Here is a 56,155-nt window from a genome sequence, read left to right as displayed (position 1 = left end):
CGATGACGCTCCATTCCTTCATTTCCTGGCGCACCCAGGATCTCGGCGGCTCGGCCGCTATCGGCTACATGCTGCTCTTCATCTCGACCATCGTATGCGTCTCGTTCTTCAACTTCGTGGTCCGGCCGGCGCGCCGGTTCGAAGCATGAGCACCGAGCCGCGCTCGCTGGCGCGCCGGCTGTTCGAGCCGGCCTCGATCGACAGCCAGGCGCCGGTCGCCAGGGTGGTGACCTATGTGCTGCTGTTCCTGTGGACGCTGGTTGTGGTGCTTCCTCTCTACTGGGTGTTCATCACGTCCTTCAAGGGGCCTGGGGAGGTCGACAACGGGCCGTTCTATCTTCCGTTCGTCGACTTTGCTCCCTCGCTTCAGGCATGGGACTTCATGCTCGTGCAGAATTATACGCTGCGCCCTTACATGAATTCGGTCGTTGTCGCCGTCGCCAGCACGCTGCTCGCAGTCCTGATCGGCTCGCTGGCAGCCTACGCGCTCGTGCGTATCCGCTTCCAGGTGAAACTCGCCGCCGTTGCAATCTTCCTGATCCTGCTCACCGCAATCATCGTGGCGGTGGCCACTTTCGGCGTGCGCTGGGAGATCGCTATTGTCGTGGCGGCAGCCCTCTTCGTCATTGCGCTGTTCACGCTCGCTGGACGCACGAAGCTTGCGGTCGGCAACAGCGACATTGAGTTCTGGATCATCTCGAACCGCATCATGCCGCCGATCGTCGCCGTATTGCCGATCTACGTGATGTTCCAGCAGATGCGCCTGCTTGACACGCAGGTGGCGCTGATCGCCACCTACACCGCCATCAACCTGCCGATCGTGGTGTGGCTGACGCGCGATTTCTTCGCCGGCATCCCGCTCGACCTCGAGGAGAGCGCACAAATAGACGGCGCCTCCAAGTTCCGCGTTTTCTTCACCATCGCGCTGCCGCTGGTGCGGTCCGGCCTGGTCGCGACCTTCCTGCTGGTGCTGATCCTTGCCTGGAACGAGTATCTGCTGGCCCTCTTCCTCTCCAATGCCGATGCGCAGACCATGCCGGTGCTGGTATCGGCACAGAACACGACCCGCGGGCCGCAATGGTGGAACATGTCGGTGTTGATCACCGTGATGATCGCCCCCGTGATCATCATCTCCAGCATCCTGCAGAAGCACATCGCGCGCGGGCTGCTGGTCGGCGCAGTGAAGGGCTAGTCAATATGCGGGTCACCCTGTCCGATATCTACAAGTCCTTCGGCGCGGTCGAGGTGGTCAAAGGGCTCGACCTGGAGATCGAGGACGGCGAGTTCCTGGTGCTGCTCGGCCCTTCAGGCTGCGGCAAGACGACAGCGCTGCGCATGGTGGCCGGGCTTGAATCGGTGAGTTCCGGCCGCGTCCTCATCGGCGACCGCGACGTCACCCACGTGCTGCCCAAATATCGCGATGTGGCGATGGTGTTCCAGTCCTACGCGCTCTATCCGCACATGACGGTTGCCGAGAACATCGCATATCCGCTGAAGCTTCGTGGCGTGCCGCGTACTGAGCGCGACGCCGCCGTGCGCACTGCCGCCGTCAAGGTGCATCTCGAGGAGTTCCTCGACCGCTATCCGCGGCAGCTTTCCGGCGGTCAGCGGCAACGCATCGCGCTCGCCCGCGCCATGGTGCGGCGGCCGAGCGTGTTCCTGATGGACGAGCCGCTCTCCAACCTCGACGCCAAGCTGCGCGGCCACATGCGCTCGGAACTGAAGCGCCTGCAGGCCGATCTGGGCGTGACGACGATCTACGTCACCCACGATCAGATCGAGGCCATGACCCTGGCGCACCGTGTTGCCATCATGAACCGCGGCGTCGTGCAGCAGATCGCGACGCCCCGTCAGATCTACGACGATCCGGCGAACCTATTCGTCGCCGGCTTCATCGGCTCGCCGCCGATGAATTTTCTCCACGGTGAGCTGGTCGAGGGTAGCTTCGCCTGCGCGGAAGGGCGATTTGCGACCAGCGTTGCCGAAAGCCGTAAGAAGGTCACTGCCGGCCTTCGGCCCGAGGATTGCCGGGTCACGGCGCCATCGGAGGGCAAGATTGCGGCGCGAGTCTATGCCGTGGAACTGATCGGCGATCATACATTGATCACCTGCCAGTTCGGTGGGGCCACCGTAACCGTCAAGGCCGATAAATCGGCGCACTACGATATGGATGAGCCGATCGGCATCACCTTCCAGGATGCTGCCGTCTTTCTGTTCGATGCGGAAACCGGGGCCCGCATTCGCGGCCGCGCCGGTAGACAGGCGGCCGCGTGACTTAAGTTCTTGTTATGCATGTCGTTGTCGCAAAACCGCTGCGCACCCTCGGGTCAGGCCCGGGGTCAGGCCCAAGGGCATGTTTTTGCGTGACATACATTAATTCTCCTCTACGAACACCTCTTCGCGCTTCTTCTTGACCGCCGGCAGGAAGACGATGACGAGCACGGCGAAGGCGATGAACAGCAGGCCGGCGCTGATCGGCCTCGTCACGAAGGTGGTCGGGTCGCCGCGCGCGAGAATCATGGCGCGGCGCAGGTTTTCCTCGAGCAACGGGCCGAGCACGAAGCCGAGCAGCAGCGGCGCCGGTTCGCAGCGCAGCTTGGTCAGGAGATAGCCGAGCAAGCCGAAGAAGGCGACGGCGTAGAGGTCGTAGATGTTGGTGTTGACGCTGTAAACGCCGATCGAGCAGAACGCCATGATGATCGGGAAGAGCACGTAGTAGGGGATCGTCAGGAGTTTCACCCAAAGCCCGATCAGCGGCAGGTTCAAGATGATCAGCATCAGATTGCCGATCCACATCGAGGCGATGATGCCCCAAAACAGCGCCGGCTGTTCGATCGCGACATTGGGGCCGGGCACGATGCCCTGGATGATCATCGCGCCGATCATCAGCGCCATGACCGGGTTGGCCGGAATGCCGAGCGTCAGCATCGGGATGAAGGAGGTCTGCGCACCGGCATTGTTGGCCGATTCCGGTCCGGCGACGCCTTCGACGGCGCCCTTGCCGAATTCCCCGGGGTTTTTCGAGATGCGTTTTTCGACCGTGTAGGAGGCAAAGGCTGCAAGGATCGCGCCGCCTCCCGGCAGGATGCCGAGCGCCGAACCGATGATGGTTCCGCGCACGATCGGCGCCGCCATGCGGCGAAAGTCGTCGCGGGTCGGCATCAGGCCGGAGACGCTTCGGATCATCACCGAGCGCTCGTGCTCGTTTTCGAGGTTGCGCAGGATCTCGGCGACGCCGAAGACGCCGACCGCCACCGCGACGAAATTCAGCCCGTCGGCATATTCGCGGATGCCGAGCGTGAAGCGCGGCGTGCCGGTGTAGATGTCGGTGCCGACGATGCCGAGCAGCAGGCCAAGCACGACCATCGCCAGCGCCTTGACGATCGAGCCGTGGGCGAGCGCGACGGACGAGACGAGGCCGACGATCATCAGCGAGAAATACTCGGCCGCGCCGAATTCCAGCGCGATCGCCGTCAGCGGCGGGGCAAAGACGGCGACGAGGAAGGTCGATACCGTGCCGGCGAAGAACGAGCCTATCGCCGCGATGGCGAGTGCCGCCCCGGCGCGGCCGTTCTTGGCCATCTGGTAGCCGTCGATGGCGGTGACGGCCGACGAGGATTCGCCAGGCATGTTGATGAGGATGGCGGTGGTCGAGCCGCCATATTGCGCGCCGTAATAGATGCCGGCGAGCATGATAAGGGAGGAAACCGGGTCGCCGATCTGGAAGGTGATCGGCAACAGCATGGCGATGGTGGCGGTGGCGCCGATACCGGGCAAAACGCCGATCAGCGTGCCGAGAAGGACGCCAATCAGGCAGAAACCGAGATTTGCCAGCGACGAGGCCGTCGAAAAACCAAGCGCGAGGTTGTCGAGGAGTTCCATGTTCATCTCCTCAAAACTGCAGCCACGGGCCGAAGCGCCGGAACGGCAGGCCGAGCGCATAGCTGAAGACGAGGAACGCAAACAGCGTCAGGCCGGCGGAGAGCACGAGCGCGGTCAGCGGCCTCATGCGACCGCTGGCAAAGGATGCGATCAGCGCCGTCAGGAAGATCGAGGGGAGGAAGCCGAGGCCGCGCACGGTCAGGCCGAAGAAGATCGGGGCAGGCAGGATGAACAGCATGCCGCGCCAGGCTACATGGCCGATCGGCTCGCTCTCGAAGCGCACTGCTTCGACGAGGATGACGGCGCCAAGCAGGATCAAAACGATTGCCAGGACCAGCGGGAAATAGCCCGGTCCCATGCGGAAGGCGGTGCCGATTTCGAGGTCGAGCGACTGCAGCGCGAAAAATCCGCCGAGAAAGATGAACAGCGCGGCGCATATGCCGTTGGTCGTGTCGATTGTGAAGGGTTTCATGACGTCCTCCCAGGCCCGCGCCGCGGGCGCGCCGATGCCGGTGTGAAAATGGGGCCGGTGTGAAAAAAACGGGGCGCTGGTGGGCGCCCCGTTCAAAATCTCAGTCGGCGTACTGGCCGGCGGCTTCGATGATCGGCTTCCAGCGCGCGATCTCGCCCTCCAGCTTGGCCTTCAGCGCGGCCGGAGTCGCATCAGCTTCAGGCGATGGCTTGGTGCCGAGTTCGGCGAAGCGGGCGACGACATTCGGGTCCTTCAGCGCGACCTGAAGCGACTTCGACAGGCGTTCGGTGACCTCTGCCGGCGTGCCCTTGGGCGCGTAGAGGCCGTGCCAGATGCCGACCTGCACCTCCGGGAGACCGCCTTCCGTCGTCGTCGGGACGTCCGGCAGAACATCGAGGCGTTCAGCCGAGGTGACGGCGTAGACCTTGATCGTGCCGCCCTGGATCTGCTTGGTGGTGTTGGTCGACTGATCGCACATGATGTCGACCTGGCCGCCGAGAAGGTCGGTCATGGCCGGGCCGGTGCCCTTGTAGGGCACGGTGACCAGCGGCGTGCCGATCGCGCTCATGAACAGCATGCCGCACAGATGCGAGGCCGCGCCTATGCCGGCATTGGCGACGGTGACGGTATCCTTGTTGGCCTTGGCGTAGTCGACCAGCCCCTTCAGGTCGGTCGGCTCGAGGTCCTTGCGGCCGACGACGGTCATCGGCACCTCGGTGACGAGGCCGACATATTCGAAGCTGTTCAGCGTGTCGTATGCGAGCTTTCTGTATAGCGTGGCGCTGGTCGCCATGCCGATATGATGGAGGAGCAGCGTATAGCCGTCCGGCTCGGCGCTCGCGACGCGACCGGCGCCCAGCGTGCCGCCGGCGCCGCCGACATTCTCGACGATGATCTGCTGGCCGAGATCCTTCGACATGGCTTCCGCGACGAGGCGGGTGACCGTGTCGGTCGGGCCGCCGGCCGAAAACGGCACCACCACGGTGATGGTGCGTTCGGGATAGGTTTGCGCGCCCGCGGCGAACGAATAGAGCGTGACGGCGGCGGCGGCGGCCAGAGCGGCGGCGAATTTTCTCATCTTGTTTTCCTCCCAGGATATGAATTCCCAACCGCCTCCTGGAGTTCTTCTCAACTCCGGCTGCGGATGGACCAATAACGAGCGTAACCCAGCGGATTGCAATCGGACTCAAGCCGCATGTTGCTATTATACACAAGTCCGCGCAAATGGGTGAAAAGCTGGCATCAAGCCGGAGGCGGACTGCCGGACGCCCAGCGGTCGAAGATGGCATTTTTAACGTGCACAGGTCGCGGACCGGCCTGTGGCATTTCCCTCTGGATTATGCGGTGTAAGTGGAGATCGGCTCTCCTGATGTCGACCTGCGAATCGCATGTTCGACGCCGCGGAGCTCGGCCAATCCCTTGAGCCGGCCGATGGCCGGATAGCCGGGCTGCGCCCCGCGCGTCAGGTCATCGAGGATATCCTGGCCGTGGTCGGGGCGCATCGGGATGAAGGCGTCCTGGCGTCCTTCCACTTTGCGCCGCGCTTCCTCGCGAAGCAGCGCCGCCACCACCGCCACCATGTCGGTGTCGCCGGCAAGGTGCTCGTCCTCGTGGAACGAGCAGGGGGTGCCGGCCGCTTCCTTGCGCACATTGCGCAGATGGGCGAAATGGATTTTTGGCCCCATCCGCTCGATCATGCCGGGCAGATCATTATCGGGTCTCGCGCCGAGCGATCCGGTGCACAGCGTCGCGCCGTTGGCCGGGCTGTCGACTGCGTCCAGAACATAGCTGTAGTCGGCCTCGGTCGACATGATGCGCGGCAGTCCGAGCAGCGGAAACGGCGGGTCATCGGGGTGGCAGCAGAGTCGCAGGCCGAGGCGTTCGGCCGTGGGCACGACCTCCGCCAAGAAATCGACGAAATGCCGGCGCAGGGTTGTTGCGTCGATGCGGTCATAGTTTGACAGTTGAGCCGCGAGGCCGTCGAGAGACGTGTCTTCGGTCGAGCCGGGCAGGCCGGAATTGACGCTTCTTGCCAGAATCTTGCGCGCATGGTCATCCATTTGCGCATATCGGCGCGCCGCCTCGGCAGCGATCTCCGGTGTGTAGTCGCCGGGCGCCGCCTGGCGTTTCAGGATATGGATGTCGAATGCGGCGAAGTCGATCAGATCGAAGCTCATGGTGGTGCCGCCATGCGGCAGGCGCCAGGCAAGATCGGTGCGGGTCCAATCGAGCACGGGCATGAAATTGTAGCAGATGACCGAAATGCCGGCTCGCGCCAGGCTTTCCAGCGATGTCCTGTAGTTGGCTAGATGGCTGCGCCATTCGCCGACCTGCGTCTTGATCGCTTCGGAAACCGGCAGGCTTTCGACAATCTCCCAGCTCAGTTCGCTTGCGCTTCCATCCGGCAAGGACGCGACTTCGCGCTGACGCCTTTCGATTTCGGCGGGCAGCCAGACGGCGCCGTGAGGAACGTGGTGAAGGGCCGTGACGATGCCTTGCGCCCCGGCTTGACGCGCGTCCGCAATCGTCACCTTGTCGACCGGGCCGAACCAACGCCACACATGTCTCATTCGAACACTCCGTTAAAAAGAATCGCCGCGCGGCTGCCCGCGCTCCTGCCGCGGTGACCGACCTGCTGCTTTTCTTCATCCGCTGCTATCAGATTTCGATGTCGGCGCGAATGGCGATAGCGGCTGGCGTCAATCAGCGCCAGCGCGAAATTCCCTGGCTAAAGCGCATCGCGTCTGCGACGCGCTTTAGCCTTTTGTTTTTGTGCATGTCGTTGACCCAAAACCGCTGCGCACTTTTGGGCGACATGCATTAGAGCAGCGCTTCGTACAGATCCCCGATTTTTTCAACTTCGAAATCCGCTGCCCTGCTTTTCAGGGTGGTGGCAGAAATGGGGTGGTCCAGCATGTCAGCCATCGCCTTTGCCATAGCCGCGGCATCGCCGACCGGCACCAAGGCGCCGAAACGACCGTCACCGAGAATCTCGCGCGGGCCATGTGGCGCATCCGTGGAGATTACCGGGACGCCCGCAGCCATGGCCTCGACCAGCACATTGCCAAAGCCTTCGCTCGTCGAGGAAAGCACGAACAGATCGGCTGCGGCATAACAGGCGGCTGGGTCGTTGACGTAGCCAGCAAAGAGCACGTCCGCGCCGATACTGGTTTCCTCGGCATAGGCGCGCAACTCGGCAGCCAGCGGACCTTCGCCGAAGATGACAAGTCGAGCGCGGCGGCCGGCGCGCAGGATAGCGAAAGCCCGCAGCAGGGTCCGATGGTCCTTGACCGGCACCAGGCGCCCGGCGGTGGCGATGACCGGGCCATCGCCCATCGTCGCCAGCTGTGCCTGCCATACATGGGAATCTTGTTCGAGCGCCGCAACCGGCGGCAGCGGATTGTTGATGACGACAATCTTGGATTCAGGAAAGCCGCGGGCCGCAATGTCGCGGCGGACACCCGCTGAGACGGCGATGGCTTTGGTTGCGCGCGCTGCAACCAGCGCGGAAAGCCAGACCGCTATTCTCGCGCCGAGGCTGCTGGAAGGCAGTGAGGCGGCTGCGTGGAAGCTTGGAAAGAACCGCGCCCGGCTTCGCGCCAGGAGAAGCGCCAGGGCCACGACCAGATTGGCAAATTCCGGGGCGCTGTAGACCGCATGCGGAGCAAGGCGGCTGAACAAACCTGCGCTTCGCACGATGCCTTTCAGCGTCTCCCACTTGCCGTAACCCTCGCCCCGGATGGGAAGGTCGAAATCGACCAGATGCACGGCGGGAGAGCGCAGCGCGGCGTTGGGTCCTTGCGCATTCCAGGTAAAAAGGGTGACATCGTGCCCACGCGATGCCAATTCGTTTGCCATGAGGACGAAGACACGCTCGGCGCCGCCGCCCCTGAGACTGGCGATGTGAAAGACAATGCGCTTCGCCATGCCTGGATTTCAGGCTCGGCTGACGCCGATGCCTGATCGGTTCGGCGGCTGGCGCATGTCGCGAACGGTACCCATGGCAATGGCCAGCAGCATGCCCAGAGCAAAGCCGGCGAAAGCTCCCAGGCCTGCCGTCACAGGGGTGCGGGGCGGCCACGAGCGCCCCGGTGGCGGCACGGCGGTGGAAATCACCTGCACATTGGTGGTGTCGATCTGCTCGCGCTCGGTGATTTGGCGCGCGCGAGACAGGAAGCTTTCATAAACCGCCCTTCTCGAGGCGGCGTCGCGTTCAAGCTCACGCAGGGCGACCTGGGACTCGCTGTCGGTGAAAACGTTGTTCTTCAGATCGTTCATCCTGGCGGTGAGAGAAGCCAACGAGGCGTTGGCCTTGTCCAGGTTGGCTTTTGCCGTGCCGACCGTGCGGGAGAACTCCGCCCTGAGTTGAGAACTGACGGTTTCGAATTCTGTCCTGAGCCGGACGATCGTCGGGTGGCGCGGACCATAGGTCATGGACTGAGAATCGATCTGCTGCCGCAAGCCATTCGCCTTGTCGCGCAGCACTGAGAGTGCTGCCGAAACCGCGGGGTCAGGATTGGCCCCATTGACACCGGAAGCAACCAAGGCGTCGTAACTTGCCTGCGCCGCGATGACGCGCGATTGCGCCTCGCCAATTTCGCTATTGAGCTGCGTCATCGTCTGCGAACTGACCAGCTGGCCATTGCTGGCCGACAAATTGTGGCTGCGCCTGTAGCTCTCGACCTTCTCTTCGGCTGCCTGCACGTCGCGCTTGAGTTGGCCGAGCCGGCCCTCAAGAGCAGCCGCGGCACGGCCGGCGCCAGCAGCTTCAGACTTGGCCAGTTCTTCCTGGAAAGCCTTCACCATGGCTTGCGAGATCAGGATCGCCTTGCCGGTGGTTTCTGCCGATACCGCAAGGGTTGTGACGAACGAGGTTTCATCTGCAGCGACGCTGACCCGCTGCGCCAGGCTTTTCTGGGCGACAAGCTTCGGATCGGACTTGCCGCCACTCGCTGCAGCACCAGAGGTGGAAGCGGTCTGGTCCGGATCGAAAAACTCCGGATCATTGGCGAGACCGAGTTCGTCCACCACACGTGCAAGCACGTTGCCGGAGGTCAAGATGCGCTGCTTGCTGCGCGCGTTCAGTATTTGGCTGTCGACCTGGCCCGGTTGCGAGTAGACATCGTTTTCCACAACCTGCAAATTGGCAGGATTGATGAGGATTTCCGTCGTAACGGTATAACGCTGTTTGCTCAGCAACCCGTAGGCGGCGCCGATGACGCCGCCGGCTACTGCCAGCATCAATGCCCAGACGAGCCCGGCACGCAGCCAGACAAACAGGCGTCGAAAATCGAGCTCGAGGAAATCGCCGATCTTGTCGAGCGTCACCGTTGGGACAGGCTCGGGCGTGGGCGGAGTGACAGGGGCAGGGGGGCGTGCCATGACCGGAGCATCCTGTTGCAGCCTTGCCCTGCTGGCGCGCCGTGCATTGGCGATCCGCTCGAACGCGCTGACGTCGGAACCCGCTGCAGAGGGAGGGGTTGTGCCGGAAGCGGCGGACATGGTGCTAACTCTGGTTATTCGCTACGCGGACCAGCACTACAGAAAGATCGTTAACATGTCATTTTCCAAGTTGGCATATTTTGCCGAGTCAGGCACCACGTCCGTTCAGCGGTCCCTTGAATGGATCTCGTTGGCCAGAATGGCGTTTGAATACCTTCACTTGGATCGGCCATGAGCTATCCAGCTGCCGTATCGGAACGATCCAGCCAGGCGCGCCGTCAGAACGCGCTGTCGCTTCTGTTTTTCCTGTGCGCTGCGTTGGCGTTCTTGCTCCGCTTCACGGTGTCGCCGCAGATCATGAACATGGTCGTCGACTATACCGCCGACGGCGGTTCGTTCTACGAGAAACTGCATGTCGGCACCTATGCTATCTTCCTGCTGCTTCCTGTCGTCCTTTTCAGCCGACCGTTTCTGCTGCAGGGCGACGAAATTGGAATCTTCAAGGCTTTGCTGCTCTATTCTGCAGTGATTTTCGCGCTGGTGCCGTATCTGTTCATCACCGGCCGCGCCGGCTCCTCCGGGTTTATCATCGATACCTATCTGGTGGCGGGCGCCGCAGGCCTGTTGATGCTGGCCCTGAACGCGCAAGTGCGGCGTGCTTTAGGCGACCTCGTGCTTGGGATGGTGATCCTCAGCGCTATGATGGGCACGATCGAAGCGGTGACTCAGCATCGATTTCTGCCCTACGGTCTCAACGAACTGCAGTTCAGGCCGATCGGCCTATCGGCGCACCCGCTGGCCCTGGGCGCGCTCTGCGCCACAGCCATCGGGTTCGTACCGCTGACGAACTGGCGCATATGGGTGCGGGTGCTGGCGATCTTCGTATTGCTCGTCGGCTGTGCTGCATCAGGCGCCCGCGCCGCCCTGTTGCTCGCTGCCGCAGAAACCCTCATCCTGCTGATGTTCGTGCCCTGGCCGCGCCTGTCGCTCAAGCATCAGCGGCAGGCCAAGTCTGTCGTGCTGCTGTTCGCCGTGGCGGGCGGCGCAGTGCTGGTGGCCATACTGTTTTCGGGCGGGCTGCTGAACCGATTCGGCAACACGATCTTTGACGAAAACTTCATGGCGCGGGTGACGATCTACCAGGTGTTCGGACTTGTCAGCTGGAAAGACATCCTGTTTGGCATGAACGTCGACGACCTCTTGGCAATCGTCAACGAGAAGTTGCATCTGCCCTACATCGAGAGCGCGCCGGTGGTCATCATCATGCTCTTCGGCTTGCCCATAGCCGCGCTCTTTATCGTGCTGGTATTCTGGTTCATTTTCCGGTTGCTGCGCGGGGCGCCGCTGCCGGCATGGATCGGCACTATGACGTTCCTGCTTGCTGCGCTGTCGAACAACGCGCTTTCGTCAAAATCGCCGGAGATCACCATTATCGTGGTGTTGCTGCTTGCCTATAGAAACGCCCCGTTTCGAAGCGGGCCGGCGAGCATACTGTCGGCCGCGGCTGCATCCGAGCCAAAACTGAATCGGCCTGGATAGCGCAGGCTCCAGACGCGTCAGCCGGCGCTATCCACAACCTCGACATTGCCTGCGCGGTTGAGCGTGTGAATGCCCGTGCGGGCCCATGCCGGCCCCGGGCCGATCGGGCGGGGCGGCGCAAAACTGACATCGAAATCGTCAAGCCGGTCCAGACGCATCAACCCGAGACCGCCGCCGTAAGCTCTCGATCCGTTTTGCACCGGCAGCACCAGGGCGTCACCGTGGCGGATAAAGGCGCCGCCGGGGCGAGCGGCCGAGTGATCGACGGCGATGGGATTGAGCGTGTGCGCAACCCACGGCCCGCGCAGCGAGGCTGCGGAATAGACCGCCATCGTGTCCGACGCGCTGCCATAACCGAACCGCTCCGTCCCCAACAGCCAGAAGCGGCCGCCCGATTCGAGCAGCGTGGCGTCATTGAAATCCTTGTCCGTCAACAGCACGGTGTCGCGTACCCAGCGATCTGGAAACTGCGCGGCGCGGTAGAGCACAAGCTCGCGCGCCGCCGCACTTTCAGGAATCATGAAAATCTCGCCGGCGTGAGCGAACACCTGCGGATACGACAGGTGGTGTTTTTCCTCCAGCACCACCCTCGGTACGCCGAAGTTGCCGTCGTCACCCAGTTCGGCGACAGAAATCACGCCGCGACCCGTAGCGTAGGGAAATTCCTCGACAAACAGATAGTGGCGGCCGTCCCGCTTGAGGACGAACGGATCGGCATAGAATCGCTGGCCGTCGTCCGGCAGGACGGTGAACGGCTTACCGTCGAGTTGCCCGGTTTCGGCGACACCTGGCCCGTCGATCAGCCGATAGGCAGCCTGCCAATAGAAGGGACGCCGTCCAAGCCTGAGTTTTTGCACGGCGCGATCGACCAGCCCCTTGCAGAAAAATGGCAGATAGTGCCGGACAAAACCGCCGATCCTCAGGATAGGCGCCGGGCTATCGGCTATCGGCGCAAGTTCGCCCGCGGCAAAACGGGCGACGCTTTGCGCGACCAGCGAGATGGCCCCAGCGAGCAGGTCGTTGCAGCTGCGAGACAGCCAGAGCCGGTCGCCGAGCATCGGTCGGCCCCGGGCGACTGTGACGCCGTCGAGGCGAACGGCAAGTTCGGGCAATCGCCCGCTCGTCAGCATCTCGGCCACACCGGCGGGGAACGTGCTGCGGCCGCAAAATTCGAGCGTCAGAACCGGCGCGTCACGTCGTGCGGCAGTGCCGGTGAGATCGATTATGAGGTCGGCCGGACCAGAACCGCCAGACGGCAACGGCTCGGAGCGGCTTGCCAATGAGGGACCGAAGCGCCGGCTCTCGATCGCCAGCACAACATCCAGGCCGCGTGCAATCGGCGCAGGCGTCGGCGCGCGGCCGCTCGAAACCACGTGACCGGCTGCGCTCAACCGCACCAGAAGCGCATTTTCCCAGCGCCGAGATCCGACCGTGTGGCCGATAATTAAAATATTAGTCAATCGAATATATTCTTTTTCAAGACTACTCTGCCAGGATACCTATCGGTTCAGGCTTTCATAAGAGTTACCGGTGAGGACGTGGGCTTGGCTGTTAATCATATATTAAGATTTAAGGTCACGGAGGCGGCTTCTGCCGCTATTATAGCTCGTGGCGAATAATCGGCAGGTCGCGACGCCTTCTGGCGACCAGGATCAGCAATGAACATCCTTTCACATCCAAAACTGCCGTCCAGGCAAAAACTGCTGATCGTGTTCGGCACCAGGCCTGAGGCGCTCAAATGCTTTCCGGTGGTGCGTGCCGCGCTTGCCCATCCAGGTTTCATCACCAAGACATGCATCACCGGCCAGCATCGCGAGATGGTCGACCAGGTCATCGAACTGACCGGCCTGCCGGTGCATCATGATCTCAACATCATGCAGCCCGGCCAGACATTGTTCGACGTGACCTCGCGCGTGCTGCTGGGCATGGCCGAAGTGCTGGAGCAGGCGAAGCCTGATATCGTCCTCGTGCAAGGCGACACGACCACGGCGATGACTGCGGCTTTGGCTGCCTTCTACAAGCGCATCCCGGTCGCCCATATCGAGGCCGGATTGCGCAGCCACAATATTAACTCTCCGTTTCCAGAGGAACTGAACCGCAAGATTGCCGGCGATATCGCGACCTGGCATTTCGCGCCGACGATCCAGGCGCGCGACAATCTCATCGCCGAAGGAAAGGCTGCGAGCACCATCTTCGTGACCGGCAACACGGTGATCGACACGCTGTTGCATTTTTCCGGCGCGATCGACGCCGACAGTCTGATGAGCGCAAAACTCGCCGCCGGTTTCCCGTTCCTCGATCCGGCCAAGAAAATGGTGCTCGTCACCGGTCATCGTCGTGAGAATTTTGACGGCGGCATCCATCGTATCTGCACGGCGCTGAAGGGGCTGGCAATGCGCGAGGACGTGCAGATCGTCTATCCGGTCCATCCCAACCCCAATGTGCGCTCGGTGGTCAACGCAGAACTGGGCGGCGTGCCCAACATCCACCTGGTCGACCCGCAGGACTATCTGCCGTTCCTGTTCCTGCAGAAGCAGAGCTATCTGGTGCTGACCGATAGCGGCGGCGTGCAGGAAGAAGCGCCTTCGCTCGGCAAGCCGGTGCTGGTGATGCGTGAGAATACCGAGCGGCCCGAGGGGATCGCGGCGGGCACCGCCCGTCTCGTCGGCACCGATATCCAAAAGATCCTGTTGAATGCCAACAGCCTGCTCGACGACCAGGCGGCCTATCGCGGCATGGCGGAACGACACAACCCATATGGCGATGGCCGGGCCAGTAACCGGATCGTTGAGGAACTGCTGCATCATGGCTGAGATCAAGACCGTTTCCGTTATCGGCATGGGCTATATCGGCCTGCCGACCTGTGCCATCTTCGCCAGTTGCGGGCTCGACGTCATCGGCGTCGACGTCAACGAAGCGGTGGTCGAGAAGGTCAATCGCGGCGAGATCCACATCGTCGAGCCGGACCTCGATGGTCTGATCCAGAAGGTTGTCGCCAACGGCAAGCTCAGGGCTTTCAGCACGCCGCAGCCGGCGGACGCCTTTGTCATCGCCGTGCCGACCCCGATGACCGCGGACCACAAGCCTGATGTGAGCTATGTGCTCGCGGCGGCACGCAGCATTGCCTCGGTGCTGAAGCGGGGAGACCTTGTGGTGCTGGAATCGACATCGCCGGTCGGCACAACGCGCATCATGACGGGACTGCTTGCCGAGTTGCGGCCCGATCTCAGATTTCCTCTCGCGCATGGCGAACAGGCCGATGTCCTGGTCGCCTATTCGCCCGAGCGGGTGTTGCCGGGAAAGGTCCTTACCGAGTTGATCAACAACGATCGCTCGATCGGCGGACTGTCGCGCAAGTCGTCGGAACGCACCGCAGCACTCTATTCGACCTTTGTTGCCGGCGACCTGTTCACGACCCAGGCCGAAAGCGCGGAACTGGTGAAGCTGACCGAGAACGCGTTCCGCGACGTCAACATCGCCTTTGCCAACGAGCTTGCGGCGGTGTGCCAGGATTTGTCGCTCAACGTCTGGGAGGTGATCGATCTCGCCAACCGGCACCCCCGCGTCAACATCCTGCAGCCGAGCCCTGGCGTCGGCGGCCACTGTATTGCCGTCGATCCGTATTTTATCATCGATGCCGCGCCCAATAGCACGCGGCTGATGGCTTCGGCGCGCCGGATCAATTCCGAGCGTCCCTTGTCGGTGGTCAGGGATATACAAGCCTTGCTCGACCCGTCCCGCAAGCAGACGATCGCTTGTCTTGGCCTCAGCTTCAAACCCAACATCGACGATATGCGCGAGAGCCCGGCTGTCGAGGTGGTGAAGCTTTTGTCGGATATTCCCAACCTGAGGATCATTGCGGCTGAACCCAACGCACACAGGCTGCCCCATGAGCTCGAGGGCAAGGGCATCGTCTTCACCGATGCGCTTTCCGCCATCGACCAGTGCGATATCGTCGTCCTGCTGGTCGACCATCGGCAGTTCAATCTGGTCGATCCCGAAGCGCTCAAGGACAAGAAGCTCATCGACACCAGGGGTTTGTGGACCTGGCGCAAGGCACGCAAGCCCGACGCCCGCATCGAAGGCAAGAAATCAGCGCTCGAGGCGCTTCCTGCAAGTGCAGAGGAAGCCGCATGAACGCGCACGACCCTGCATGGGCGCAGCATCGCCTGTTGGCATCGCGGCGCCGGGAATTCCTCGGCGCGCCTATCCATGCGCTGACCATGGCTGAGACGCTGGCCATCGCCGATGAGGCGATGAGCCTACGGCGGCCGCTGCATCATGTGGTGGTGAATGTCGCCAAGCTTGTGAACATGCGCAACAATAGCGAGCTGCGGGAGGATGTGGCGACGGCGGATGTGATCAACGTCGACGGCATAGGCGTGCTTTGGGGGGCGCGTCTTTGCGGTCTCGCACTGCCGGAGCGGGTGGCCGGCGTCGACATCATGATCAATCTGCTGAGCCTCTGCGCGAAGCGTGGCTTCAGGCCCTTCCTCCTCGGCGCGGAACAATCCGTTCTCGATGCGGTTAAAATGCGACTTGCCAGGGATCATCCGGGTCTCGTTGTCGCCGGCATGCGCAATGGCTATTTCGAACCGGATGACGAGGCCGGCATCGTCGGGGCGATCAATGCTTCGGGGGCCGACTGCCTGTTGGTGGCGATGCCGACGCCGCGCAAGGAGCGCTTTCTCAAGCGCTATCGTGATAAGCTTACCCCGAGTTTCGTCATGGGCGTGGGCGGCAGTTTCGACGTCTATGGCGGCAAGGTTGCCCGGGCGCCAAAACTGGTTCAAGCGGCCGGTCTGGAGTGGTTGTTTCGCGTGGCACAGGAGCCGCGACGCTTGTGGCGCCGCTACTATGACACCAACACCGCCTACGCGGCGCTGCTGTGCCGGGAGTTGTGGGGCCGTCGGGGACGCCGGAAGGTCGATCTATAAATAGCTTTACCAGGGCGCCAACCCTGGGCTGCTGCATCGGTCCGAACGAGCCGCTTTTTCAGGACTATGGCACGGCAATTCGGCAAATGCCGTTGCGGCCTATGCGAGCCGTAGCCGCGCCCTCAGCTTGGCTACGAATTGCATCGCGGCGGCGGGATAGACTAGCCAGGTCAGCCCGAAGAAAACCACTGTGCCAGCGGCGCCGCCCGCGACGAGCGAGAAGATGGCCGGCATATCGCCGAATAGAGCGCTGGCAAGGCCGGCGGCCAGCCCCGTGCTGAGCGAGATGACGATCGACATGCCGATGTCGCGCCATGGCACCGGCACCGGGGTGAGCCGTTCGCTGATGACGATGCAGGCTAAAAGGCCTGCCAGCGATCCGCCGGCCAGCGCCAAAGCAGCGCCGACCTCCGCCATCGGCGGGATCAACAGCACGGACAGTGCGATTGTCGCCACCGAGCCGAAGGAATTGGCGATGATCAGCAGCCACGGCCGCTTGTGTGCGTGCACCACGGTGCCATAGACGAAGCTGGCGAGATTGGCACACAGCACACTGAAGGCGATGATCGGAAAGAGCAGGCCGAAACGGCCGTGATACTCGGCGGGCAGCAGGAGCTGCGTGATATCACTGCTGAGTGCGACCAGCATCGCTGCAACCGGCAGGCAAAGGCGCATCATCAAGGCCATCAATTGCGACAGCAGCCGGCCCGATGCCGCAGGCCCGTCGTCGTCGAACCGGCTGACCACCTCGGGAAAGGCGCCCATGTTGATGGAATTGGCGACCATATCGATCGGCTGGCGGGCCAGTGCATAGGCTGCGGCGAAGATCGCCACTGCGCCGGCATCGTAATAGATCTTGAGGAACACGCGCTCGGCGCTGTGCAGGCCGAAGCCCACCAGCGCCATGAGGACCAGGGGCACGCCGAGGACGAAGAACTCCTTTTGGGTGAAACGTGGTGGACCGGCAACGACGCGTCGGGATGCCATTAGGCCCGCCACGATACCGGCGATTAAAACGCCGAGGCTCGAGCCGAGCGATACCGTCAGAAAGGAATCTTGAAATACGACGATGGCGCCGATCGGCAGCGCCAGCTGCAGCACGGCGCGCAGAAACTCGAGCATCGAATAGACCGAATGACGCTGCTGCATCTGCAGCACCGTCAACGCGTAGCGGCCGATGGAACCGGCGATCAGGTAGCTGCAGACGGCGATCGCGAACTCGACCCAGCGCTCCGGCACGATCACTGCAGAGGCGACCACGGATATGATCAGCGCCAGCGCCGTGCTGGCAAGCAATACCCGCCCGGCCAGCATCAGGCTGCCGCGGCTGACGTCGCCTTTGCCGCCAAGCCTGAGCAAAGCGATGCGCAGCCAGTTGGTGACCGCAATGTCGGTCATTTCGCCGACGGTCACCACCAGGGTCAGCAGCCCATACTCGGTCTGGTCGATCAGCCGCGTCACGATGACCAGCAGGAGCAGCGCGGAAATCCGCGTCAGCAGGATCGCCGGGGCGTAGATGAGCGTGGAGCGCAGCAGCAAAGGGTTGTCCCCGGAAAATTCCGCCTCGACTAACCGTCGACCGGCGGAAAATCCAGCGCGACAGCGGCGAAGGGTGAACAGATTCAGTTTGAACTAAAAGATTTGCCGTAAACTTACCGGGAACGTTTGCTTTGTGGTTACGCGGTCCGTGCTATCCAGAATACCATGCTGCAAAGTCTCTTACCCGATCGAAAAATACATGTCCTGGTCGCGACCCCGTCGGGTGTGTCGGGGCAGGGCGGCATCGATCGCATCATGGCGGCGCTCGATCGCGAACTCCAACGGCAGGGAGACGGAAAGGTCGAAGCGCGGTTCCTTCCCAGTCGCGGTTCGGGCTCGGTCGCGCTGTCGGTCCTCTACATGATTGGCTTTTGCCTTCGGATGGTGGTCGCGCGTGTTGCCGGCCGTGCCGACGTCGTTCACATCAACGTATCGAGCTTTGGCAGTACCTACCGCAAGATGGTCATCGCGAGGTGCGCGCGATTGCTCGGCATCCCCTATGTGCTGCATTTGCATGGAGCTCAATACCAGACGTTCTGGAAGGAAAACCGCAACTTCATGAGCCGCCGCATCCGGCATATGTTCGAGCATGCCGATCGGATCGTGGTTCTGGGCCGTATCTGGCGCGACTTCGTCACTGCACGGGCGCCAGGCGCGGCCGCGAACATAGTGATTGTGCCCAATGCCACCGAAGTCCCGTCCCTGGCCCATGTCGGTGGTGGAGACAGCGTTCACATCCTGTTCCTGGGCCGTATCGGCGACCGCAAGGGCGTGCCGCAATTGTTGGACGCACTGCATCGCATGAAGCCTGTCAGGCAGTGGCGCGCCACAATCGCCGGCGATGGTGACGTCGAGGCCGTACGGGCAAGATCGGCCGGGCTGGGGCTTGCCGGATGTATCGCCTTTCCAGGGTGGGTGGGTCCGAACGAGGTTGCATCGCTGATCGCTTCGGCCGACATTCTGGCGCTCCCCTCATTCGCCGAAAACCTCCCGGTCTCGGTCATCGAGGGAATGGCCTCCGGCCTCGCGGTGGTCACCACGCCTGTCGGCGCGGTAGAGGACATCATCATCGACAGGAAAACCGGGTTGCTGGTGCCGCCCGGCGATGTGGCGGCGCTGACCGAGGCACTGACAGAACTGGTCGACGACACGGAGTTGCGCGCCCGTCTTGGCTCCGCTGCCATGGCGGTGCACCGGGAACGGCTGGAGCTTTCTTCGTTCGCGGCATCGATATGCCGTGTGTGGCAAGAGGCGGCAAACGGCAGGCCGGTGCAAAATCATGAATTTTCTTGACGTAGCGCGCGGTGCCTATGTGCGAAGCCCGCCGGCGGTCAGGCGGCTGCTGGCGCCCATGCTGGCACTGGCGCCAACGCGGATGAAATTTGGTGCGACCTATCGGGCATGGCGGAGCCGGATCGCCAAGGCCGCCGAGGATCCTGTCTATGCCGGGCAATTTCATCTGGCCGCGCTGCGCGCGCTGTTGCAGAAAGCCCATGCGGGCAGTCCGTTCTATCGCGAGTCGATCGACCAGGCCCTCGGTTCTGGTTTCGATCTGTCGAGGCTGGGACTTGCCGACCTGCGCCGCCTCCCGGTCCTGTCCAAGGACATCCTGCGGGCGGCTGGAACTGCAGCGTTGGCGGTGCCGATTGCCCAACTGGATGAGGCCTCCGGCAACGGCTCCAGCACCGACAAGCCATTTCGCTTCTATCTCGATAAGGATCGGAGCGCCCGCGAGATGGCGTTTGTCTACCACGTCTGGTCGCGGATCGGTTATGATGAAGACACGGCGCGCGTCTGCTTCCGCGGGTTCAGCCTCGATGCCACCGGCAAGCGACTGCATGAATGGGACCCGGCACTTCGCGAGCTAAGGCTCTCTGTCTTTCCAATGACGGTCGACGACGCCGATGCCTATCTCGACCTGATCGACGCGCGGGGCATCACGTATTTTTATGGCTATCCCTCGGCCATAGAGCTGTTTTGCCGGCATATGCGCGTGCTTGACCGAGTACCAAAACGGCCCGTCAAGGGCATGATGATGATCTCGGAGCCAGTCCATCCCCATCAACGGGAGATCATGCGAAGCGTTCTTGGCAACGTACCGCTGTCCTGCTTCTATGGACTCAGCGAAAAGGTGCTGTTCGCCGAAGAAACGCCCGGAGCCCCCGGCAGCTACAAGTTCAATCCTCTCTACGGCCTCGCCGAATTGGTCGATGCGGCAGGCGAGCCGGTAACAGAGACAGGCAAGGAGGGAAGGCTCGTCGGCACTGGCTTCCTGTCGACCGGCATGCCTTTCATCCGCTACGATACCGGCGACTCTGCCCGGTTGGTGGAATTGCCGAATGAGGCAAACGGCCAGCGGCTTAGAGTCGAGGCTGTCATGCCGCGCCGAAACGTCGACTATCTGGTCACCGCCGACGGCAGCCGGGTGGTGACGACGCACCTGGTGCCCGACGGTCCCGGATTCTTCGACGGCATAGAGGAGCTGCAATTCTACCAGGACCAGCCCGGCGAGGTATTGATTCGCTATATCCCGACCGCCGGGGCGGCACCTGCCTGCGCCGCGCGTCTCGCCGAGACGTTGGTCAACCGCACAAACGGTCGTATCCGGTTTTGCCTGAAAGCCGTGAACCGCATTGCCGCCGGGCGGGGCGGCAAGCGGGCGCTCATCAACCAGCAGCTCGACATATCGCGTTACTGAGACGCAAGACCCAGCGCTCGCACCAGTCCGGCATCGGCTATGGGCGGTCCATCGGGGAGGATCAGCGACATCCCATGCGGATTGGCGAATTCCCAGACAGACCAGGGTATCGCGAAGCGTTCCGCCTGCTGGCGCACCGCCTCGAGATAGCGCAGACGGTCAGCGTCGAACGCGCCCATGCGGCCGTCCGCAGACATGAGGATGACGCCGAATTCGCCCATGAACAGTCGCCGGCCTGGAATGCCATGCGCCTCGCCCCAGTCGACCGCCTGACGGAAGCTCGCCTCGAGTTGGCTCGGCCCCCAATTCTGCTCGAAATACCGGGCGATTGCTTGACGCGCCGCGACCATGTTCATCACCTGCTCGACCGGGCTCAAGCCGGCGGCGTCCATCCGGGCCTTAAGGGTTTCGGTCACCTTTTCGGGCGTGCTGCTGTCGGCCGGCCAAGGCAGCCCCGAGGCGAAAGCGCCTGTCCCGTCAGACCGCTGGTGCGTGAAACTGTGCGGCTCGTACATATGGAAGCTGTAGTAGAGGTTCGGATCGTCAAAGCCGGGGGCGAGATTGACCAGTCCGGCAATGCTGCCGCCACAGGCGCCTGTTGCGACGATGGTGAGTTCACTGCTGACTGCGCGAATAGCGCGGACCGTGTCTGCCATGATCCGCTGCCAGTCATCGCTGCCGCTCGAATCACAGGGGTAGTATGCCGGCTCGTTGTAAGGCTCGAGGGCTACCTTGTCGGTGCCAACCCTGGCCAGCATGGCGGCGACCGCCACAACCATTTCGCGATAGCTGGCGACGCCTTCGCTGTCGGCACCGTCATAGATCATCTCCATGCTGTAGGCCGGAACCTGGGTGACGCCGTGCAGGTCGAAAACCACCTTGAGACCGGCCGACGTGACGCGCTCGACCGCGGCGGCAAGTATGTCGAGCGCCTGCTGGCGTTTGGCGCCCCGGCTGGCAAGCAGAGGGCCGGGGTCGACGCTCAGCCGGACGAAGTCGAAGCCCATCGACCGAATGTGCGTAAACGCGTCGCCGGGCCAATCGGTGAGCGGCCTATGTCCAGCGCGCCACTCCTGCTCGCTGCGATAGGGCGGCCAACGGTAGGATCCATCCTCCTCCACCGGCGACCAGTTGAGCCATTCATGCACGCCAACGCCGCGCTGCAGCGGGATCGGCGCAGCGCTGGCGGCTATTGCCATGCCGAGCATCCACGCTGCAACAAACGCCGTCCTTCTCATCGCCACTCTTTCCGTTTCATGGTTGGAGATATTAACCGCAGGATCGGAAAAGAGGATTGCGGTCGCTCGGCTTTTCGACAGCATGGTATACAAGAATCAAACCCTGGCGGGGCGGTATGAGAATCGGCTGGTACATCAACCGGTTGCGCAGCATGGAGCCGGCTGAGGTGTTGCACCGGCTGGGCGAGCAGCGTCGAAGGATCGCTTCGCGCCGCCGCGACGGCGGTTGGCAGCGTTATGCATCGCCCCGGTTGCATCCGGTGCTGCGTGGATTGCGCGATGCTGTGCTGAATGCGACACCGGCACAACGGCAAGCCATAGCGGCGGCGGCGCAAAACACGCTTGGCGGCGAGTTTTCCGCACTTGGGCGGACATGGCCGCGGCGCGATTCCGATCGGCTGTTTCCTCCCGAGCTTTGGCGCCTTGATCCGGTCACCGGCAGGCTTTGGCCGGGTGGCGAGGCCCATACTTTCGATATCGATTTTCGCAATGGCGGCGGCCGCGGCGATGTAAAATACGTGTGGGAGATCAACCGGCTGCAGCAGTTGCCGCCACTGGCCGCCCACCTGCTTCTCGCCGGCGACGACCAGCCCCTGAGGGCCATAGAGGCGGCGATCGACAGCTGGCATTCAGCCAACCCGCCGTTTCGGGGGGTTGGCTGGGCCTCCGGCATCGAAGTCGCGCTGCGCGCCATCAGCCTGATCGTCACCATGGACCTGGTCGGCGACCGACTTGGCGCGGCGACACGGCAGCACGTGGGCGAAATACTGGCGGCAAGCGCCTATTGGCTGCCGCGGTTCCCCTCCCGTTTTTCCTCCGCCAACAATCATCTCGTCGCAGAACTGGCTGGCGAGTATCTGATCGGCCTGGCATTGGGGGCCGCACCCGACGCTGCACGCGAAGCCCTCCTGGCTGAGGCGCGCAAGCAGATTCTCGCCGATGGCGCCGGTGCCGAGCAGACCCCGACTTACGCGGCCTTCACCGCCGAACTGATCTTGCTGTGCGTCGCAGCGGCACGCCAGGCCGGAACGCCGTTTGCCTCGCCCGTTGAAGCGCGCCTGGCCGCTTTTGCCAATTTCGTCGCCTGGCTGCCACCAGCCGCCGGCTTTGGCGACAATGACGAAGGTCGCGTGCTGACGCTCGGGGACGAGCCGGACTATGTCCGATCCGTCGCCGCCGCCATCCATGGCTTTCTACAGATGCCGGGCAACGCTGCTGAGCCCGACGATTTTCGGGCGCTTGTCTTTGGCACGCCCTCGGAGCCGGCACCGGTGTCGCGTGGGCTGCAAACGTTCACGCAGGGCGGGCTCTCGGTCTGGCGCGGCGAGATGAACGGCCGCAGCATCGATCTGACATTCGACCACGGCCCGCTCGGTTATCTCTCGATAGCGGCTCACGGCCATGCCGACGCGCTGTCGCTCACCTTGTGCATCGATGGCGAGCCGGTGCTGGTCGATCCCGGCACCTGGCTCTACGGTTCGGGAGGCGTCTGGCGCGACTGGTTTCGCTCGACACCGGCGCATAACACGCTGAATATCGAGGGCAAAAGCCAAAGCATCATCGCCGGGATGTTCAACTGGTCGCACAAGGCGGTTGCGGAGTTGGTGGAGAGCGAGCCGGGAACGCACTGGAAGCTGCGCGCCCGCCATGACGGGTATAAAAGCCGCTTCGGCGTCATGCATCAGCGCGCCGTGATGCACCGGGCCGACGGCATCGTCCTCACCGACCAACTGCTCGGCGGCAGGCGTGTGGCCGAGATCGTCTTTCAACTCGCAGCCGGCCTCGGCACCGACCGGGACGAAAACACGGTCACGGTATTGCGCGGCGATGAGCCGCTGATAGCCATGCGCTTTCCGGACGCTGCGGTCGACATCCGTGCCGGCGGCGACGCACCGGGGCAGGGCGGCTGGGTTTCACCGCGTTTTGGCGTCAGGCAGCCGGCCGAACGCATCGCCTGGCGTGGCGAAGTGGGCGAAGACGGAATTGAGATACACCTTGCGGCAATCCCCCGGCCGGTATGATAGCGATCGGCGCTGCAGCAGAGCGGCCTCTCCGGTGTTTCGGCCATGTTCGAGATTAATTGCTTTCGAACTTTTAGCGTTTTGTTACGGTTGAACTGCTAGTCTGGCGCAAATCCGGCATGCTTTTGCTTGTTGCAGCCGCAATAGCCATTTGGCTGCCGGCAACATGCAGTGGGTTTGGCAAGTTTCTTGCTTCGCAATTCGCCGGACGGCCATTTTACGGCCCAGGAGCCACCGCACCGATGTTTTCTGAATTCGCCGGATTGATTGTGGAAAAGCTTTCGAACGTCGATCTGGTGACGCTCGGCCTCCTGTTTTTCACGGCACTGGGGAGCGCGGTGGTCGCTTACTGGCGGACTGTCGAGCATAAATCCCTCAGGGACTTTTTCGATTTCGCTTTCCCCGCGGAGGTCATCCTGCACCCGTCGGCGCGAGCGGATGTCCTATTTTGGGTCACCAAACGGGCGATAATGCCATTCCTGCTCATCCCTGCCGGCGTCACCTTCGTTGCCGCCGTCGGCTATGGGACGCACCACGCAATCGGCTGGCTGCTCGGTATCCAGGCGCCGCTCATCGATGGCGCGGCCGGACCGGTGACGATCGTCGTCTTCACCGCAACCATGCTTATCGCCTACGACATTTCATACTATCTCTACCATGTCGCCCAGCACCACTTCCCGTTCCTGTGGGAATTGCACAAAGTGCATCATTCGGCCGAGGTGATGGTGGGAATCACCAAGGATAGGGTTCACCCGCTGGACGACCTGATGAACCGTATCTGGGATGGCGTCATCCCGGGGATCTGCTTCGGCATCTGGAGCCTGATCGCGCTCGATCCGGCAGAGATCGCCATCTTCGGCATCAACGTCTATGTCATCCGTAACATCCTGATGATGGACTTTGTTCGTCATACTCATTTCAAGATTTCCTTCGGCCCGTTGAACAACGTCATCTTGTGTCCGCACTGGCACCAGGTGCACCACAGCATCGACCCTCGCCACTACGACAAGAATTTTGGCCTGCTGTTTTCGTTCTGGGATCGCCTCTTCGGGACGCAGTTTGTCCCGGATCCGGATGAAGACCTCAAATTTGGCCTGATTGATCGCGATGTGCGCGACTATCAATCGCTCTTTGGGCTTTACATCCTGCCGCTCAGGAAGATGGGAGGGCATGTCCGCAGACTGTTCCAGAGGCGTCCGGATGCCATCGCAGAGGATCGTTCCCCTTCATGAACACCATTGTTTCGATTGACGCCTCGAGCGCAGAGCGCCTGGAAGTTGTCCGTGCGGCGGATCGCCTGGCTGCGATCGAAGCCGATTGGGCGCATCTCTGGCATCGCACCGATGGGCTGGTCTTTCAGAGTCATGCCTGGACTTCGGCCTGGTGGAATACCGTAGCGGACCGTGACCAGCGCGCGCTGCGGATCGGCCTGGTCTGGAATGGTGACAGGCTCGTTGCTGTCGTTCCCATGGCGATCCGCAAGCGCAAGGGCCTGCGGTTTCTCGAATGGGCGGCCAGCAGCTATACCGATTACGGCGATATTCTCGTTGCTCCGGAATGCTCGTTATCGGCCCTGCAGGGAGTATGGGCCCGGATCTGTGACGCCGGTGGCTTCGATATTGCCTTTCTCAATCGTCTCTTGCCGGGTGCGGCGGCCCGCAAAATTCTCACTCCGGATACCTCCAGCGGGATCAGACTTCGCCCCAATCACAGGGAGGAAGTCAGTTATCGCGTCGCCGGACAGTGGGCGAGCGGAGGGGCGTGGTTCGCGGAGCAGTCGAAAAAGACACGGCAGAACTATCGGCGCGGCGTCAAGACGTTGGAAGAAGCCGGCGAAATGAAATTTCGCCTGCTTGCGCCAGACGAGCCACTGCAGCCGGTACTCGACCGGCTCTCTGCCCTGAAGCGCAGATGGCTGGTCGAGCGCAAGCGTGAATCGCAACTTTTCGAAGAGGGAGCGCCGGTACTGGCCGCACTTGTTGACGCGCTGGCGCGTGCCGGCGTGCTGCACATTTTCGTACTTGAATGCGATGGCGCAATGGTCGCGGTTTCCATCAACTTCGTCCAGCACCACACCATGATGGCGTTCGTGACCACTTTCGATCCGGATTTCAGCCAGGCGTCGCCGGGCATGATCCTGATGATGGACTACATACAGTGGTCGTTCGATCACGGCTTGAGCACGGTCGATTTCCTGTGCGGCGCAGAGGCGTTCAAGCATAAATTCGCAACGCAGGGCGTTGTCCTGCAATCCGTTCTTGGGACGCGCACGGTGCAAGGCGCGCTCGCTTCCCTTGCCGATCGTATGCGTCAGAGGGTCCGGCATGCACGCGGGCGCGGATTGGCAACGACAGCTTGATTTCGGCTTGATCGGTGCGGGAACGCTGTTTCCGACCGGCAACGGCAGCACGAACCGCTCACAGTGCCGATTGCGTCTGAGCTGGAACGACCCGCCAGACCTTGTTGCCGACATCGTCCGCCACCAGCAGGGCGCCGCGCCGGTCTATCGCCACGCCCACAGGACGGCCATAAGCCTTGTCGTCCTCGCTCAGGAAGCCGGTGAGGATGTCCTGAGGCGGCCCTGAGGGCATACCGCCGGTAAACGGCACGAAAATCACCTTGTAGCCGCTGTGCGGCCTGCGGTTCCACGAGCCATGCTGCCCGACGAAGGCGCCATTGCTGTATTGAGGACCGAACAGGTCGCCTGTGTTGAAGGTCAGTCCCAATGAAGCCGTGTGCGCCCCGAGCGCATAGTCCGGCTTGATCGCCTGGGCGACGAGGTCGGGCCGCTGCGGCTTGACGCGATTATCGACGTGCTGGCCAAAATAGCTGTAAGGCCAGCCATAGAAGCCGCCATCCTTCACCGAAGTCATGTAATCCGGCACCAGGTCGCTGCCGATCTCGTCGCGCTCGTTGACGACGACCCAGAGCTCACCGCTTTCCGGATTCCACGACAAGCCGTTCGGATTGCGCAGGCCGGAGGCGAAGAGACGCGTCTGTTTCGAGGCGAGATCGATCTCCAGCACGGCGGCGCGGTTCTGCTCTGCCTCCAGGCCGTTCTCGCCGACATTGGAATTGGATCCGACCGTCGCATAGAGCTTCGTCCCGTCTTGCGAGGCGGTCACGTCCTTGGTCCAGTGGTGGTTCCTCCCCGCAGGCAGGTCGACGATCTTCTCCGCCGGTGCGGTGATCTCGGTCGCACCCTCCTGGTAGGGAAAGGCCACAATTGCATTGGCGTTGGCGACATAGAGCTTGCCGTTGAGCAGGGTCATGCCGAATGGCGAGAACAGCCCGGCGAGAAAGGCGGTTCTGGTTTCTGCCACCCCGTCGCCGTCCTGATCGCGCAGCAGCGTGATGCGATTGGCGCTATGCGTCCCCGCGCCGGCCTGGCTCTGGAAGAAATCGACGACGAAGCGCCGTATGCTGAAGCCCTCCTCCGGCCTGGGCGGCGCATTGCTCTCGGCCACCAGCACGTCGCCGTTTGGCAACACATACAGCCAGCGCGGATGGTCGAGCCCGCGGGCATATTCGTTGACTGCAAATCCCTGGGCCGCTGTCGGCTTGGTGCCCTGCGGCCATGGCATGGCCTTGGCGACATGGACGGTCGGCAGCCAGGTCGGATTGGGCTCCGGCAGGGTCGGGTTGGGGCCATAGGTCTCGGCGATCGGAACGGTCGCCTCTTCGCGCGACAGGAAGAAGATCGCTCCTGCGGCGATTACGAGAACAATGATCAGCATGAGAAGGGCGGTAGCCAAGTTTTTCACCAGAACCTCGAAAAACGTCGAAAGAACGCAAACGCGCTTATCGCGTTGCGGTTGCCGACGCAGCGGCCGATCGGGAGAAGTAGGCCGCAAGCGCGCGGACGTCGTCGTCCGTCAGACCCTTCGCGGCATTTGCCATGAGATGGCCGAAGCGCGTTCCGCCACGCTTTCCCGCCCTGAACAACCCAAGCTGCGTCTCGATGTAGGGCGCCGGCTGGCCGGCGATCGAGGGATAGGGCGGGCTGCGGTCCTGTCTTCCGTGACAGCCGAGACAGGCGGGCACATTGGCCTGCCTGACGCCGCTCTCGGCGATTTCCTCGCCGCGCCGGACAAGTGCTGGATCGCCCCCGCCGCCGGGGCGCATCGCCGGCAGGGCAGCGAAATGCCTGGCCAGGTCCGGCCAGAGTTGAGGCCCTGCCGCAATGGCGGGCAGGCTCATCAACCCACTTGCCCGGCCTTCCTCGGCATAGGCACGCAGGCTTTCAAGCAGATACGCCTCGCTCTGCCCGGCCAGAACGGGTATCGCGGGACCGCGTCCAAGACCGTCCTCGCCGTGGCAGCGGGCGCAATCCGCCAGCACTTGCGGCAGGGTTTCGGCAGCGCCTGCAGGAGGCGCAAGCCTTTCGCCATAGGCGAGATCGCGATAGGTGGCTTCGTCCAGCGACGGCAGTTCGCGCAGGAAGGCGACCATCGCCCAGACCTCGTCGTCGCGTTCCTGCGTCGGCCAGGCCGGCATGCCGGTGAAACGCACGCCGTGCTTGACGATACGAAAAAGCTCCGCGTCCGACCATTCGCCGACGGCCCCGGCAAGGTCAGGCGGCTGCGGCAGCATTCTCATGACGACAGGAGATCGCGGCTCGCCCGGCGCGCCGTGACAGATGGCGCAGCCGCGTGCGAAATGCCCGGCGGCCGGCTGAATCGCATGGCGCGGCAGAGCCTCTGGAGCGTCGACCGCCAGGGCATAGGTGCGCACAGCCGATCGCATGGCGAAATGGAGGAACCATTCCGTGATCTTCCAGTGGCCGCTCGAGGCACCGACATTGAAAAAGCCGATCCAGGCCGCCAGCACCACGACGAAGGGCAGAATGGCAAGCGCTATGGCGAGCTTCTTCCAGCTGATATGCATCAGACCGTCTTCCGCGGTGGTGTGGCGAGGATGCGCGCGAAAAGCGTCACGCCGCCGGCCAGGTAGACCGCGGCGCCGACCAGAAGCATGATAACGCCGCCAAGTTCCTGATCCTGCTGGGCGGAAAGCGCGATGCCGAAGCAGCTTGTCTCGCCGGTCCCATAAAGCGGCCGCGGGGTCAGCGCCAGCAGCGCGCCGAGCAAGGTCATGTGGATGGACGTCAGAAGCAGGGCGAAGGCGCCGGCGGCATAGCCTGTGGTGTCCGAGCCGCGGCGCGGCAGGCAGGCCAGCCACAGGAACAGCCCGGCGGCAAGGAACGTGACCTGCTCGACAGCGGTGACAAACAGCGAGCTTTGCGCCAGAGCCCGCAAGGCCGGTGCGTGCCAGGACCAGACGACGATGAGTTCGACGAGGGAGGCGGGGAGGGCGAGGGTGAACGCCCGGCTCGCACCTGGTGTCGGGCCGAGCGGGACCCCAATCGCCATCAGCGGCGCGGCGATCGCCACCACTCCCATATGCGCCAGCATGTGCGCCGAAAACGAATCCCGCAAGCCATCGAGCAGCGGCCCGAGCCAGACCAGGGCAAGGACGAGGATGCCGAGGATGAGGCAGGCGCGTCTCACCGGATACACTCCGTCAGGAACAATGCGGGCATCGCGGTGAAGATCACGGCGATGAAGCTGAGACCCGAGAGCAGCAGCGTCGCAAAGCCCTGGAACAGGGTCCGGTCGCGTCTCGTCGGATCGTCGTGCGGCGGATCGTCTGTGCCGAAGCCCCATTGCCGCCAGGCGAGCCATGCTGACAGCGCGATCAGCGAGAGGGCGATCACGCTGGCGGCGGCGATGCCGGCGCGCACAGCGCTGAAACTCAGCCCGACAAGCTCGGGCTTGGCGCAATAGATCGCCGCGCCGATGTAGCAAACAAGGAAATGCGCAGCCCACACCAGCGGCGCAGTGAACAGCGTCCACAGTGTCTCGATCTGTTTTGGGACAAGCCACATCGGCGCCTCACATCGCTGCCGGAAAGAGGCCGATGATGGCGAAGGTGGTGACGGCGGCAATCAGCAGGAAATGCCAGTAGAGCACCACATTGCCTAGATCCAGGTCATGCTTCGGCGTCAGTCGGCCGGCCAGCGAGCGGGCCAGGCAATAGGCCTGCATGACTGTGCCGAGCGCTGCATGGGCGAGCACCCAGATCACCAGGATCCAGACGATTGCGGGATAGACGTGGCGCGTCGGGTCCATGCCTGGAGACAATGGCGCGGCCAGGCCTGTGGCGGACGCGGCAACGGTCGTCAGCAGGGACAGCACCAGCAAGCCGCGCATAGTGGCCGTAGCGCCGCGCCTGTTGACCGTGCGTGCCGCCACCATCAGGCCCCACGCCGCAGCGAACAGGCTGGCAGCCACCAGCGACCAGACCGCATCGGGCCCGGCAATCCCCGCGGTGAAGTTGGCATGGATCGTCCAGTAGAAGAAATAGCCGAAGACGAGGCTGGCGAACGCGGTGCCGTCGCCCACCATGGTGATGAACATCGCCCACCAGCCGACCGAATCGGAGCCGGAGGCATAAAGCGGCAGGCTGAGGCCCAGGCCGACATCCTTTTCCGGCTTCTCGGGGATTTCGCCAGTGCCCGTCCAGAGCCAGTAGATGACTGCGCAAAAGCAGATGATTGCGGCCAGCGCCGTCGCGATCCACCAGTGGAAGGTAAGCGCGATGAAGGCGCCTCCGAGCGAAAGAGCCGAGACGATGGTGACATGGGAGGTGCCGCCGACGCGCAGCACCTGGACGGGTTCGGCGTCGAGCACGGTGGTGACCAGTCCCTCGCGCCATCCCTCTTCCGCGTCGGGCAGATAATAGCGGCCTTCATTGACTTTGCGGGCAAGGTCCTTCTGGTCCCACAAGGGGTAGCGGCTGCGCACGATGGGTATCGAGCGGACGCCCCAGTTCTCCTCCGGCTCGGAAATCCATTCCAGCGTGCCGGCATTCCACGGGTTGAATTCGCCGCGCGGCTGCCGGTGCTTTGGCCTGAGCACGTCGAAGACGACCACCAGCACGCCCGCGGCGAAAATGAAGGCTCCGGCCGTCGAGATCAGGTTCAGCCAGTTCCAGCCGATTTCGGCTGGATAGGTGAAGACGCGGCGGGGCATGCCGCGCAAGCCGCTCAGATGCATGGGGAAAAAGGCGATGTTGAAGCCGCAGAACATCAGCCAGAAGGCGAGCCGCCCCAACCGGTCTGAGAGCTTCTTCGCGTCGATCAGCGGGTAATAGTAATAGAGCCCGGCCACGACCGGGAAAAGCATGCCGCCGATCAGCACATAATGGAGATGCGCAACGACAAAATACGTGTCGTGGGCCTGCCAGTCGAAGGGTGCGAGCGCCACCATGACGCCCGTCAGGCCACCAATGACGAAGATGGCCAGCCCTCCGGTGCCGAACAGCATCGGGGTCGAGAAGATCACCCGGCCGGCCAGCATGGTGGCGATGAAGACGAAGATCTGCACGCCCGTCGGGATCGCCACCGCCTCGGAGGCCGCCGAGAAGAAGGCCAGCGAGATCTGCGGCAGGCCTGTGGCAAACATATGATGCACCCACAGGCCGAAGGAAAGGAACCCTGTCCCCACTGCCGCGAGCACGATCCAGGAGTAACCGACGATCGGACGCTGGGAAAAAGTCGGCACGATCATGGCCATCAGCGCGATCGCCGGCAGGAAGATGATGTAGACTTCCGGATGGCCGAATATCCAGAACAGATGCTGCCACAGCAGCGGGTCGCCGCCGCGCGCTGCGTCGAAGAACGGCCAATCGAACATCCGCTCCATCTCGAACAGGAGGTCGCCGGCGATCAGCGGCGGGAAGGCGAACAGGATCATTCCGGCAACGATCAGCAGGTACCAGGCGAAGAGCGGCATCAGGTTGATGCGCATGCCGGGCGCGCGGCATTTCATGATGCCGACGATAAGCTCGACGGCGGCCGCGATCGAGGCGACTTCGATGAAGGACAGACCGAGCAGCCAGATGTCGGCGCCAATGCCGGAGAACTCCTTGTCGGTGGCGAGCGGCGGATACATGAACCAGCCTGCCGACGGCGCCGCATTGAAGAAGATCGAGCCGCAGACGAAGATACCGCCGAGCAAAAAGCTCCAGAAACTGAAGGCTCCGAGGCGCGGAAACGGCATTTCGCGGGCGCCCAGCATCGGCGGCAGCAGGAAAATCGCGACCGCCTCGAAGATCGGCACCGCGAACAGGAACATCATCACCGTGCCGTGCAGGGTGAAAGCCTGGTTGAATAAGTCGGCCGAGAGGAAGTCGTTGTCGGGCACGGCGAGCTGCAGTCGCATCAGCAGCGCGAGCACGCCGGCAAACAGCATGAAGGCGAAGGCGGCCGAGCCGTACCAGAGGCCGATCTGGTAATTGTTCACCGAGGTCCAGTAGCGCCAGCCGGTCGGATTGGCCCACACAGCGCGCAGCCGCTGTTCCTGCGCCTTGTATTCTTCCGGCGAACGCTCCTTGACCGCAGCGCTCATCGCAGGCCTCTCAGCCAGGCGGCTATGGCGCGAATGTCGTCCGGCGGCAACATGTCGAAGGCCGGCATCCTGGAGCCGGGCTTGATCAGTTCGGGCCGGGCGATGAAGCTGGCGACGGCGTCTTCGGTGTTGGGCAGGATTCCGGCTGCGACGGTGGCGCGGGAACCGATATGCGAAAGATCCGGGCCGATCAGGCCGCGCGCATCGGTGCCCGCGACGACATGGCAGGACCCGCAGCCATGGCGCAGGAACAGCGCGCCGCCGCTTCCGCCGGCCCCTTCCGCGGGAATTGCCTGGGCGGCAAGCCAGGACCGGAAGGCTTCGGGCGCCATGGCGACGGCCGAGAGCGCCATCAGCGCGTGAGACGTGCCGCAATATTCCGCGCACGGGCCGCGGAATAGACCAGCTTTGGTGGCCATGATCGAAAGCCTGTTGGTGCGGCCGGGGATCATGTCCATCTTGCCGCCGAGCGGTGGGATCCAGAAGGAATGGATCACATCGGCGCTTTTCAGGGTCAATTCGACCCGCTCGCCGACCGGCAGCCTGATCTCGTTGGCAGACGCGACCGGCGGTCCCAGAGGAGGGTGATAGACAACTTCCCACCAGAACTGCCTGCCGGTGACTTCGATCCGCAGGGCGGCGGGGCTCGCCTGGGCGAAGGGCCGAAGGCCAGGCATCAGCCACAGCGCATAGGCGAGCAGCGCACAAAGCGTGACCGAGGGGAAGACTACGCCGCCCCAAAGGATGATGCTGCTGGCAGACTTTTCGGCCAGCCTGCGGCGATTGACGAGGGCTGAATGAAGAAGCAGGCCGACCACGCCCAGCCAGATGACGGCGCCGCCGCTTAGCATGACCCAAAACAGCATTTCTATCTGCTGCGCTTCCGCTCCCGCGGGCTCAAGTGCCGACTGAGTGCTCGTCTGGGCGCCGGCAGAGCCGCTCGCGAGCAACAATAACGCAGCTGACAGGCTGAAATATCGACCCATTTGCAACCCCTCCGCGGTAAACCGGCGAGAGGGGCGGAAGGTTCCGGGGAACTGAGCGTTCGAACTGGTGGAATGAACGTGTCGGTCGAGTCAGTGGACGGTTTTGCGTGTCGGCGGTTTTGCGCGCGAGTCGATGGCTTTCTGCAACAAGACGCGGGCCTCGCGTGTCAAACCTTTGGGCCAGAAGTAGCCGGAGCTCATGGCGCCGCAGAGGCTACAAATTCTTCACCGACAGCAGTCCTTTATGATTGGTTTCTGTCACCAGAAATCCTTGTGGTCGGTTACGATCTCTTCTTCGAGTTCAGGGAATGGGCCACGGATTGCTACATGGCGCCGTCCGGCGGCGAACACCTGATGACAGCTCAGATCGAGGGTCAGATTCTCCGAATTGTCTCCGGTCAGCTCGGCCAGCCGCCTTTCGCTGAGTCCGTAGACCACGGTGCCGATGCCGGCCCAGTAACAGGCCCCGGCGCACATGCAGCACGGCTCGACCGAGGTCACCAGCGTGCATCGCTCGAGAAAGGTCGGGTCGTATCGCTGCGCAGCCGCGCGGGCCACGTTTGCCTCTGCGTGGCCAACGCCGCGATCCCGCGCGTAGGTGTTGCCCGACGAAAGCAGCACGTCGCCTTCCGGCCCGACCAGGAGCGCCCCGAAAGGATGATTGCCACTCGCCCGGCTCTCGGTGGCGATCTCCACGGCGAGACGTAGATATTCGGTATCGCTCTTCATGGCCGCCTCCTTGGGGTGCCCGTTCGTAACTGTACGCGTAAAGACCTCTTGGGCAATTTTCAACGCGTGACGAAACAATTGCGCTCGATCGCCGTTTGCGCGTCATGAAGGGCATTTTGGGCGGGTGTTGGATTGCCCAGAGGAGGCGACGATGAGCGCAACCGGCTTGGAAGTTTTTGACAAAACCCTGCAGACGACAAACATCTGGCTGGACGAGATCATGGCCGATCACGGGCCCGACAGGCGCGTGGCCTGGCATATGCTGGGAGCCGTTCTACGCACCTTGCGGGATTGGCTGCAGATTGGACTGGCTGCCAATTTGGGGGCTGAACTGCCGCTTCTCGTGCGCGGAGCCTACCATGATCGGTATCGGCCGCGTGATCTGCCGACGAGCAGCCGTTCGTTGGAGGGTTTTTTGAAGCGGGTGGCCGAGGAGATGAAATCCACTCGACCGGTGAATCCCGAGGATGCGACGAGATCCGTGTTCAAGGTACTCGCCAGGCATGTCGACCTCGGCCAGTCGGCCAAGGTGCGGGACGCGTTGCCGAAGCAGATCCGGGCGCTTTGGCCCGAAAGTGTTGGAGTCTAAAGCGAGTCGCGTTCGACCGACTTCATGCGACGTGTTTTACGTTGTTTCATCGCCTCTGCCCGGGCGGTTTTCCTCGCGATACAGTCGCTCGGTGGCCCGATCGCTTTCTCTGCGCTCTGCGGGCCCACGGCGTCGCCACGTAAGGAGTGCGTAGGCGAGCAGGATTGCCAGCAGTAGCGGGCCGCCAGCAACGACGATCAACCACATGCTGTTCTCGAACATGGAACATCTCCTTTCTCTCGTTACCCATCAGGAGCGAAACCGTTGCTCCCGGTGCAGGGTTGGACACCGCAGTGCAGTTCTCTTCGCCGAATGGCCAGTGATTCGCCATTCAACTGCTGAACGCGGGCAACTGCTGAACGCGGGCAACTGCTGAACGCGGGCAACTGCTGAGCGCGGGCGGTTTATTGCTTCAGAAAGGCAACTTGTACCCAGCGGGCTGTTGCGCTCGGCAAGCGCTGGTGGAAGAATGGACTTCCCTCGGAAACGTTCCATTGTGCGAGCCATTCGCTGGCTGACTTCCAGGCGTTCACGATATCTGTCTGGACCCCTAACATCCGGTCGCAGACGCACTACGTGTTATAGGGAACCACAAAGGCTTTCCGACAGTTGAGTGAAGAGGCGACAGCAACCAGACCGGCCGGGGCGAGGAATACCATGCGCGAGAACCACTCCGACGTCTTCGATCTGTTTTCGGAGATTTACACCAATGCGGCGCAGGAGGAGATAAGCATCCAGCAATATCTCCTTGCCTGCCGCGAGGATAAATCGATGTATGCTTCGGCGCCCGAGCGGATGGTCGAGGCGATCGGCGAGCCCACCCTGATCGACACCAGCATGGATGAGCGGCTCGGCCGCATTTTCTCGAACAGGACAATCAAGGTCTATCCCACCTTCGCCGAGTTCTATGGCATGGAGGACACGATCGAGCGCATAGCCGGCTATTTCCGCTATGCCTCTCAGGGGCTCGAGGAGCGCAAGCAGATTCTCTATCTGCTTGGCCCTGTCGGCGGCGGCAAGTCCTCGCTCGCCGAACGGCTGAAGAAGCTGATGGAGGAGCGTCCGATCTATACGCTGAAGGTCGGCGATCAGATCAGTCCGGTTTTCGAATCGCCGCTCGGGCTTTTCAATCCTGACCGCATGGGCGACCTTTTGGAGGACAAATACGGCATCGCGCGGCGCCGGCTGAACGGTCTTATCTCGCCATGGGCGGCCAAGCGCCTCGACGAACTGTCCGGCGACATCTCCAAGTTCAGCGTCGTCAAGCTCATGCCTTCGCGGCTACGCCAGATAGGCATCTCCAAGACCGAGCCAGGCGATGAGAACAACCAGGACGTTTCGGCCCTGGTCGGCAAGGTCGACATAAGACAGCTCGAGCATTTCAGCCAATCCGATCCGGACGCCTATTCCTACAGCGGCGGCCTGAACCGGACCACGCAGGGGCTGCTCGAGTTCGTCGAGATGTTCAAAGCGCCGATCAAGGTCCTGCATCCGTTGCTGACCGCTACCCAGGAAGGCAGCTACAACGGTACGGAAAACTTCGGATCTTTCCCGTATCAGGGCATCGTCGTAGCCCACTCCAACGAATCGGAATGGCTGCAGTTCAAGAACAACAAGAACAACGAGGCATTCCTCGACCGTATCCTGGTGGTCAAGGTGCCGTATTGCCTGCGGGTCACAGAAGAAAGGCAGATCTACGAAAAGCTGCTGCGCGAAAGCGAATTGGCCTCCAGTTCCTGTGCACCGGAGGTTCTCGACATTCTCAGCCGGTTCACCGTTTCGACCCGTCTGGCCGAGCACGACAATTCGCCGCTCTACACCAAGATGCGCGTTTATGACGGCGAGAACCTCAAGGACATAGATCCCAAGGCGAAGTCGGTTCAGGAATACCGCGATGCCGCCGGGGTCGATGAAGGCATGACCGGCGTCAGCACGCGCTTTGCCTTCAAGATCCTGTCGCAGACCTTCAACTACGACACCAAGGAAGTGGCCGCCGATCCCGTGCATCTGATGTACATTCTGGAGGAGGCGATCAAGCGCGAGCAGTTCCCCAAGGAAACGGAAGCCGCCTATCTCGACTTCATAAAGTCGGAACTGGCCACGCGCTATGCCGAGTTCATCGGCCATGAAATTCAGAAGGCCTATCTGGAATCCTACAGCGAATACGGCCAGAACCTGTTCGACCGCTACATCGCCTATGCCGATGCCTGGATCGAGGACCAGGACTACAAAGACCCCGATACCGGCCAGATCCTCAATCGCGAGGTGCTCGACAACGAACTGTCGCAAGTCGAAAAGCCGGCCGGCATTGCCAACCCCAAGGACTTCCGCAACGAGGTCGTGAAGTTCACGTTGCGCGCCCGGGCGAGGAACCATGGCCGCAACCCTTCGTGGACGAGCTATGAAAAGCTGCGCGAAGTCATCGAGAAGCGGATGTTCGGCCAGGTCGAGGATCTGCTCCCGGTGATCAGCTTCGGCTCCAAGCAGGACAGCGTAACGGAGAAGCGGCATACCGAGTTCGTGCATCGGATGGTCGGACGCGGTTACACCGAACGCCAGGTCCGCCGACTGGTGGACTGGTACATGCGGGTGAACAAGGCGGGCTGAGTCCGGCCGGGATGGTTCCATGCCGATCTTTGTCGATCGCCGACTGAACCCAAAGGACAAGAGCCTCGGCAACCGCCAGCGCTTCCTGAAGCGTGCGCGCGAAGAGCTGAAGCGAAGCATCCGGGATCGGATCCGTACCGGCAAGATCGCCGATGTCGACAGCGAGCACGCCGTCTCGATGCCAGCGAGGGGCACAGCTGAGCCGAGCTTCAGCGACGCGAATGACAGCGGCAGGCGGCAGCACATCCTGCCGGGCAACAAGCATTTCGCCCCGGGCGACCGGGTTCCGAAGCCCGGCCAGGGCGGCGGCGGCTCATCTCCCGGGAAAACGGTCTCGGAGGACGATTTTCGTTTCGTGCTCTCGCGCGAGGAGGTGCTCGACCTCTTTTTCGAGGATCTCGAACTTCCCGACATGGTCAAGCTCAACCTCAAGGAGATACTATCCTTCAAACCGCGCCGCGCAGGGTTCGCGGCGACCGGTTCGCCGACCAACATCAATGTCGGGCGCACGATGCGAAACAGCCATGGTCGCCGGATTGCGCTAAGGCGCCCCAAGCAGGAGGAACTCGATGCGATTGCGGAGCAACTCGCAATCCTGGAGGCCGAGCCGCAGAGCGCGGCGCCGGCACGCCAGCGCATTGCAGCGCTGCGGGAGGAGCTTGAGCGACTTGAGCGCCGCCGCAAGCGGATCGCCTATGTCGATCCCGTCGACATCCGCTTCAACCGTTTCGACGCCCAGCCCGTACCGAACGCCAATGCGGTCATGTTCTGTCTCATGGACGTATCCGGCTCGATGGGCGAACGCGAGAAGGATCTGGCCAAGCGCTTCTTCGTGCTGCTGCACCTGTTCCTGAAACGGCGCTACGACCGCACCGAAATCGTCTTCATCCGCCATACGCACGAGGCGCAGGAGGTGGACGAGGAAACCTTCTTCTACAATACGCAAAGCGGCGGCACGGTTGTTTCCACGGCACTCGAGGAAATGCACCGCATCATCGCGCAACGCTATCCCAGCAACGAGTGGAACATCTATGCCGCCCAGGCGTCGGACGGCGACAATTTCGTCACCGATTCCGAGCGCTGCATCGGCCTGATGGACGGCCAGATCATGCGCCTATGCCAGTATTTCGCCTATGTCGAGATCATCGACGAACGTGAGAGCCATATTTTCGGCACCACCGACAATGGGACCTCGCTCTGGCGCGCCTACAGCGTTGTCAACCAGCGATGGCCGAATTTCCAGATGAGCCGTATCGCCAACGCAGCCGACATCTATCCGGTCTTTCGCCAGCTCTTTGCCAGGCAGCCGGTCCTGCAGAAAAGCGCTTGAGGGGAGCCGATGGCGAACCAGACCAGCACGTCGGGCCAGACCAGCAAGTCGGGCCAAACCAGCAAATCAGGCCCAACCAGCAAACCAGGCCAAACCAGCAAATCAGGTTTGCTCTTTTCGGGGTCCGACTGGGATTTCAAAACACTGTCGCGCGCCTACGACGCGATCGAGGCGATCGCGATCGAAGAGCTTCACCTCGACATCTATCCGGTGCAGATGGAGATTATCTCGTCCCAGCAGATGCTCGACGCCTATTCCTCGGTCGGCATGCCGCTGATGTATCGCCACTGGTCCTTCGGCAAGCATTTCCTCTACCAGGAATTGCTCTATCGCAAAGGCGGGCGGGGGCTCGCCTATGAGCTGGTGATCAATTCCAATCCTTGCATCGTCTACCTGATGGAGGAAAACACCATGGCCCTGCAGGCCCTGGTGACAGCTCATGCAGCGCTTGGCCATAATCATTTTTTCAAGAACAATCATCTGTTCCGGCAATGGACGGACGCCAGCGCGATCCTGAGCTATCTGGACTTTGCCAAGGGTTACATTGTCCGTTGCGAGGAGCGGCACGGCGTTGCCGCGGTGGAGGCGATCCTCGATGCGGCCCACGCGCTGATGGAACAGGGGGTCTTCAGATATCGCCGGCCGCCGAAGCTGTCGTCGGAGCGGCAGCGTGTAGGCGTTCGTGAGCGCCTGGAGTACGAAGAGCGTTCTTACAACGATCTGTGGCGCACGCTGCCGCCTTCGAAGGGCGGAGACAATGTTGGGGAAAAGAATTCCAACATCGCGGAGCGAAAGAAAACGCTCAAGCTGCCCGAGGAGAACCTGCTTTATTTCCTGGAAAAAAACAGCCTGGTCCTGGAGCCCTGGCAGCGCGAAATCGTCAGGATCGTCCGCGTCGTCGCGCAATACTTTTATCCGCAGCGGCAAACGCAGGTGATGAACGAAGGCTGCGCCACCTTCGTGCACTACACGCTAATGAACATGCTGTTCGATCGTGGCCTGATCAGCGAAGGCGCGATGCTGGAAATCCTGCGCAACCATTCGAACGTGATCTTTCAGCCAGGCTTCGACGACCCGCGGTTTTCCGGCATCAATCCTTATGCGTTGGGCCTCGACATGATGCAGGACATCCAGCGCATAGCGACCGAGCCGACCGCCGAGGATCGTGACTGGTTCCCCGATATCGCCGGCAACGGCAATTGGCGCGAAACCCTGCTCGAGGCGTGGGCGAACCATCGCGACGAATCTTTCATCCGCCAGTATTTGAGCCCCGCCCTGATGCGGAAATGGCGGTTCTTTGTCCTCGCCGACGCCGCCAGCGAGCCGCATTACGAAGTCGCGTCGATACACAATGAGCGTGGCTACGAAAAGATACGCGCCGGGCTCGCCCAGAGCTACGACATCGGCGCGAGCCGGCCGGATATCCAGGTTGTGGATGTCGATCTGCTCGGCGACCGGCAGTTGCGACTGGAGCACAAGGTGAAGAACGGCATCTTGCTGGAGGAGGCCGGTCGCGACGCGACGCTGCGCCATATCCGGACCCTGTGGGGCTATGAGGTCAGCTTGGCGGCGATCGATGCGCAAACCGGCGCGACGCTCAACGAACGTTCGACCAGCCAAATCGGCGAATGACCAAAACCGGAATGGCCGGCGACGGCGTCGTTCTACAGCCGGGTTTTTACTCCTGGGTCCAATGCTCCGGGTCCAATGCCCTGGCCGTCGGACCCGGGAAGGTCGGTTACGTGGGGATCTCCGGTGGTATATCGGGAGGAATTTCGACGGGCTGCCTTTCGGGGCTGGGAACGGGATCAGGCGAAGGCGGAGGAACGCCCGGAGGCTCACCAGGCGGAGTCTCCGGCGGAGCAGGCGGCCGGGCCGGCTCAGGATTGGGATTATCCGGTATCGGCACGGGATTGTTCGGGTCTGGATCAGGATCGGTCATAGGAGACTCCCCGAAGGTTGCTTCACATCTCGCCGGCGGCGATGTGTTTCCACTCAGCAGCTCCGGCGCCAATGAATAGCTCGTTCTCGCTGTCGACCCCGGCCTAGACGTGGGTCGTTCGCAGCGGCATGTGTCTCCTTCCGTTTCCTCGGAGGAGGATCATCCAAAGTGACAACCATCGCGCCGAAAGATGGTTCCATGCCTTAGCGGTGGGGCTCAATGCCAGCGGCGTTGAATATTGGAGCGGCGGCTCCACCTTCGTCGCCTTTACCGTGTCGGCGAGCACGCTATGTACGCCGCGTATTGCCAAGACGGTTCAGGGAGGAACAGCATGCGCGCGTTCATGATTGTCACCCTTCTTCTGGTCGCAATCGCAATGGCGCTGTCGCTCGCACACGCGTTGGAGTTGCCCGGCAAGTTGCGCCTTAAGGAGGCCACCTACAAATCTGTACAGGAGATCTACTATCCCGGCTTCACGATCGGCGGGTTTGCCGAGATCGGCGGCATCATTGCACTCGCCATCCTGCTGTACCTCACGCCCTATCCAGGCGGTCGTTTTTTTCAATGCTCCGTCGGAAGCAAAGCGGCGACTGGAAAGACTTGCGCGATGTTTGGGAAGCCTCGCACGTCGCCAGGGCGGGCCTGGCGATGCTGAGCCTGATCTCGATTGCTGTCGCCGCAACATTTTATGCTGGGAGTGAATAGCGCGTGGGATGCGCAGCGACGCTACTTGTTCGTCCGCATCTTTTGCCTTGGATTGATCCCGCCAAGGGCGTTCGTGTCGTTCTCGACATCGCCCTCGATGGTGTTTTCGCCTTCGAGCAAGAGTTCGTCGCCTTCCTTGATCGTGCCCTTGGAGGTGCCGATGCCGGGATTGTTCCTCAGATCGGCATCGCTCGGCTTTTTCCACTTTGGATGTTTGGTTCCGCTCATGGCACAACTCCTTCGAAAAGAGTTCTGTTCTAGAAACAGCAGGGCGCAATGAATGTTCCGCCGAAACTCACCTTGACGCGGCCTTGTCCGCGAGGGGGCTAAAGCGCGTCGCATGTGGCCGGGCCTCACGCGACGCGCTTTATCGCAAAACCGCTGCACGCCCTCGGGTCAGGCCCGAGGGCATGCTTTTGCGCGACATGCATTAGAGCCCGAACGGATAGGTGTCGGGAACGCCGGTTCCGACATGCTCCGGCCCAAGCGGCGTCACCGCGACGGTTTCGTCAAACCAGACGAACGCGTCAAACTGCTGGGCGAGAGAGGCATCCGCGTAATGGCTGCGCAGTTCGGTTTCCGGCCGATAGATCACGCCGATGAAGCGCTCCAGCCGACGCTCCAGAAGCCGCTCGCGCAACGTATCGTCGCGCTTGATATCGAGCAGGAAACGCGAGACGCCGCTATCATGGCAAAGCCGCTCGTAGCTATCGCTATGGGAAGGCCGCACCCGCTTGATTTCCACCTCGCTGTCCCAGTCGGAGGCCGCGGCGACTGTCCCGGAATGCGTGCCGAGCCCGATCAAGGCTGGCTCGTCGCCGAAGCGCTGGCGGCAGAACTGGCCGATGTTCACTTCGTCCCTGACATTCCCCATTTCGGTGTAGCGGGCATCGCCGATATGGGAATTATGCGCCCACACGACCGCCTTGGCGTTCGGCCCGCGAGCTTCCAGCAGATGCTCGAGCGTCTCGAACATATGGGTGTCGCGTAAATTCCAGGACTGCGCGCCGCCATAGTACATGATCCGGTAGTAGCGTTCCGCGGAAGCGATCAGCCGGGCATTCTGGGTGGCATCCATGAAATCGACGCCGTCCTGCTGGGCATAGTCGAGTTGCCTGGCAAGCAGTTCGCGGCATTGTTCGAGCACGGCCTGCTCGCATTTCTCGAAACCCGATGTGAGTGCGACACGGCCGTAGGTGGATGGTTCATGTTGCCAAGGCGTCAGGCAGCCATAGCGTTCACGCGCGATCTTTGCTGCCTGCGGATCGACCCGATCGAGATATTGTAGAACCGCGGCGATCGATCCGCTCATATTGTAGATGTCGAGGCCATAGAACCCCGCCAGTCGGGACGATAGCCTGATGCGTTCATTGTGATGTCGCATCCAGTCGACGAACGCCGCAACGTCGGTGTTGCGCCACATCCAGGTGGGAAACCGCTGGAACGGCGGATCGGCGTTGGCGCGTGGCGACCGATGGCGGACGTAGCGGTCGATCGCCGCTGCATCAGGCCAGTCGGCCTCGACAGCGACGATGGTGAAGCCGTGCTTCTCGATGAGCCTGCGGGTGATCGCGGCGCGGGCCCGGTAGAACTCCGACGTGCCGTGGCTCGCTTCACCGAGCAGGACGACGCGCCGGTCGCCAAACCGGTCGAACAATGCGCCGAACGCCGGATCGTCGAAGTCCGGCAGCGGTTCGGCCGCCGCCGCGATCATCTCGGGCAGGCTGCGCGTGCGTGCGCGTCCGGACGGACGATCATTCGCGATACGGTTGCCGCTCTCGGGCCAGCCCTGCTCGCCGATGAGCGGGACAAACCGCACGCCGCCGAAATCCTCCTCGCTGTAAGTCGCAGCGCCGGTTCGGGTGACCTTGAGAAGGCGCTGATCATGCGGATCGTCGCCGACCGGGATGACGAGCCTGCCGCCGACGTCGAGCTGTTCCTGAAGCGCAAGCGGCGCACCGGGTCCGCCGGCGGCGACCAGAATGGCGTCGAAGGGCGCCGCGTCGGGCCAGCCTTTGGTGCCATCGCCGGTGCGGACTTCGATATTGTCGTAGCCAAGCTCTTGGAACCGCTGTCTCGCCGTTTCGGCCAGCCCGGCGTGGCGCTCGATCGTGTAGACGCGTTCGACGATCCGGCTCATCACGGCAGCCGCGTAGCCCGAACCGGTGCCAACCTCCAGGACATGGTCGCCCGGTCCGATTTTCGCCATCTCGATCATCAAGGCGACGATGTAGGGCTGCGATATCGTCTGCCCCTCGGCGATCGGCAACGGCCCGTCCTCATAGGCGAATTCTTCAAAGCCGGGAGCGACGAATGCCTCGCGCGGAACCTCGCGCATCGCTTCCAGCACCTCGCGGTCATGGATGCCACGGCGGCTGAGATGGACTTCGACCATTCGGTTGCGTGCGTGGGAAAGATCGAGCATCTTTTTGCTCCTCTTGCGAGCTGACAGCCCCCCGATTGTCCCCTGATCGTGCCCGACGGCTCAGCGGGTATGCGCTCGGCCTCGGCAACTCAAGTCGGGCGGCTAGTCTCCTTAACCGCTGGCGAGCTTCCAGGTTCCTGCAAAAGAGCGATTGGCGGGCGCAAATGGCGGCTCCAGCCGAACTTATTTCCGTAAGAATCCTTTCTCCGGGGCGATCTCACTCCAGATATCGACGGGCGAACGCATTCTGGAGATTTTTCGATGAACGACGAGGCTCAGAAAGCTGCGACCACAACGGGCCTTTATCAGGTCGATCTTATGGACCGCTATTGGCGGGCCGCGAACTACATTTCGGTTGGCCAGATCTATCTGATGGACAATCCGCTGCTGCGCGAGCCGCTGAAAGCCGAACACGTCAAGCCGCGGCTGCTTGGCCATTGGGGCACGACGCCTGGCCTCAACTTCATCTACGTCCACCTGAACCGCGTCATCCGTCAACGCGGTCTCGACGTTCTGTTTATCTGCGGCCCGGGTCATGGTGGCCCGGCGATGGTGGCGAACACCTGGCTCGAGGGCAGCTACAGCGAAATCTATCCCGAAATCGGCCAGGGCGAAGACGGCCTGAGGAAACTTTTTCGGCAATTCTCGTTCCCCGGCGGAGTGCCGAGCCACGCTGCTCCGGAAACGCCCGGCTCGGTCCATGAAGGCGGGGAACTGGGATATGCGCTGGTCCATGCTTTCGGCGCGGCCTTCGACAATCCCGATCTGGTGGTCGCCTGCGTCGTCGGCGACGGCGAAGCGGAAACCGGTCCGCTCGCGGCGGCATGGCACTCCAACAAGTTCCTCAACCCGGCATCCGACGGCGCTGTCCTGCCGATCCTGCATCTCAACGGCTACAAGATCGCCAACCCGACGATCCTTGCCCGCATGGATGACGTGGAATTGCGAGCCCTGTTCGCCGGCTATGGCTACGAACCTTTTTTCGTCGAAGGTCACGAGCCGGTTCCCATGCATCGGTTGATGGCCATCAAGCTGGACACCGTGCTCGACAGAATCCGCTCGATCCAGGAGCGCGCCCGTACGCCGTTCTGGCAAGGAGAGCGTCCGCTGTGGCCGATGATCGTGCTGCGCAGCCCGAAGGGGTGGACCGGCCCGAAGGAGGTCGATGGCGAGAAGGTCGAGGATTTCTGGCGCTCGCATCAAGTGCCGGTGTCGAACGCCCGCAGCAATGCGGGACACCGCAAGATCCTCGAAGACTGGATGCGGAGCTACGAGCCGGAAAAGCTGTTCGACGACAGCGGGCATCTTCTTCCAGAGCTGGCGGCGCTTGCGCCAACCGGATCCAAGCGCATGGGCGCAACCCCCTATGCCAACGGCGGACTGCTGAAGCGCGACCTCGTGCTTCCCGATTGGAAAAACCTGGCGCTCGATGTGCCGCGTCCGGGTGGCGCCAAGGCCGAGGCGACGCGGGTTCTCGGGGGCTATCTTCGCGACGTCATGAGCCTGAATGAGCAGGCCCGGAATTTCCGGCTGATGGGGCCGGACGAGACATCCTCCAACCGGCTTGACGAGGTATTCGAGGTTACCGACCGGGTCTGGATGCAGCGGATAGAGCCCTATGACGTAAAACTCTCCCGGGACGGCCGCGTCATGGAAGTGCTCAGCGAGCATCTCTGCCAGGGATGGCTGGAGGGCTATTTGCTGACCGGCCGCCATGGCCTGTTCTCCTGTTACGAGGCGTTCATCCACATCGTCGATTCCATGGTCAACCAGCATGCGAAATGGCTGAAGACATCCCGCGAGCTTGCCTGGCGCGAGCCGATCGCTTCCCTCAACTACCTGCTGACCTCGCATGTCTGGCGGCAGGATCACAATGGCTTCAGCCACCAGGATCCGGGCTTTGCCGATTTCGTCGCCAACAAGAAGGCCGACACGGTCAGGCTCTATTTCCCGCCGGATGCCAACACGCTGCTGTGGATCACCGACCATTGCCTGAGAACCTATAACCGCATCAACGTCATCACCGCCGGCAAGCAGCCGGCGCCGCAATGGCTGTCCGTCGACGCCGCGGAGGCCCACTGCAGGGCGGGGGCGGGAATCTGGGAGTGGGCCGGGACGGTTGCCAAGGGCGAGGATCCGGATGTGGTCATGGCCTGCGCCGGCGACGTGCCGACACTGGAGACGCTCGCGGCCGCCGACATTCTGCGTTCGGCGCTTCCCGACCTGAAGGTACGCGTCGTCAACGTGGTCGACCTGATGACGCTGCAGTCGAATTCAGAGCATCCGCATGGCCTGGCGGACGAGGATTTCGACGCGCTGTTCACGAAGGCCAGGCCGGTCATCTTCGCCTATCACGGCTATCCCTATCTCATCCACCGCCTGACCTACCGACGCGCCAACCATGACAACATGCACGTGCACGGCTTTCGCGAGGAAGGCACCACGACGACGCCGTTCGACATGGTCGTGCTCAATGAGCTTGACCGCTACCACCTGGCGCTCGCGGTGGTCGAACGCGTGCCTGGGCTCGCCGAACGGGCGAAAGACCTTGCCGCCGAACTTCACGGGAAGCTTGCCGAACACAAGGCTTACGTCCGCGAGCATGGCGAAGACATGCCCGAGATCCAGGAGTGGAACTGGCCCGAGAACAGCGCGACGAAGGCTGGCGATTGATGCGACAGGCAATTCTTGCACTGAACGCCGGCTCCTCCAGCATCAAGTTCGGACTATACGATCTGGAACCCTCCGCCGAACTGCAGCTTGTCTCGCGTGGCAAGCTGGATCTCGGCGATGCGCCGAGGCTCAGCGCGAAAGCGGCCGACGGAACAGTGCAGTGTGATCGGCGGCTTGCCGCAGACGCACGCGATGCGGGCATCGGCGATTTGCTGCGCTGGATCGAGAGCGAACTTGGCGGCAGGAAACTGATATGCGCCGGTCACCGCATCGTGCATGGCGGGCGCGAGTTCGTCGACCCCGTCCGCCTGACGCCGGTCGTGATCGAGGCCCTGGACAGGCTGACGCCGCTTGCGCCGCTGCACCAGCCCCGCAGTCTCGCGCCGATCCGCACACTTGCGGCGCTGCGGCCGGATCTGCCGCAGGTCGGCTGCTTCGACACCGCCTTCCATCAGACGATCGATCCGATCGTCAGCCGCTTCGCGCTGCCGCGCAAATACGATGCGGACGGAATCCGCCGCTACGGGTTTCACGGACTTTCCTACGAGTACATCGCCGGGCGGCTCAAGGCGATGTCGCCGGCGCTTGCAGCGAAGCGGACGATCGTCGCCCATCTCGGCAACGGGGCGAGCCTGTGCGCCATGCGCGACGGGAGAAGCTTCGACACGACGATGGGCTTTTCCGCGCTCGACGGGCTGGTCATGGGCACGCGTTGCGGCGCCATCGATCCGGGCGTGCTTTTGTACTTCGTCCTGGAACGAGGCATCGCCGGAGAGGCTCTGCAGCATATGCTCTATGAGCAATCCGGGCTGCTTGGAATATCCGGCATCTCGGGCGACATGCGCACGCTGGAAGCGAGCGACGACCCCCACGCCCGCGAAGCGGTAGAGCTTTTTGCCTTCAGGGCGGCACGGGAAGCTGCCGCGCTCGCCAACACGCTGGGCGGCCTCGAATGCCTGGTGTTCACCGCCGGCATCGGCGAGCGCTCGGCGCCGGTCCGCAAGGCAATATGCGAAAGGCTTGATTGGCTTGGCGTGGCGATCGACGAGCCATCCAATGCCGCCCATGCCGGGATCATAAGCCAACCGGACAGCAAGGTCGAAATACGCGTCGTCGCGACCGACGAGGAGAGCATCATTGCCCGCCACGCGCGGGAGCAAGGGGATGCTTGATACCGCAATCAGCGGCGCGTTTTCTGGGGCAAGGAACCCTGCGCGTCCGCGACCGTTTCCCCTATCTGATGACCTTGGGGGATATGATTACCAAAGGGAGAAATCCAATGGCGGAGACCACCAATATGGCAGGCGCCTCAAAGGCGGCAAACGATGCGCAGGAAGCGATGAAGAAACAGATCGCCGAGCTTCGTCGCGAAATCACCAAAATAAATCGGACCCTTTCCGACCGCGCCGAGGAGGCACAGGGCTGGTACGAAAGCGCCGCCGAACGGGCGTCGCGCGCAGCCGGGCAATTGCGTAGCCAGGCACACACTGTGACCGAAACCGTCCAGCAGAACCCAGGCACGATCTCTACGGCGATGATGCTTGGCGGCGTGCTCGGCGTTCTCTTGGGAATTGTGATCGCAAAGAGCTCCGAGCCTGAACGGCGGTGGTTCTAGAGCATTTTGCAGCCAAAAGCCTTGGTTTGGCGTCCGACAAAATGCGTAAAACAAAGAGTTAGAGCGCGGGTTTGGTCCACCAAAACGAAAGCGCTCGAGGGCAATTCACCACCCGCGCGGTGCCGAGGCTGCCTTCGGCGTCGCGCGCATGTTCCCTCAGGCAGGCCGTCAAGCACCTACGATTTGTCGCCGCTGCCTGTCGCCTCCTCGTAAGCGCGTCGAAGGAGCTTTAGTCCTCTGTGGATCTGGCTCTCGGTCAGACTAGCGTATCCCATTACCAGGCCGAGGCAGCTCCGACCCAATGTCTGATCGAAATCCAATGTCTGGTCGAAATAATGCGGCGATATGGAGTAGACGCCAACTCCGAGCGCGGCGGCTTTCTCGATGAACGATGCCGCCATAGCGGGCGGCATGTCGCGAAACCAGACGACGACGTGCAGACCGGCCTGCGCGCCTTCGACCCGAACGAGACCGCGGAATTCAGCCTGCAGAGCGTCGAGGAGCGCTGCACGTCGGCGGGCATTTTGACGCCGGGCCTTGCGCACGTGGCTTTCGTAGGCGCCGGATTCCACCAGGGTCGCGAGTGCCTCCTGTTCGAGGCTGGGGGCATGCCTGTCCGTCAGCCGCTTGGCGTGGGCAAAAACCTCCTGCAACTCACGCGGAACGACGACGTAGCCGATCCGCAGCAACGGCGACAATGTCTTCGAAACCGTACCGATATAGATGACGTTCGACGCGCCTCCCAGCGCGCGAAGCGGCGGTATCGGGTTCATGTCGAAACGATATTCGCTGTCGTAGTCGTCCTCGACGATGTAGGCCCTCTTCTCTTTCGCCCATCCTAGCAGTTGCTGGCGTCGCCCCATCGACATTACGCTTCCGAGGGGAAACTGATGTGACGGCGTGACGTAAGCCAGCCGCGCGTCAACATCCGCCAACAGGTCAGCCCTGATGCCTTCGGCGTCAACCTCCACCGGGGCGGCGATGGCTCCTGTCATCTCGAAGACGCTCCGTGCCATCGGGTAGCAGGGCTCTTCGATGGCGAAGCCGTCGCCCTCATCGAGAAGCAGGCGGGCGCAGAGATCCAGTCCCTGCTGAGAACCGTTGACGACGACGATCTCGTTCACCTCGCAGCGGATGCTGCGCGCTCGCCAAAGATAGCCCTGCAGGGCGGCACGCAGGCGGGTCAAGCCACAGGGGTCGCCATAGGACAGCTTGAGCGGCCGTCCCAGCGCAGCATCGTTCATGGCCTTTCGCCAGGCAAGGGTCGGGAAGTCAGAGGCCGACATGTCGCCGTAGCGGAAGTCGGCTACGAGCTTCTCCGACGCAACCCGCATCGGGATGGCTCGGGATCGAAGCCTTTCTGCGAAAGCGGAGAGGCTGTGTGGCTCTGCGGCTGTATGAACGAGGTCTCCCGGCTCGCTGTGCGCGACTTTGATGGCTACCCGTGGCCGAGCGCCATGTCGAATGACCACGAACCCCTCGGCGGCGAGCTGTTCGTAAGCGGACGTCACAGTCGTTCGCGAGACGCCAAGCTCGACCGCCAGCGCACGAGCCGACGGAAGCACGTCTCCGCGGCCGTAGACCTCCGCCACGATCTGTTCCCGCAGGTTCTCATAGATCCCGCGGGCGCCCAATCCCGACGACGAACTTCCCGACGACGAATTCTGCTTGCGGGACTGGACCATTCGCGATTACCCAAATGAAGACGTTTCGTTGATCCAGACATTACCGGGAAAATCAGCCAGGCAAAGGCCTGAGGCCAACTGGACCAGCGCTTTTTATTCAAAACTGGTTCTATGTCAGGGCCAGTTGTGCTTGTATTGATGACGCCAGATTGCACCTCCTGGGAAGTAAAATGCTGGCCGAGTTCCACCAATTCATCATCGTCTTTACCGCCTACGTCATCGCTGCCGGCAGTCCCGGGCCGAGCAATATGCGCATCATGGCCGTCGCCATGAACGACGGCCGCGGGGCCGCGCTGGCAATCGCATCTGGCGTCGTCAGTGGCTCGATCTTTTGGGGCCTGATGGCGGCGTCAGGTGTCTCGGCGATCCTCAGTCGATACGCGCACGCACTTGTGGTCCTGCAGCTGCTCGGCGGCCTGTATCTTCTCTATCTTGCCTTCAAAGCGGGCAAGGCTGCGCTTTCTTCAGACAAGGATCAGCTTCGCCCGACCAACGAACGGAAGGCGACGGCGGCCACTCTCTACCAGCGCGGACTGCTGATGCATCTCACCAATCCGAAATCGATCCTGGCATGGATCGCGCTGATGACGCTGGGACTCGGGCCTGGGTCGTCGTCGCATACGGTTCTGGTGATCCTCGCGGGCTGCGCGGTGCTGAGCGTCACCATCTTCTGCGGCTACGCGATCGTCTTTTCGACCGCTCCCATGATCGCCCTGTATCGGCGGGCGCGGCGCTGGATCGAAGGCACGCTGGCGGTATTCTTCGGATTTGCCGGGCTAAAGCTTCTCCTGACCCGCATCTGAAAAGGTTCCTTCATGTCACTCTTCCAAGGCCTTTCAGCATTCCCGATCACCCCGGCGGACGCTTCCGGCAGGCTCGACCCCGTCGCCCTCGCGCGCCTTCTGAAAAACATCGAGGAGGCGAGAGCGGACTCCATCGGACTGCTCGGCAGTACCGGCGCCTACGCTTTCCTCACGCGACAAGAGCGTCGACGGGCGGTCGAAACGGCAATGGACACGGTCGGCGGCAAAATCCCGGTTATTGTCGGCGTCGGAGCGATCCGGACCAGCGATGCCGTGGACCTTGCCCGTGACGCGAAGGCTGCGGGCGCCGACGGCCTGCTGCTCGCTCCGGTTTCCTATACGCCGCTCTTCGACGACGAGGTCTTCGAACACTTCGCCGCAGTCGCCGACGCGGGGCAGCTCCCGCTTTGCATCTACAACAATCCCGGCACGACCAGGTTCACCTTCAGCCTGGATCTCATTTCCCGCTTGTCGAAGGTGGTCAACATCGAAGCCGTGAAGATGCCTTTGCCGTCCGGTGGTGACTTCGCGTCCGATCTTGCCTCCCTCCGGTCTGCGACCGGGTCGGCATTCAGGATCGGCTACAGCGGCGACTGGGGCGGCGCGCCTGCGCTGCTCGCCGGGAGCGACGCCTGGTATTCCGTCGTCGCAGGACTTCTGCCGTCACCGGCCCTGGCCCTGACGCGAGCGGCGCAAGCCGGGGACGCTGCGGCCGTCGAGCGACTTGACGCCGCCTTCGGACCGCTTTGGGCGCTGTTCAAGGAATTCGGCAGTTTCAGGGTGATGTATGTCGTCGCCAGTCTTCTGAACCTCTGCGACGTCGATCCGCCACGCCCTGTCCTCCCTCTGAAGGACCAGGCACGGCAGCGCGTCGCCGCCGCTCTCGACCATCTCGATGCGGTTTTCTCCGCTTATGTGCAAGCTCGATAGACAGTCTTTCATCAGGATATTGCCATGCTGGAATCCAACGCCTTCACCATCTACCTGTTCACGGCATTCCTGCTGGCGATTACTCCGGGTCCGGGGATTTTTTATGTCGCCGCCCGAACCCTTTCCGGCGGTCGCTCGGAAGGAATCGCTTCGAGCCTTGGCAATGGTCTCGGCGGGCTGTTTCATGTCGTGGCCGGCAGCCTTGGCGTCTCGGCGATCGTGCTGGCAAGCGCCGAATTGTTCACGGCACTCAAGGTGGTCGGCGCGCTCTATCTGGTCTGGATGGGATACCGAACCGTTCGCCATGCCAGGCTCGACTACAAGTCGCTGGGTCATTCGGAGCCGCCCGTCGGCACGATGCGGGCCTTCAGGGATGGCGTTCTTGTCGAAGTGATGAACCCGAAGACGGCCGCATTCTTCCTCGCCTTCATTCCCCAGTTTGTCGATACATCGTCGGATCACGTCGTTCTGCAGTTCCTGATCCTCGGCGCCATCTCGGTTGCCCTCAACACGCTCGCCGATATTGTCGTGGCGTTTGCAGCCGGAAGGCTTCGCGACGGCGCGGCGTCGCGTGCGAATCTCGTTCGCCGTCTTCGTGAAGGCTCGGGCGGTGCCATGATCATGCTTGGATGTGGGCTGCTGCTGGCAAAGCGCCCGGTTGCCTGAGCTTGTGAGAAGGAGCAAAAATGCATGACGGCCGCTGGCCTTGTACCTGCTATGACGGCCGAATTCGCTTACCTCATCGACATCAAGTTCGTGACCAGACCTGCCTTGACCTCAAGCACCGGCGCGGGCGCCTCGGCATGACCGATGTCCCGCAACCGATCGGGCGTCAAACCAGCGATTGCCCGACGTCTTGAGACGGTCCGTTGCCAGGTCTTGAGAGCCGCGATTGCGGTTGCTGTGGTTTTCAGCACAAGTCCAAGCAGACGGTGAAGATCGACGCGAGTTTGCGTGTGAGCCATTTCGGCCTCCATCATCATTGTCGGCAGGGTTGAACTGCGGGGCGCCTGTTACACTGCGCTTTGCGCCTTACGGCTTGCGGCCGATCACGGCGCCGTTCGCGCCGGGTGCCTCGAACCAGACCGTCTTGATGTGCCGGAATCCGGCTTCCTCGAGCCACGCCGAATATTCGGCCTGCGTGTAGTTTCGTCCTTCCGTCTCGATCAGCATGTTGAGGCTCATCAGCGCCGCCGGCGCCGGTCCGGTCTTTTCGTCATTGACGAGAAGCTCGCTGATGACGACTGCGCCGCCGCTCGGCAAAGCCCCGAACGACCGGCGCAGCAGGGCGCGGTTCTTCGCCTCGTCCCAATCGTGCAGGATCATCGACAGGAGATGCAAATCGTGATCCCCGGGAAGCTGCTCGAAGAAGTTGCCCCCTGCGGTCTCGATGCGGTCGGTCAAGCCGGCCTCGGCAATCTTTCCCGCGGCGATCGCGGCGACATGCGGCAAGTCGAACACGGTCGAACGCAGCGCCCCATACTGTTTGCAAAGCTCGATGTCGTACGCCCCCGATCCGCCGCCGATGTCGAGGAGGCGGCGGAAATGTCCGAAATCCAGGGCTTCGCCGAGCTTGCGCGCGGTCATCGTGGAGACCGAATGCATCGCCTCCCAGAACAGCGCCAGCATCATCGGATCTTCGCCGTCGAACGCCGAGGATCGCACCGCCGGGTCCCACGTGGTCGGCCGGTTCGTGCGCAGCGCCTCGATAAGCCTGCCCCAGCCGGGATAGAGCCGCTTGTCGAGCATCTGCACGAAGCCGCCGAAGTAATACGGTTTTCCGCGCACGAGATAGGTTTCGCTTAACGGCGTGTTGCGATAGCGGCCGCCGGTTTTCTCCAGGAGCCCGAGTGCAGCGCAGCCGGTCAACAGCATCTCGGCCGGGCGTTGATGCAGGCTGAGCGCTTCGGCCAGCTCGGCAACCGTGGTGCCGGCGCCGCCCGCAAGGCGGCTGAAGAGGTCCAGCTCATGCGCAGCGGCCAGAGTCTTGAAGGCCCAGAAACCGGTCGAAAGCGCCATCAGCGGGACGGCGGAAGGAAGTTCCGGCGTGGCGGCTATTGGTTGGACGGTTGGCGCTGTCCGCGAAAGTTGATTGACCATGATTACCTCTCTTTCAGAGCAAGTCACATCCGCAACCGGCTGGCGCAACCGGCTGGCTTGTGACAATCCACGCGGCGAGCGTGTGGCTGCGGTCTGCTGAAGTGCGAACCTGGCGGTACGGCGTTACGCGACGATTTCAGAAGGAGAAAATTCGGTTACGTCTGAAACTTGTATTATCTGGCCGGAGCCGGCTGATTTTCTCGATCGTGCCGGCATCACGGGGCGATGCGGCGCAGGGTCAAGGCAGCTAAAATGGTGGCCGCTGCCAGAAGCGGCAGCCAGGCTTGCGGATCGCCCATGGCATGCAGCGTCAGGCCGCTGAGCAGCAGCCACAGCAGCGGGATCGCCAACAGCAGCGGCACAAGCCCGCCGCTCGCGGCAAGCAGGACGCCGAGCGCTGCGATCGCCGTCGGGTCCGGCGCGATGCCGAAGACCTCGGCGCTCGCCGATGGCCGCCCGAAGAGCGGCGGCAGCAGGGGATAGACGACGAGGCCAGCGACCGCGATCAGCAGCCCGAGCCGCTCTGCGAGGTCCCGCCGGTCAAAGGCGAGGCCGCCGCGCGCACCGCCGATCACCAGCAGCAGCGCCTGCAGGCCGAAGGCCGGCGCGACATAGGCGATCGCCCAGTTGATCGCGGCATAGCGGCTCCACAGCAAGGACCAGCCGACGAAGGCAAAGAGCGCGGCGAGGACGAGCGTTATCCACAGACCATGGCGACGCGGCCGCTTAAGCACGAGCAGGACAATGGCGAGGCCGGCGGCGAGCGTCAGGAGATGCAGCGGCCAGAACGCGGCATTGGCCAATTCGAACATGCGCCAATAGACGCGCGGCGAGAAGAGCAGGAAATCCTCCAGCCGGTAGGTCCACCATTCCGACATCCAAGCAGGTTCCACAAAAGCCTCCCACGGTTTTGCGACAACAACCTGCGACAAACAACAGAATCCAGGCAGGCATTCGTGGGCCAGCCGACGAATGCCTGCCTAGAGGTCCCGGACGTAGGCCGCCATCCGCTCGCGCATGGCAGCGTCGGGGAGGGGTCCGGTCGCTGCCAACAGGTTCTCGCGCACGTGGTCGACGCGGGTGGTGGCGGGGATGGCGACGGTGACGGCGGGATGCGAAACGATGAATTTCAGTATGAACTGCGCCCAGGTCGCGGCACCGATCCCGGCCGCCCAGTCCGGCAGCGTCTCGCCCTGGAGCTGGCGCGTCAGCGCGCCTTGCCGAAACGGCCGGTTGACGATGACAGCCATGCCGCGCTCGGCCGCCAGCGGCAGCAGCCGTTGCTCCGCTTCTCGGTCGACGACGTTATAGGTGAGCTGCACGAAGTCGAGCGGATGCGCGCGCATGATCTGTTCGAACAAATCGTGCCGCCGTCCTTCGGACGTCGTGATGCCGACATAGCGGATCCGCCCGTCCGCCTTCATGGCGAACAGGGTTTCGAGATGCGTCTCCCAGGCGACGAGGTTGTGGACCTGCACGAGGTCGAAGCGCGGCACCCCCCAGAAGCGGCGCGACTGCTCGATCTGCGCGGGTCCGTCGGCGGAGGAGGTCCAGACCTTCTCGGTGGAAAACAGCGCTTCGGGCCGGCCGAGCTTTTCGAGGCCATAGCCGATCACAGGCTGCGAGGAGCCGTACATCGGCGAGGAATCGATCATGCGGCCGCCTGCCGCGAAGAAGGCCGCCATCACCTCGGCGCACTCGTCGCGCAGCACCGGATCGTCGCCGACATTGAAGGTGATCCAGGTGCCCAGGCCGACAGCGGGGAGCATCTCTCCCGAGGAGGGGACAGCGCGCATCGCCGGCGCGGGCGGCGCGCCGGGCGCGGCAGCCGGCATCACCAGAGCCGCTCCAGAAGCGGCGGCAGCCTTCACGAATGTCCTGCGGGTGATGATCATCGTCTGCCATTCCTGTCCTTTCGACCTCTCGTACTCCCGACCCCAAGAATGGTTCCGGCCGACCGGCTTTTTCGCAAGGCGGATCGGCGGGGGCCGGCGGTCGTCTCTGGCGACGGTTCGGATATGGAACGTCTGCCTGAAACAGGAACGAATGCTGCGGGGCCTGGGTTGCGCCAGCCAGCCCGATTAGCTGGAACCCGATTTGCTGGCCGGTTACCTGGGGCTGGCTCTTGTCCTGACTTGATGGCGCTGGCGGGCATAGGCCACGCAGCCGTCTACCGTGCTGACGCAGAGCGCATCGCGGTGGTTCGGCGTGTTGTTGTCGCCGGCGTAGGCAACCTCGGCAACACGGCCGTCGACCATTCGGATTTGCGTGTTGCAATAGCCGCCAGGATCGACATTGAGCGATCCTCCAACCGTCGGGATCGCACCCACGGCCAAGGTTGGAATCACCACGTTGAGATTGCCGCGTTGAACGGTACGCTGATAGGTCCAGATCTGGCTTCCCCCCGCATCAGCGGTGGCAGTCGGAAAGCCGGCGCACATTCGAACGTCCGCCTCGCTGAGACCAACCATCTCTTTGCGGGCTGCCGCCGTTGTGGCGTCTTCCTTCGGGAGGTTCGACGTGTCGTCAGGGGCGACGCAGGAGGACACGATCGAACTGCCGGCCAGGAGAACAAGAGGGACAAGCTTGCGGATGCGGGAAAATATCATGTGACCGCGAAGTTAGGCGAGCAGACAACCGAGTCAACCTGCACAACTTCACGATGTCGTTTTGTCGTGCCGCTCGGCTGGACTTGACGCGCGACGGCCCGGATAGCTGCTCACGCTTGCCCGACGATGTCAGGCGTTGCGCGATGTAAAATACGTACTTTCCTGACGATGTGGATAAACAAATGCTTTTCAGTCACACAAAATGATGAAACAATGAAATTGAGATCGGGGAAAATTCGATGCGCAAG

General features: G+C 62.5%; 51 protein-coding genes (2 of these 51 running past the window's edge). 26 read left to right on the top strand and 25 right to left on the bottom strand.

Annotated features, from left to right (window positions below; genetic code table 11):
* The 3 genes in view from AC0L18_RS04335 to AC0L18_RS04325 are tightly spaced (at most 5 nt apart) and all read left to right on the top strand, a layout consistent with a single transcriptional unit that may run on beyond the window.
* A protein-coding gene (locus tag AC0L18_RS04335) for a carbohydrate ABC transporter permease (RefSeq protein WP_473490764.1) crosses the window boundary here: on the top strand, positions 1-149 show its 3' end. 988 nt of this gene lie to the left of the window's left edge; 149 of the gene's 1,137 nt are visible here — the last part of the coding sequence; the start codon falls outside the window, past its left edge; the stop codon is at positions 147-149.
* Positions 146-1,192, top strand: coding sequence for a carbohydrate ABC transporter permease (locus tag AC0L18_RS04330; protein ID WP_473490763.1), 1,047 nt, complete (start codon positions 146-148; stop codon positions 1,190-1,192). Before AC0L18_RS04335 ends, AC0L18_RS04330 begins: the two co-directional genes overlap by 4 nt.
* A gap of 5 nt (positions 1,193-1,197) precedes the next feature.
* Positions 1,198-2,274 (top strand): ABC transporter ATP-binding protein, encoded by a 1,077-nt coding sequence (locus tag AC0L18_RS04325; RefSeq protein WP_473490762.1) that lies wholly within the window; start codon positions 1,198-1,200, stop codon positions 2,272-2,274.
* Positions 2,275-2,373: 99 nt separating this feature from the next.
* On the opposite strand, the gene AC0L18_RS04320 is transcribed toward AC0L18_RS04325, so the two are convergent.
* The 4 genes from AC0L18_RS04320 to uxuA form a co-directional block, all read right to left on the bottom strand.
* Positions 2,374-3,882, bottom strand: coding sequence for a tripartite tricarboxylate transporter permease (locus tag AC0L18_RS04320; protein WP_027151366.1), 1,509 nt, complete (start codon positions 3,880-3,882; stop codon positions 2,374-2,376).
* A gap of 10 nt (positions 3,883-3,892) precedes the next feature.
* Positions 3,893-4,354, bottom strand: a complete 462-nt coding sequence (locus tag AC0L18_RS04315; protein WP_023797766.1) for a tripartite tricarboxylate transporter TctB family protein — start codon at positions 4,352-4,354, stop codon at positions 3,893-3,895.
* A 100-nt stretch (positions 4,355-4,454) separates the two neighbouring features.
* Positions 4,455-5,432, bottom strand: coding sequence for a tripartite tricarboxylate transporter substrate-binding protein (locus tag AC0L18_RS04310; RefSeq protein ID WP_473490761.1), 978 nt, complete (start codon positions 5,430-5,432; stop codon positions 4,455-4,457).
* 259 nt (positions 5,433-5,691) lie between these two features.
* Entirely contained in the window at positions 5,692-6,924 is a 1,233-nt protein-coding gene (gene uxuA, locus AC0L18_RS04305; RefSeq protein WP_473490760.1) for a mannonate dehydratase, read from the bottom strand.
* Positions 6,925-6,977: 53 nt separating this feature from the next.
* Here uxuA and AC0L18_RS04300 point away from each other — a divergent pair, with 53 nt between their 5' ends.
* Entirely contained in the window at positions 6,978-7,178 is a 201-nt protein-coding gene (locus tag AC0L18_RS04300) for a hypothetical protein (RefSeq protein WP_473490759.1), read from the top strand.
* Here AC0L18_RS04300 and AC0L18_RS04295 read toward each other — a convergent pair.
* Complete coding sequence (locus AC0L18_RS04295) at positions 7,175-8,281, bottom strand: glycosyltransferase (protein ID WP_473490758.1); 1,107 nt, start codon at positions 8,279-8,281, stop codon at positions 7,175-7,177. The two genes, AC0L18_RS04300 and AC0L18_RS04295, sit on opposite strands and share 4 nt — an antisense overlap.
* Before the next feature lie 9 nt (positions 8,282-8,290).
* Entirely contained in the window at positions 8,291-9,736 is a 1,446-nt protein-coding gene (locus AC0L18_RS04290) for a GumC family protein (protein ID WP_473490757.1), read from the bottom strand.
* Here AC0L18_RS04290 and AC0L18_RS04285 point away from each other — a divergent pair.
* A complete protein-coding gene (locus tag AC0L18_RS04285) occupies positions 9,735-10,031 on the top strand; it encodes a hypothetical protein (RefSeq protein WP_473490756.1) in 297 nt (98 codons plus the stop codon). The two genes, AC0L18_RS04290 and AC0L18_RS04285, sit on opposite strands and share 2 nt — an antisense overlap.
* Positions 10,028-11,335: a VpsF family polysaccharide biosynthesis protein gene (locus AC0L18_RS04280; RefSeq protein WP_473490755.1), complete on the top strand. Its 1,308-nt coding sequence runs from the start codon at positions 10,028-10,030 to the stop codon at positions 11,333-11,335. The genes AC0L18_RS04285 and AC0L18_RS04280 overlap by 4 nt, the downstream gene beginning before the upstream one ends.
* A 17-nt stretch (positions 11,336-11,352) precedes the next feature.
* Here AC0L18_RS04280 and AC0L18_RS04275 read toward each other — a convergent pair whose 3' ends face one another.
* Positions 11,353-12,795 (bottom strand): glucosamine inositolphosphorylceramide transferase family protein, encoded by a 1,443-nt coding sequence (locus tag AC0L18_RS04275; protein WP_473490754.1) that lies wholly within the window; start codon positions 12,793-12,795, stop codon positions 11,353-11,355.
* Positions 12,796-12,993: 198 nt separating this feature from the next.
* Here AC0L18_RS04275 and wecB point away from each other — a divergent pair, with 198 nt between their 5' ends.
* Genes wecB through AC0L18_RS04260 form a run of 3 tightly spaced genes read left to right on the top strand, consistent with a single transcriptional unit; the run spans position 12,994 to position 16,272 of the window.
* Entirely contained in the window at positions 12,994-14,148 is a 1,155-nt protein-coding gene (wecB, locus tag AC0L18_RS04270) for a non-hydrolyzing UDP-N-acetylglucosamine 2-epimerase (protein WP_473490753.1), read from the top strand.
* Positions 14,141-15,472: a UDP-N-acetyl-D-mannosamine dehydrogenase gene (wecC, locus tag AC0L18_RS04265; RefSeq protein WP_473490752.1), complete on the top strand. Its 1,332-nt coding sequence runs from the start codon at positions 14,141-14,143 to the stop codon at positions 15,470-15,472. Before wecB ends, wecC begins: the two co-directional genes overlap by 8 nt.
* A complete protein-coding gene (locus AC0L18_RS04260; RefSeq protein ID WP_473490751.1) occupies positions 15,469-16,272 on the top strand; it encodes a WecB/TagA/CpsF family glycosyltransferase in 804 nt (267 codons plus the stop codon). Before wecC ends, AC0L18_RS04260 begins: the two co-directional genes overlap by 4 nt.
* Before the next feature lie 99 nt (positions 16,273-16,371).
* Here AC0L18_RS04260 and AC0L18_RS04255 read toward each other — a convergent pair whose 3' ends face one another.
* Positions 16,372-17,811: a lipopolysaccharide biosynthesis protein gene (locus tag AC0L18_RS04255; protein WP_473490750.1), complete on the bottom strand. Its 1,440-nt coding sequence runs from the start codon at positions 17,809-17,811 to the stop codon at positions 16,372-16,374.
* Between the two features lie 165 nt (positions 17,812-17,976).
* Here AC0L18_RS04255 and AC0L18_RS04250 point away from each other — a divergent pair, with 165 nt between their 5' ends.
* A complete protein-coding gene (locus AC0L18_RS04250; protein ID WP_473490749.1) occupies positions 17,977-19,104 on the top strand; it encodes a glycosyltransferase family 4 protein in 1,128 nt (375 codons plus the stop codon).
* Entirely contained in the window at positions 19,091-20,509 is a 1,419-nt protein-coding gene (locus AC0L18_RS04245; RefSeq protein WP_473490748.1) for a phenylacetate--CoA ligase family protein, read from the top strand. Before AC0L18_RS04250 ends, AC0L18_RS04245 begins: the two co-directional genes overlap by 14 nt.
* Here AC0L18_RS04245 and AC0L18_RS04240 read toward each other — a convergent pair.
* Positions 20,503-21,747, bottom strand: a complete 1,245-nt coding sequence (locus AC0L18_RS04240) for a glycoside hydrolase family 5 protein (RefSeq protein ID WP_473490747.1) — start codon at positions 21,745-21,747, stop codon at positions 20,503-20,505. The genes AC0L18_RS04245 and AC0L18_RS04240 overlap by 7 nt on opposite strands.
* 116 nt (positions 21,748-21,863) lie before the next feature.
* On the opposite strand from AC0L18_RS04240, the gene AC0L18_RS04235 reads away from it, so the two are divergent.
* The 3 genes from AC0L18_RS04235 (at position 21,864) to AC0L18_RS04225 (ending at position 26,127) form a co-directional block, all read left to right on the top strand.
* On the top strand, positions 21,864-23,768 hold the full coding sequence (locus tag AC0L18_RS04235; RefSeq protein ID WP_473490746.1) for a heparinase II/III family protein: 1,905 nt from the start codon (positions 21,864-21,866) through the stop codon (positions 23,766-23,768).
* A gap of 242 nt (positions 23,769-24,010) precedes the next feature.
* Positions 24,011-25,000 (top strand): sterol desaturase family protein, encoded by a 990-nt coding sequence (locus tag AC0L18_RS04230; RefSeq protein ID WP_473490745.1) that lies wholly within the window; start codon positions 24,011-24,013, stop codon positions 24,998-25,000.
* On the top strand, positions 24,997-26,127 hold the full coding sequence (locus AC0L18_RS04225; protein WP_473490744.1) for a GNAT family N-acetyltransferase: 1,131 nt from the start codon (positions 24,997-24,999) through the stop codon (positions 26,125-26,127). The genes AC0L18_RS04230 and AC0L18_RS04225 overlap by 4 nt, the downstream gene beginning before the upstream one ends.
* Positions 26,128-26,185: 58 nt before the next feature.
* On the opposite strand, the gene AC0L18_RS04220 is transcribed toward AC0L18_RS04225, so the two are convergent.
* The 7 genes from AC0L18_RS04220 to AC0L18_RS04190 all read right to left on the bottom strand — a co-directional run bounded on the left by AC0L18_RS04220 (position 26,186) and on the right by AC0L18_RS04190 (position 33,894).
* The gene (locus AC0L18_RS04220) at positions 26,186-27,505 is read right to left on the bottom strand and encodes a PQQ-dependent sugar dehydrogenase (RefSeq protein WP_473490926.1); all 1,320 of its coding nucleotides are present in this window, start codon (positions 27,503-27,505) and stop codon (positions 26,186-26,188) included.
* A gap of 64 nt (positions 27,506-27,569) precedes the next feature.
* Positions 27,570-28,655 carry a c-type cytochrome gene (locus AC0L18_RS04215; RefSeq protein WP_473490743.1) on the bottom strand — a complete coding sequence of 362 codons (1,086 nt, stop codon included), beginning with the start codon at positions 28,653-28,655 and terminating at the stop codon, positions 27,570-27,572.
* A complete protein-coding gene (locus tag AC0L18_RS04210) occupies positions 28,655-29,278 on the bottom strand; it encodes a cytochrome c oxidase assembly protein (RefSeq protein ID WP_023797787.1) in 624 nt (207 codons plus the stop codon). The genes AC0L18_RS04215 and AC0L18_RS04210 overlap by 1 nt, the downstream gene beginning before the upstream one ends.
* Complete coding sequence (locus AC0L18_RS04205) at positions 29,275-29,655, bottom strand: hypothetical protein (protein WP_473490742.1); 381 nt, start codon at positions 29,653-29,655, stop codon at positions 29,275-29,277. Before AC0L18_RS04205 ends, AC0L18_RS04210 begins: the two co-directional genes overlap by 4 nt.
* 7 nt (positions 29,656-29,662) lie before the next feature.
* Complete coding sequence (gene ctaD / locus AC0L18_RS04200) at positions 29,663-32,179, bottom strand: cytochrome c oxidase subunit I (protein ID WP_473490741.1); 2,517 nt, start codon at positions 32,177-32,179, stop codon at positions 29,663-29,665.
* The gene (locus AC0L18_RS04195; RefSeq protein ID WP_473490740.1) at positions 32,176-33,045 is read right to left on the bottom strand and encodes a cytochrome c oxidase subunit II; all 870 of its coding nucleotides are present in this window, start codon (positions 33,043-33,045) and stop codon (positions 32,176-32,178) included. Before AC0L18_RS04195 ends, ctaD begins: the two co-directional genes overlap by 4 nt.
* Positions 33,046-33,423: 378 nt before the next feature.
* On the bottom strand, positions 33,424-33,894 hold the full coding sequence (locus tag AC0L18_RS04190; RefSeq protein ID WP_473490739.1) for a nucleoside deaminase: 471 nt from the start codon (positions 33,892-33,894) through the stop codon (positions 33,424-33,426).
* A 151-nt stretch (positions 33,895-34,045) separates the two neighbouring features.
* Between AC0L18_RS04190 and AC0L18_RS04185 the strand changes: the two genes are divergently transcribed.
* A complete protein-coding gene (locus AC0L18_RS04185; protein ID WP_473490738.1) occupies positions 34,046-34,483 on the top strand; it encodes a DUF2267 domain-containing protein in 438 nt (145 codons plus the stop codon).
* Positions 34,484-34,519: 36 nt separating this feature from the next.
* Here AC0L18_RS04185 and AC0L18_RS04180 read toward each other — a convergent pair whose 3' ends face one another.
* Complete coding sequence (locus AC0L18_RS04180; protein WP_473490737.1) at positions 34,520-34,705, bottom strand: hypothetical protein; 186 nt, start codon at positions 34,703-34,705, stop codon at positions 34,520-34,522.
* A gap of 435 nt (positions 34,706-35,140) precedes the next feature.
* On the opposite strand from AC0L18_RS04180, the gene AC0L18_RS04175 reads away from it, so the two are divergent.
* From AC0L18_RS04175 to AC0L18_RS04160, 4 genes are all read left to right on the top strand, one after another.
* Entirely contained in the window at positions 35,141-37,090 is a 1,950-nt protein-coding gene (locus tag AC0L18_RS04175) for a PrkA family serine protein kinase (protein WP_027151391.1), read from the top strand.
* Between the two features lie 19 nt (positions 37,091-37,109).
* Positions 37,110-38,420: a YeaH/YhbH family protein gene (locus AC0L18_RS04170; protein ID WP_473490736.1), complete on the top strand. Its 1,311-nt coding sequence runs from the start codon at positions 37,110-37,112 to the stop codon at positions 38,418-38,420.
* A gap of 9 nt (positions 38,421-38,429) precedes the next feature.
* On the top strand, positions 38,430-40,052 hold the full coding sequence (locus AC0L18_RS04165) for a SpoVR family protein (RefSeq protein WP_473490735.1): 1,623 nt from the start codon (positions 38,430-38,432) through the stop codon (positions 40,050-40,052).
* Between the two features lie 641 nt (positions 40,053-40,693).
* The gene (locus AC0L18_RS04160; protein WP_473490734.1) at positions 40,694-41,017 is read left to right on the top strand and encodes a hypothetical protein; all 324 of its coding nucleotides are present in this window, start codon (positions 40,694-40,696) and stop codon (positions 41,015-41,017) included.
* Positions 41,018-41,088: 71 nt separating this feature from the next.
* Here the strand turns inward: AC0L18_RS04160 and AC0L18_RS04155 are convergent, their stop codons facing one another.
* Positions 41,089-41,295: a hypothetical protein gene (locus tag AC0L18_RS04155; protein WP_029350518.1), complete on the bottom strand. Its 207-nt coding sequence runs from the start codon at positions 41,293-41,295 to the stop codon at positions 41,089-41,091.
* Positions 41,296-41,497: 202 nt separating this feature from the next.
* Positions 41,498-43,492 (bottom strand): protein-L-isoaspartate(D-aspartate) O-methyltransferase, encoded by a 1,995-nt coding sequence (locus tag AC0L18_RS04150; RefSeq protein WP_473490733.1) that lies wholly within the window; start codon positions 43,490-43,492, stop codon positions 41,498-41,500.
* Positions 43,493-43,753: 261 nt separating this feature from the next.
* Between AC0L18_RS04150 and AC0L18_RS04145 the strand changes: the two genes are divergently transcribed.
* From AC0L18_RS04145 to AC0L18_RS04135, 3 genes are all read left to right on the top strand, one after another.
* Complete coding sequence (locus AC0L18_RS04145) at positions 43,754-46,165, top strand: phosphoketolase family protein (protein ID WP_473490732.1); 2,412 nt, start codon at positions 43,754-43,756, stop codon at positions 46,163-46,165.
* Positions 46,165-47,337 carry an acetate/propionate family kinase gene (locus AC0L18_RS04140; protein WP_473490925.1) on the top strand — a complete coding sequence of 391 codons (1,173 nt, stop codon included), beginning with the start codon at positions 46,165-46,167 and terminating at the stop codon, positions 47,335-47,337. The genes AC0L18_RS04145 and AC0L18_RS04140 overlap by 1 nt, the downstream gene beginning before the upstream one ends.
* A 107-nt stretch (positions 47,338-47,444) precedes the next feature.
* Positions 47,445-47,780: a hypothetical protein gene (locus AC0L18_RS04135; RefSeq protein WP_287070205.1), complete on the top strand. Its 336-nt coding sequence runs from the start codon at positions 47,445-47,447 to the stop codon at positions 47,778-47,780.
* 176 nt (positions 47,781-47,956) lie between these two features.
* Here the strand turns inward: AC0L18_RS04135 and pdxR are convergent, their stop codons facing one another.
* Positions 47,957-49,465, bottom strand: coding sequence for a MocR-like pyridoxine biosynthesis transcription factor PdxR (gene pdxR, locus AC0L18_RS04130; RefSeq protein ID WP_473490731.1), 1,509 nt, complete (start codon positions 49,463-49,465; stop codon positions 47,957-47,959).
* A 170-nt stretch (positions 49,466-49,635) separates the two neighbouring features.
* On the opposite strand from pdxR, the gene AC0L18_RS04125 reads away from it, so the two are divergent.
* The 3 genes from AC0L18_RS04125 to AC0L18_RS04115 are packed head-to-tail and all read left to right on the top strand — an operon-like array spanning position 49,636 to position 51,864.
* Entirely contained in the window at positions 49,636-50,268 is a 633-nt protein-coding gene (locus AC0L18_RS04125) for a LysE family translocator (protein ID WP_287173977.1), read from the top strand.
* Between the two features lie 12 nt (positions 50,269-50,280).
* Positions 50,281-51,198: a dihydrodipicolinate synthase family protein gene (locus AC0L18_RS04120; protein WP_473490730.1), complete on the top strand. Its 918-nt coding sequence runs from the start codon at positions 50,281-50,283 to the stop codon at positions 51,196-51,198.
* Positions 51,199-51,222: 24 nt separating this feature from the next.
* Complete coding sequence (locus AC0L18_RS04115) at positions 51,223-51,864, top strand: LysE family translocator (RefSeq protein WP_473490729.1); 642 nt, start codon at positions 51,223-51,225, stop codon at positions 51,862-51,864.
* Positions 51,865-51,932: 68 nt separating this feature from the next.
* Here the strand turns inward: AC0L18_RS04115 and AC0L18_RS04110 are convergent, their stop codons facing one another.
* The 5 genes from AC0L18_RS04110 to AC0L18_RS04090 all read right to left on the bottom strand — a co-directional run bounded on the left by AC0L18_RS04110 (position 51,933) and on the right by AC0L18_RS04090 (position 55,907).
* Positions 51,933-52,163, bottom strand: coding sequence for a hypothetical protein (locus tag AC0L18_RS04110; protein ID WP_473490728.1), 231 nt, complete (start codon positions 52,161-52,163; stop codon positions 51,933-51,935).
* 67 nt (positions 52,164-52,230) lie between these two features.
* The gene (locus AC0L18_RS04105; protein ID WP_473490727.1) at positions 52,231-53,298 is read right to left on the bottom strand and encodes a methyltransferase; all 1,068 of its coding nucleotides are present in this window, start codon (positions 53,296-53,298) and stop codon (positions 52,231-52,233) included.
* Between the two features lie 215 nt (positions 53,299-53,513).
* Positions 53,514-54,191, bottom strand: a complete 678-nt coding sequence (locus AC0L18_RS04100) for a DUF6064 family protein (RefSeq protein ID WP_473490726.1) — start codon at positions 54,189-54,191, stop codon at positions 53,514-53,516.
* 87 nt (positions 54,192-54,278) lie between these two features.
* A complete protein-coding gene (locus AC0L18_RS04095; RefSeq protein ID WP_473490924.1) occupies positions 54,279-55,133 on the bottom strand; it encodes an aldo/keto reductase in 855 nt (284 codons plus the stop codon).
* A gap of 273 nt (positions 55,134-55,406) precedes the next feature.
* Positions 55,407-55,907 carry a hypothetical protein gene (locus tag AC0L18_RS04090; protein ID WP_128183963.1) on the bottom strand — a complete coding sequence of 167 codons (501 nt, stop codon included), beginning with the start codon at positions 55,905-55,907 and terminating at the stop codon, positions 55,407-55,409.
* 239 nt (positions 55,908-56,146) lie between these two features.
* On the opposite strand from AC0L18_RS04090, the gene AC0L18_RS04085 reads away from it, so the two are divergent.
* Positions 56,147-56,155, top strand: the beginning of a protein-coding gene (locus tag AC0L18_RS04085) for an alpha/beta hydrolase (RefSeq protein WP_473490725.1). The gene runs 837 nt beyond the window's last position; only the first 9 of its 846 coding nucleotides appear in the window; the start codon lies at positions 56,147-56,149; its stop codon lies off the right edge, out of view.

This window comes from Mesorhizobium sp. WSM4819, from assembly GCF_055811215.1.
The sequence above is the reverse complement of the archived record's forward strand: the minus strand, read 5'-3'. Positions and strand labels throughout refer to the sequence as shown.

What these genes read in the sequence shown, in the direction of transcription:
- AC0L18_RS04330 (WP_473490763.1), top strand. Translation starts at nt 146, where the DNA reads ATGAGCACCGAGCCGCGCTCGCTGGCGCGCCGGCTGTTCGAGCCGGCC.
- AC0L18_RS04325 (WP_473490762.1), top strand. Translation starts at nt 1,198, where the DNA reads ATGCGGGTCACCCTGTCCGATATCTACAAGTCCTTCGGCGCGGTCGAG.
- AC0L18_RS04320 (WP_027151366.1), bottom strand. Translation starts at nt 3,882, where the DNA reads ATGGAACTCCTCGACAACCTCGCGCTTGGTTTTTCGACGGCCTCGTCG.
- AC0L18_RS04315 (WP_023797766.1), bottom strand. Translation starts at nt 4,354, where the DNA reads ATGAAACCCTTCACAATCGACACGACCAACGGCATATGCGCCGCGCTG.
- AC0L18_RS04310 (WP_473490761.1), bottom strand. Translation starts at nt 5,432, where the DNA reads ATGAGAAAATTCGCCGCCGCTCTGGCCGCCGCCGCCGCCGTCACGCTC.
- uxuA (WP_473490760.1), bottom strand. Translation starts at nt 6,924, where the DNA reads ATGAGACATGTGTGGCGTTGGTTCGGCCCGGTCGACAAGGTGACGATT.
- AC0L18_RS04295 (WP_473490758.1), bottom strand. Translation starts at nt 8,281, where the DNA reads ATGGCGAAGCGCATTGTCTTTCACATCGCCAGTCTCAGGGGCGGCGGC.
- AC0L18_RS04285 (WP_473490756.1), top strand. Translation starts at nt 9,735, where the DNA reads ATGACCGGAGCATCCTGTTGCAGCCTTGCCCTGCTGGCGCGCCGTGCA.
- AC0L18_RS04290 (WP_473490757.1), bottom strand. Translation starts at nt 9,736, where the DNA reads ATGGCACGCCCCCCTGCCCCTGTCACTCCGCCCACGCCCGAGCCTGTC.
- AC0L18_RS04280 (WP_473490755.1), top strand. Translation starts at nt 10,028, where the DNA reads ATGAGCTATCCAGCTGCCGTATCGGAACGATCCAGCCAGGCGCGCCGT.
- wecB (WP_473490753.1), top strand. Translation starts at nt 12,994, where the DNA reads ATGAACATCCTTTCACATCCAAAACTGCCGTCCAGGCAAAAACTGCTG.
- wecC (WP_473490752.1), top strand. Translation starts at nt 14,141, where the DNA reads ATGGCTGAGATCAAGACCGTTTCCGTTATCGGCATGGGCTATATCGGC.
- AC0L18_RS04260 (WP_473490751.1), top strand. Translation starts at nt 15,469, where the DNA reads ATGAACGCGCACGACCCTGCATGGGCGCAGCATCGCCTGTTGGCATCG.
- AC0L18_RS04250 (WP_473490749.1), top strand. Translation starts at nt 17,977, where the DNA reads ATGCTGCAAAGTCTCTTACCCGATCGAAAAATACATGTCCTGGTCGCG.
- AC0L18_RS04245 (WP_473490748.1), top strand. Translation starts at nt 19,091, where the DNA reads ATGAATTTTCTTGACGTAGCGCGCGGTGCCTATGTGCGAAGCCCGCCG.
- AC0L18_RS04240 (WP_473490747.1), bottom strand. Translation starts at nt 21,747, where the DNA reads ATGAGAAGGACGGCGTTTGTTGCAGCGTGGATGCTCGGCATGGCAATA.
- AC0L18_RS04235 (WP_473490746.1), top strand. Translation starts at nt 21,864, where the DNA reads ATGAGAATCGGCTGGTACATCAACCGGTTGCGCAGCATGGAGCCGGCT.
- AC0L18_RS04230 (WP_473490745.1), top strand. Translation starts at nt 24,011, where the DNA reads ATGTTTTCTGAATTCGCCGGATTGATTGTGGAAAAGCTTTCGAACGTC.
- AC0L18_RS04225 (WP_473490744.1), top strand. Translation starts at nt 24,997, where the DNA reads ATGAACACCATTGTTTCGATTGACGCCTCGAGCGCAGAGCGCCTGGAA.
- AC0L18_RS04220 (WP_473490926.1), bottom strand. Translation starts at nt 27,505, where the DNA reads ATGCTGATCATTGTTCTCGTAATCGCCGCAGGAGCGATCTTCTTCCTG.
- AC0L18_RS04215 (WP_473490743.1), bottom strand. Translation starts at nt 28,655, where the DNA reads ATGCATATCAGCTGGAAGAAGCTCGCCATAGCGCTTGCCATTCTGCCC.
- AC0L18_RS04205 (WP_473490742.1), bottom strand. Translation starts at nt 29,655, where the DNA reads ATGTGGCTTGTCCCAAAACAGATCGAGACACTGTGGACGCTGTTCACT.
- ctaD (WP_473490741.1), bottom strand. Translation starts at nt 32,179, where the DNA reads ATGAGCGCTGCGGTCAAGGAGCGTTCGCCGGAAGAATACAAGGCGCAG.
- AC0L18_RS04195 (WP_473490740.1), bottom strand. Translation starts at nt 33,045, where the DNA reads ATGCTGTTTTGGGTCATGCTAAGCGGCGGCGCCGTCATCTGGCTGGGC.
- AC0L18_RS04190 (WP_473490739.1), bottom strand. Translation starts at nt 33,894, where the DNA reads ATGAAGAGCGATACCGAATATCTACGTCTCGCCGTGGAGATCGCCACC.
- AC0L18_RS04185 (WP_473490738.1), top strand. Translation starts at nt 34,046, where the DNA reads ATGAGCGCAACCGGCTTGGAAGTTTTTGACAAAACCCTGCAGACGACA.
- AC0L18_RS04180 (WP_473490737.1), bottom strand. Translation starts at nt 34,705, where the DNA reads ATGTTCGAGAACAGCATGTGGTTGATCGTCGTTGCTGGCGGCCCGCTA.
- AC0L18_RS04175 (WP_027151391.1), top strand. Translation starts at nt 35,141, where the DNA reads ATGCGCGAGAACCACTCCGACGTCTTCGATCTGTTTTCGGAGATTTAC.
- AC0L18_RS04170 (WP_473490736.1), top strand. Translation starts at nt 37,110, where the DNA reads ATGCCGATCTTTGTCGATCGCCGACTGAACCCAAAGGACAAGAGCCTC.
- AC0L18_RS04165 (WP_473490735.1), top strand. Translation starts at nt 38,430, where the DNA reads ATGGCGAACCAGACCAGCACGTCGGGCCAGACCAGCAAGTCGGGCCAA.
- AC0L18_RS04160 (WP_473490734.1), top strand. Translation starts at nt 40,694, where the DNA reads ATGCGCGCGTTCATGATTGTCACCCTTCTTCTGGTCGCAATCGCAATG.
- AC0L18_RS04155 (WP_029350518.1), bottom strand. Translation starts at nt 41,295, where the DNA reads ATGAGCGGAACCAAACATCCAAAGTGGAAAAAGCCGAGCGATGCCGAT.
- AC0L18_RS04150 (WP_473490733.1), bottom strand. Translation starts at nt 43,492, where the DNA reads ATGCTCGATCTTTCCCACGCACGCAACCGAATGGTCGAAGTCCATCTC.
- AC0L18_RS04145 (WP_473490732.1), top strand. Translation starts at nt 43,754, where the DNA reads ATGAACGACGAGGCTCAGAAAGCTGCGACCACAACGGGCCTTTATCAG.
- AC0L18_RS04140 (WP_473490925.1), top strand. Translation starts at nt 46,165, where the DNA reads ATGCGACAGGCAATTCTTGCACTGAACGCCGGCTCCTCCAGCATCAAG.
- AC0L18_RS04135 (WP_287070205.1), top strand. Translation starts at nt 47,445, where the DNA reads ATGGCGGAGACCACCAATATGGCAGGCGCCTCAAAGGCGGCAAACGAT.
- pdxR (WP_473490731.1), bottom strand. Translation starts at nt 49,465, where the DNA reads ATGGTCCAGTCCCGCAAGCAGAATTCGTCGTCGGGAAGTTCGTCGTCG.
- AC0L18_RS04125 (WP_287173977.1), top strand. Translation starts at nt 49,636, where the DNA reads ATGCTGGCCGAGTTCCACCAATTCATCATCGTCTTTACCGCCTACGTC.
- AC0L18_RS04120 (WP_473490730.1), top strand. Translation starts at nt 50,281, where the DNA reads ATGTCACTCTTCCAAGGCCTTTCAGCATTCCCGATCACCCCGGCGGAC.
- AC0L18_RS04115 (WP_473490729.1), top strand. Translation starts at nt 51,223, where the DNA reads ATGCTGGAATCCAACGCCTTCACCATCTACCTGTTCACGGCATTCCTG.
- AC0L18_RS04110 (WP_473490728.1), bottom strand. Translation starts at nt 52,163, where the DNA reads ATGGCTCACACGCAAACTCGCGTCGATCTTCACCGTCTGCTTGGACTT.
- AC0L18_RS04105 (WP_473490727.1), bottom strand. Translation starts at nt 53,298, where the DNA reads ATGGTCAATCAACTTTCGCGGACAGCGCCAACCGTCCAACCAATAGCC.
- AC0L18_RS04095 (WP_473490924.1), bottom strand. Translation starts at nt 55,133, where the DNA reads ATGCCGGCTGCCGCGCCCGGCGCGCCGCCCGCGCCGGCGATGCGCGCT.
- AC0L18_RS04090 (WP_128183963.1), bottom strand. Translation starts at nt 55,907, where the DNA reads ATGATATTTTCCCGCATCCGCAAGCTTGTCCCTCTTGTTCTCCTGGCC.